The following is a 57671-nucleotide window of genomic DNA, read 5'->3' on the forward strand; positions in this document are numbered from 1 at the left end:
TTTCTCGAGTTCCAAGTTGAATTGCATTTGGGCTAGTAATAATATTTTATTTTGTTTTCGAACTAAACTATGGCGTATGAGAACGAAAGTGAAAGTTATTATAAGCCCGATTACTACAATGGGGGCAAAAACATATTCGGCCAATATAAAAATAATAAGCATTACTACAGAAATATAAGGTAATGATAATCGGATTGATTCACCAAATTTAGGCGTTAATAGTACCTGCTCTTGTTTTTCAGGCTCTTTCGTATGAAGAATACAGGCGATTGCTGCTAGCACTAAAACCACTTGATAGAACGGAGTAACTGTAAACATAGAATACGCTGGTGTGAAATATTTTATATAAGCATAAATAGCATCTGTAGTAGCATACAAAATTAAAGCACTACCAAGAAGTGCACCAACTTGTTTTGGTAATAAGGATAATGGTCTGAATAAAAGGTTGATTCCAATTAAAAGAAAGAGTAAATCAGCCATTGGATAGGTAAGTTGAACAAATATATCGATATAGGATGTTGTGAAAACGTGAATGGTTTGCTCAATAAGTAAGTAGTAACTTAAAGTAAATTGGGCTGTAACGATAATACAAATATCACATATCATAAAAAGCTTTTCTAATAAGTCCCGGTTATAAATGATCTCGTATAGAAAGGCAAGTGCAAAGCTAATTAAAAAAAGTAGGTAAAAAAAGTCAGACGGATCAACAAACGTATAGTAGTCCTTTAAAATTAAACGTTGATAGGAAACAACTATATCACCAATGAAATAAGAGAGAGCCCCAACAGATAATATGATCCAAAATAAACGGGATAACCCTTGTTTCGTATTTGTAAAATAAAATATATAACTACAAGCGATAATATCAATTAATAAGGTACTCATTCCGATTAATATTTGAAAGGGAAATGAGTATTCATATAGAAAGAGCATGGCTACGTAATGAATTGCGATAGAAAACAATAAAACGCTTATAAGAATACTTACATGTGTTTGTTTTTTCATTTATATCACCTACGGTATATACATATAAACTTCCTTTTTATTTTTTGCGATTGCCTAAAAAATATATATAAATTCTATACTTATTTTGCACAGGTATAGCGAGTTATAAAAATAGATTTTAATAATTCTTGTTTCTGTCCTCAACATATCGACATAGGAATTTGAAGTTTGCTATAATAAATAAAATAGTTTAATTATTTAGAAAAATTTAAAAATAATATTTGTCGCAACTGGGACATATTGTTTACTAAGTGAACTTGTTCTTAATTTAGGGGGGAGGGTTTCACAATGGCAAGTGTATATGAAAATAGTTATATGATCGTTTTGATTTTCTTGCTAGTAGGCATATTACTGCCGGTAGTGGCTCTTACATTAGGAAGGATGCTGCGCCCAAACAAACCAAATGCAGCAAAAGCGACGACGTATGAGAGTGGAATTGAGCCTTTTCATGATGCAAATATTCGGTTTCATGCTCGTTACTATATTTTCGCTTTATTGTTTGTCATCTTTGATGTAGAAACTTTATTTCTATATCCATGGGCTGTTGCATATGACAAGCTAGGTTTATTTGCATTAATTGAAATGCTCATCTTTGTTGTAATGTTGCTAGTTGGATTAGCTTATGCTTGGAAAAAGAAGGTGTTACAATGGTTATAAATTTTGAGGCACTACATCCAAATGAGCGAGCGGAATTAGAGAGAAATATCTTTTTTTCTACATTGGAGCAGTTAAAAGGGTGGGCGAGGAGTAATTCTTTATGGCCGATGACATTCGGACTGGCATGCTGTGCGATTGAAATGATGGGAGTAGGTTCATCACATTACGATTTAGATCGATTTGGGTCATTTTTTCGGACTTCACCAAGGCAATCAGATGTCATGATTGTGTCGGGAACGGTAACGAAGAAGATGGCTCCTATTGTTAGGCGTTTATATGATCAAATGCCTGAACCGAAATGGGTTATTGCGATGGGATCTTGTGCGACTGCTGGTGGTCCGTATGTGAATTCGTACGCTGTTGTGAAAGGTGTAGATCAAATTGTACCAGTTGATGTGTATATTCCTGGATGCCCACCAAACCCTGCAGCTTTAATTTATGGAATTAATAAGTTGAAAGAGAAAATTCGTTACGAGGCAAAGACAGGGAAGCAGGTGACGAATAAATGAGTAATCCAAATAAAGATTTAGAGGATCTGAAAAGAGAAGCTGCTAGGCGCGCGAAAGAAGAAGCAAGAAAACGTCTTGTTGCGAAACATGATGCGGAAATAAGTGGACTTGAGGGAGAAAATCAAGAAAAAGAGAAAGCGCTACCAAAAAATGATGGAATGACTGTAGAAGAAGCAAAACAACGTGCAGCCGCAGCAGCGAAAGCAAAAGCAGCGGCGCTCGCGAAGCAAAAAAGAGAAGGAACAGAAGAAGTAACGGAAGAAGAAAAGGTCAAAGCGAAGGCGAAGGCAGCCGCAGCTGCGAAAGTAAAAGCGGCAGCATTAGCGAAGCAAAAAAGAGAAGGAACAGAAGAAGTAACGGAAGAAGAAAAGGCCAAAGCGAAGGCGAAGGCAGCAGCAGCTGCGAAAGCAAAAGCAGCGGCGCTAGCGAAACAGAAAGCTTCGCAAGGTGATGGAAATTTGGGAGATGAAAAGGCGAAGGCAATTGCAGCTGCGAAGGCGAAAGCGGCAGCGGCGGCAAGGGCGAAGACGAAGGGTGCTGAAAGTGAAAAGGAAGATGTACCGAAGCAAGAAGAACCGTCCGTTAATCAGCCGTATCTCAATCAGTATGTTGAGGTTATTAGGGGTAAATTAGGAGGTAGCACATTAGTAGATTCCTATATTAATAAACTTTCAAAAGATGTACCAACTCTTGTGGTGGATCCTTCAAAATATTATGAGGTGATGGAGTTACTACGATTCCATGAGGGACTTGCTTTTGATTATATGTCAGAGCTACATGCGACAGATTTTGTGACTCATATGGAAGTGTATGTTCATTTATTTTCATATGGAAAGAAACAGTCTGTAGCGGTGAAGGTAAAGCTGGATAGAGAAGTGCCGCAAGTTGAATCGGTAACAGCGCTGTGGAAAGGGGCTGACTGGCCGGAGCGAGAAGCGTATGATCTGCTAGGCATTGCATTTAAGGGACATCCGAATTTATCGCGTATTTTAATGCCTGATGATTGGATAGGGTATCCGCTTAGGAAAGATTATGAACCGTATGATGTGGAGGTGTAACTTATGATTCGTACGGAAGAAATGCTTTTGAATGTAGGACCTCAGCATCCGAGTACACACGGTGTTTTCAGGCTTGTTATTAAGATTGACGGGGAAATTATTAAAGAAGCTACACCGGTTATTGGGTATTTGCATCGCGGGACTGAAAAGATCGCTGAGAGCTTACAGTATACGCAAATTATCCCTTATACAGATCGAATGGACTATTTATCAGCAATGACGAATAATTACGTCATTTGCCATGCCGTAGAGACGATGATGGGACTTGAAATTCCGGAGCGTGCCGAATACTTGCGAGTACTTGCGATGGAGCTGGGAAGAATTGCGAGCCATCTCGTTTGGTGGGGTACAAATCTTCTTGATATAGGAGCGGTCAGCCCGTTTTTGTACGCGTTTCGTGAACGAGAGATGATTATAAATTTATTAAATGAATTATGCGGGGCACGGCTTACTTTTAACTATATGAGAGTTGGCGGTGTGAAGTGGGATGCGCCGGATGGTTGGATTGAAAAAGTGGAAGAGTTTGTTCCATACATGAGAGAGCAATTGGCAGGTTATCACGACCTTGTTAGTGGTAATGAGATTTTCTTGAATCGCGTGAAGGGCGTTGGCATATATAGCGCGGAAGAAGCAATTTCGTATTCTTTAAGCGGAGCGAATTTGCGGTGCACCGGAGTAAACTGGGATCTTCGCAAAGATGAGCCGTATTCGATTTATGATCGTTTTAATTTTGATATTCCTGTTGGGAGCGTGGGAGATGCTTGGGATCGCTACGTTTGCCGAATGGAGGAAATTGAAGAGTCGTTAAAAATTGTAGAGCAAGCAGTCCAGCAGTTTCCAAAGGACGGAGCCGTACTGGCGAAAGTGCCGAAAATTATTAAGGCGCCTAAGGGGGAAGCGTTTGTCCGTATAGAATCACCACGCGGAGAGATTGGTTGCTATATCGCTAGTGACGGAAAGAAAGAGCCATATCGTCTGAAATTCCGCAGACCTTCTTTTTATAACTTGCAAATTTTACCGAAGTTATTGAAGGGTGAAAACATCGCCAATTTAATTACGATTTTAGGTGGAGTCGATATTGTACTTGGGGAGGTCGATGGCTAATGATTGAGACGCTCTTACAATCACCTTCAAGCTGGACGAATTTCTTCATTTTTTTCGGATTAGCAGTGCTTCTACTATTTGCAGTCCTTGGCTTCGTTACATATGGTATTTTGGCAGAACGGAAAGTGATGGGATTTATGCAAGGCCGGATTGGGCCAAATCAAGTTGGAGGGCGGTTCGGTTTACTGCAAACGGTAGCTGATGTTTTGAAACTATTATTGAAAGAAGATAGTATTCCGAAAGCTGCAGATAAACCGTTGTTCATATTAGCACCTGTCATTGCATTTGCGCCAGCATTTATGGTACTTGCGGTTATCCCGTTTACCGATAAATTTCAGTTCGCGGATATTGGTGTCGGATTGCTGTATTACATTGCTGTTTCTGGGATTACGACAATTGGTGTCGTAACTGGGGGATGGGCATCAAATAATAAATATTCCCTTTTAGGAGGGATGCGCGCGGCGGCGCAAATGATTTCTTATGAAATTCCGCTCGTAATGAGCGTAATTGGTATCGTTTTGTTAGCTGGTAGCTTGAATCTAAATGAGATTGTAGCGGCGCAGGAGAAAGTTTGGTACATTTTCGTACAGCCAATTGGATTCGTCGTTTTCTTAATCGCAGCAGTAGCAGAGTTAAATAGGACGCCGTTTGATTTACCAGAAGCGGAGTCAGAACTTGTTTCTGGATATCATACGGAATACTCAGGTTTTCGCTGGGCGTTTTTCATGCTTTCAGAGTATGTATATTTCTTCGGAATGGCATCTTTAATTACAGTACTTTTTTTAGGCGGCTGGAACCCAGTTATGTTTCTTGGATTTATTCCAGGTGCTGTATGGTTTGCTTTGAAATTTAGCAGTGTAGTCTTTCTATTAATTTGGTTCCGCGTTACGTTCCCGCGTATAAGGGGTGACCAGTTAATGGAGTTTGGCTGGAAAGTATTATTACCAATCGCACTTGCAAATATTTTCTTAACGGCATTGATTAAGGAGCTATTCTTCTAATCTATGAAGGGGGTGCCAGTAAGAGATGAAAGGGTTATTTAAAGGTTTAAAATATACGCTGAGTAATTTGAGTAAGAAAAAGGTGACGTATGATTATCCAAATCAGCCGTTGCCATTGCCAGATCGCTTTAGAGGGATTCAAAAGTTTTATCCTGAGAAATGTATTGTTTGTAATCAGTGTTCTAACATTTGTCCGACAGATTGCATTCAATTGACGGGAAAGAAACATCCTGACCCTACGAAAAAAGGGAAAATTATTGATACGTATGATATTAATTTTGAAATTTGTATACTTTGCGATTTATGTACAGAAGTTTGCCCGACAGAGGCAATTGTTATGACAAATAACTTTGAACTCGCAGCATATTCACGTGATGATTTATTTAAAAATTTGCAGTGGCTCGACGAAAACGATGAAAACGTCAGGAAGGAGAATAAAGCATGAATGGCGAGTTTGTAGCATTCTTTATACTATCCTTGTCTGCAATTATCGGTGGTGTTCTCATGTTGAACTTAACGAAAGTAATGCATATGATGCTAGCTCTCGTTCTGACATTTCTCAGCATTGCAGGTTTGTACTTTCTTTTATCGGCCGAGTTTATCGGAGTTGCACAAATTTTACTTTACTCTGGTGCAATCACAATTATTATGATTTTTGGCATTATGTTAACGAAACATAATGCGGAAAATGAATCACGTCTTACTCTTCGAAAATGGATTATCTTCTTTGCAGTTGTAGCATTTGGGGCAGTTATGTATTTCGCTGTTAATAGTATCGATTTTTCAAATGAAAGCACACAAGGAAGTTTACCTCTCCATGAAAAAAACACACTTCAAATCGGTACACTTCTCTATTCGAAATACATTATTCCATTTGAGTTAACCTCGGTTATTTTACTTGTAGCACTTGTTGGCGCAATTATACTTGCGAAGAAGGATGAGAAAGAGGAGGATTCCAATGAGTAGCGTTCCAGCTTCTGCGTATTTAACACTTGCGATTATTTTGTTTTGCATCGGTTTATTTGGAGCTTTAACGAAGCGAAACACAGTAATCGTATTAGTTTGTATCGAATTAATGCTAAATGCTGCCAATTTAAATTTAGTGGCGTTTAGTAAATTAGGTTTGTTCCCGAATTTAACAGGGCAAATCTTCTCGCTGTTTACGATGGCTGTAGCGGCAGCGGAGGCGGCGGTAGGGCTCGCCATTTTAATTGCTTTGTATCGTAATCGCACGACAGTTCATGTAGATGAAATGGATACGCTTAAAGGATAGCATTGTGACCGAAAAGGGGGAAGGAAACAATGATCGATTATGCATGGCTCATACCGCTTTTCCCGCTTGTTTCGTTTTTTTTACTTATTATGTTCGGGAAGAAAATTAGAGAAGGAAGCAGCGTACTTAGTATTTTCTTCGTCTCTCTCTCCTTTATACTTGCGGTACTTGTATTAATAGAAAGATTTTCGAAGGTCACAGTGAAGCATAAATGGGTATGGCTTAGAGCTGGAGATATTGATATATCATTTGGCTTTGAAGTGACTGCATTAGGGGCTTTAATGTTATTTATCGTTACACTTGTGAGCTTACTTGTACATGTGTATTCAAAAGGTTATATGAAAGGCGACGCAAGATTACCAACTTTTTATGCATATTTAGGACTCTTTACATTTGCGATGCTCGGGCTTGTTATATCGACGAATTTGTTACAGCTTTATATATTTTGGGAGTTAGTAGGCCTTGGTTCATTTTTACTCATCGGTTTTTATTTCTTTAAGGAAGAAGCGAAGGCTGCTGCGAAAAAGGCTTTTATTATGACTCGTATTGGAGATGTTGGTTTATTTATTGGGATGATTTTAATCTTTTGGCATGCAGGTAGTTTTGAGTATGACGCAATTTTTAGAGCGATTCATACAGGCGATCTGTCCCCGACTATGATAACGATAACGGCGATATTAATTTTTATCGGGGCGATGGGGAAATCAGGTCAATTTCCGCTTCATACGTGGTTGCCTGATGCGATGGAGGGGCCAACGCCTGTTTCGGCACTTATTCATGCGGCGACGATGGTCGCAGCCGGTGTATATTTAGTAGCAACGATGTTCCCGCTATTTTCGGCAAGTGCGGTGGCAATGCAGACGGTGGCAATTGTTGGGGCTTTCACCGCAATATTTGCAGCCTCTATCGGTCTTGTACAGACGGATATAAAGAGGGTACTTGCTTATTCTACAGTTAGCCAGCTCGGGTATATGATGCTCGCCTTAGGTTCTGCTGGTTATGTAGCGGGTATATTCCATCTAACGACACATGCCTTTTTTAAAGCGTTACTATTCTTGGCAGCAGGAAGTGTAATTCATGCTGTGCATACGCAAAATATTAATAAAATGGGCGGTTTACAGAAGAAGATGAAAGTAACGGGTACGTTATTTTTAATAGGTACACTTGCAATTAGTGGAGTTCCGCTTCTTTCGGGGTTTTTTAGTAAAGATGAAATTTTGGCAGCAACTTGGATGAGTGGCAATTACTTTCTATTTGTTCTAGCAGTCTTTGCGGCATTCCTAACAGCATTCTACATGTTCCGCCTATACTTTCTTGTCTTTACTGGGGAAGCGAAGACGAAGGAAGACGTGCATGACTCGCCGCGCATTATGACGTATCCGATGATTGTTCTCGGCGTTCTCGCAGTAGTAGCAGGATATATAAATACACCGTGGTTTGGAACGTTTCTCGGAGATTGGCTGACGAAGGATATAGAATTTAAAGTGGAAGAAGCACATGGACCAGTTTGGATTATGATTGTTGCGACGCTCGTTTCATTTGGGGGGATTGCCCTTGCGTATTTCATATATGGAAAGAAAACTATCTCAAAAAATTGGGCTGGAGGAGAAAGGTCATTTCTTCATAAGCTCTTGAAAGAAAAATATTATGTGGATGAACTGTACAATATGACAGTGATTCCTATTACGAAGGGAATCGCTCATGTGCTTCGTTTATTTGAAGTATATGTTGTGGAAGGGATTGCTGTTTTAATCGCAAGTTTGGTTAAAGGGGTAAGTGGCACATTGTCGAGGCTTCAAAACGGGAATGTACAAGTGTACGGCACTGTAACAGCAGTTTCGCTCGCGGTCCTCGTCATTATTTTGCTATATACGGGAGGGGATTTACGATGAATGATTTGTTGTTGACGTTCTTCATTTTCTCCCCACTTTTAGGGATTCTATTACTTGTATTAACACCGAAAAAAGAATCGCGTACAGTACGAGTGCTCGGTTTATTTGGGACGGCGCTTCCATTTGGGATCGCCACTGTCCTCGCTTGTACATATGCTTCTGGAAAGAGTCTATCGCTATTTGATGAAAAAGTGAAATGGATTAAATTTGGTGATTTTGCAGCGGTGGATAAAAGATGGTTTTCTATTTATTACGAGCTTGGAATTGATGGTTTGTCACTTGTAATGATGGTGCTGACAGCCCTTCTAGCGATGCTTGCAGCAATTGCAGCGTTTTCCATTAAAAGAAATTTAAAAGCATTTTATATGCTATTGCTCATGCTAGAAATAGGGATGCTCGGCGTCTTCGCTGCTAAAAATTTAATGTTGTTCTTTATTTTCTTTGAAATTACACTACCACCAATGTTTTTATTAATTGGCAAGTGGGGGAAATTGTCGAGTGAAAAGGCTGCATATAGTTATTTAATATATAACGGCATTGGATCAGCTATTTTGCTCATCGTTTTCTCGATTTTGTTCGCGAAAACAGGTACGACAAATATTGCGGAATTGAAAGAGATTTTAACAGGTGTAAGTGCTGGGGGAGGACAGATCGTCCCGAGTAACTTACAGCTTGGTGTATTTATTGCTATAATGATTGCCTTTGCAATTAAACTACCTATTTTCCCATTGCATCGCTGGATGGTCAATGTGCATATTGAAGCGCACCCTGCTGTAGTTATGCTTCATGCGGGCGTTTTGCTAAAGATTGGAGCGTACGGGATGATTCGCTTCGGGAAGGGGTTATTCCCGGAATACTTTCGCGAGTTTGCCACGCTAATTGCGGTTTTAGGAGTAATCAACTTATTGTACGGTGCCTTTTTAGCACTCATCCAAACGGATTTTAGGAAGGTACTCGCCTACTCTAGTATTTCGCATATGGGAATTGTTTTGATGGGGCTTGCGGCACTTAATGCGCCAGGTACACAAGGGGCGCTATTCCAAGTTGTTTCGCACGGTTTAATTGCAGCCTTGCTCTTCTTCTTGCTTGGTGTTATAGAACAGCGCTTTGGCACGTCGGATATTAAAGCGCTTGGTGGACTCGCAAAAAGTGTCCCAATACTTAGCGGCTTCTTCCTAGCAGGAGGAATGGCATCGCTTGGACTGCCGGGGATGTCTGGATTTGTGAGTGAGTTTCTTGCCTTTCTCGGCTTATTCCAAGGAGAGCCAGTCATTGCTGCAGTCGGTGTACTTGGGATTATTTTAACCGCTGTGTACGTATTAAGAGCGACACTCCAAGTAACATTTGGTAAGAAAGAGTGGGAAGCGAAAACTGATATACACGGATGGGAGTACGTCCCGGTCCTATTGCTTATCTTCTGTATTATTGCCATTGGAGTAATGCCAGAAATACTAGGGGATCCGCTTCAAAATACATTGAAAACATTGGGGGTGAAGTAGGATGGATATGGATACGTTACTGAGCTTATCATGGCATCTAATGTTGCCAGAATTCATTATTCTCGGGTTTGCCATCCTTCTTTCCATAGGTGATTTGTTTTTTAAGCTGAACCATAGGTATGTGGCGCTTAGTGCAATCGCTGCTGTCATATTAGCAATTGTGTCATTAATTACGCTATACGGCGAATCAGCAGGAGATATTTTAAATGGATCGTTTGTGTTAGATGGATTTTCAAAAGGGTTTAAAACGTTGTTATTAGGCGGAGCGGCCCTCATCTTATGCACCGCAATGAGCGATGACAAGAAAAATCCAATTGAAGATAAGGGAGAATATTATTACTTATTTTTAATGGCCCTTCTTGGGGCGATGTTCATGGCTTCTAGTGTTGATTTTATTACACTTTTCGTCGGTTTAGAGCTACTATCACTTTCTTCCTATGTTTTAGTAGGAATACGAAAAAGGAACCGTGCATCAAATGAAGCGGCAATGAAATATGTCATTAATGGAGGAATTGGAACGGCGATTACGCTCTTTGGAATGAGTTATTTATACGGTATTACAGGCTCAACCAATATTGTGGATATGCAAAAAGTATTCACCGGGGAGCTAACTAGTGGTATTCAGTTATTGTTAGCTCTCGCATTTCTACTATTGCTCGTTGGGCTCTCGTTTAAAATTGCAACAGTACCGTTTCATATGTGGGCACCCGATGTGTATGAAGGGGCGGCTACACCTGTTACTGCTTTCCTTGGAACGATTTCTAAAATTGCTGGGTTTCTACTCATTATTCGTCTGTTCCTTATGATTTTTGCAAGTGTATCGGTGCAAGGAGACATGGAATCTTTATACGGGCGTATGAGTATATATATTGCGGTTCTAGCAAGTATTACGATGATTATCGGAAATGTAGTCGCACTAAAGCAATATAACGTAAAACGCCTATTTGCTTATTCAGGAATCGCGCATGCGGGGTATTTACTCGTTCCACTTGTGGCATTATCACCATTTACGATGGATAGCATGTGGTTTTACATGCTTGCCTATATGCTTATGAATATAGGCGCATTTGCAATTATCCACGGCTTAATCTTACAAAGCGACAAAGAAAATATCACTATTTTCACCGGATTATATAACAGGTCGCCATTTACAGCGATAGTAATGACAATTTTTATTTTATCGTTGGCCGGGATACCAGGAACAGCTGGTTTCATCGGGAAAATTAACATCTTTTTAGGTGCACTTCATGTAGAGCCAGCTCATTACGTACTAGCTTCTATTATGATGGGTACGACAGTCATTTCATTCGTATATTATTTCCGTATTTTACAGCAAATGTTTTTCCGGACGGGAGAAGTAGAAGAGAAAATTCGGTTGCCATTAAATATAAAGGTTGTTATGAGTCTTTGTGCAATTTCGATTGTAATACTAGGGATTATGCCGATGATTGGATACAATTTCTTTTATGAATATTTTCCATTAATGAAAGATTTCTTCTTCTTGGGGAACGTGGTACAATAGTGAAAATAAAAGGTGTGGAGTCGGTACTCTACGCTTTTTATTTTGTGTTAGCCACAAATGAAAATGCATATAGGTATACGTTTTTTCGAGAGAAGTTTACGATGTAAAATGTAAGATGCTTATTTGCATTTGAAAAAGTGTGGCTCCTACTTATTATGGTATCGTTTTTATTTTCTTTCGTAAGTAGTAGCCAAGTAAAAAGGGGTCGATTTTTTGGCACAACTTTTAGGGCAACAAGCACTGATTGCCATCGTTTCGCATTTATTGTTTATTACCATTACGTGGTGGGCCTTACAAGGTATTCACATCGAGCGTTTAATGAAAGCTGGAAAAGTGTTACAGACGAGGGTATTACTCATCCTAATTACAATTGCAATTGGGACATCTGTAAGTAACTTTTTCCTTGATTATTTAGGCTATTCGAAGAGTTTAACGTATTTAGTAAAGTAAGTGTATAGAACCTCATATCTCCGTTAACAATGGGGATAGGAGGGGATGAAATTGAAGCTTAAAGCCATTCTTATTGTTGCCTTGAGTGTTGTTTTCTTTTTGGTTGGATATAGAGAGATGAAACCGATAAGCGATGAACAGAAAATGGAGAACATGATTAAGGCTTTAGAGAAAAATGATGCTAAAGTGGAGAAATGGTCATGGTTAGCGCGAGAAACAAAAACAATTTCTAACATACATACGTTTCAAAAATTGTTAAACGATGTGAAGGGGAAGGCAAATATTCAAAAATGGGACTTAGAGCAATCTCCAGATGGATATAAAGCTACATCCTATAAAAAGTTTGCTTCATATGAAGAACGAGTAGTAGTAACTTGGAGTAAGGAAAATACTAAAGAAAACACTTTCATTATTTTTGAAGTAAGTGGGGCAAAATGGGACCCGAAGTATGTTCAGAAAATGAATAAAATTTTTAATGAAAAACCTATAATTTACACTTGTGTTCAAGGTGTACTGAATGATAAGATTGAAGGTGTTTTGCAAAATAAAACCAATCAGGTTTTGAAAGATCTTTCAGCAAGAGCGATCGAACAAGTAGAAGAAAGAGCATTTGTGTCAGTCTCCGCATACAATAAAAAGTGGGATGACGCTCTTTCAACAAATAGAGAGAAAATAAATGTGCAAATAGCAATACGTTCTACAAACAACAAAGATACAATTGTGGTTGGCACACCGATCATAACTTCTGAGTATTGAGTGAATAGATACTGAAAAAAGGACACGGAGGGGAATAATTTGGAAAAGATCATCGTCCGTGGCGGAAAGCGGTTAAACGGCACAGTGCGTGTTGAGGGCGCAAAAAATGCTGTATTACCTATAATCGCTGCAGCCCTATTAGCGAGTGATGGAAAGAATGTACTATCTGAAGTACCAGTTTTGTCTGATGTATACACAATTAATGAGGTATTACGTCATTTAAATGCTGAAGTCGTATTTGAAAATAACCAAGTAACAATCGATGCTTCTAAAGAACTAAACATTGAAGCACCATTTGAATATGTACGTAAAATGCGTGCATCTGTTCAAGTAATGGGACCATTATTAGCACGTAACGGTCGTGCTCGTATTGCACTTCCAGGTGGATGTGCAATTGGTTCACGTCCAATTGACCAACATTTAAAAGGCTTCGAAGCAATGGGAGCAAAAGTACAGGTTGGTAACGGTTTTGTTGAGGCATACGTTGAGGGAGAACTAAAAGGAGCTAAAATTTATTTAGACTTCCCAAGCGTGGGCGCGACAGAAAACATTATGTCTGCAGCTACATTAGCAAAAGGGACAACAATCCTTGAAAACGCAGCGAAAGAACCAGAAATCGTTGACTTAGCTAACTTCTTAAATGCGATGGGAGCGAAAGTACGCGGAGCTGGAACTGGAACGATTCGTATCGAAGGCGTTGATAAATTATATGGTGGAAACCATTCTATTATTCCTGACCGTATTGAAGCGGGAACATTCATGGTTGCAGCAGCAATTACTGGTGGAGACATCTTAATTGAAAATGCTGTTCCTGAACATTTACGCTCAATTACAGCGAAGATGGAAGAAATGGGTGTTAAAATTATTGAGGAAAATGAAGGTGTACGTGTTATCGGCCCAGATAAGTTAAAAGCGGTTGATATTAAAACTATGCCTCACCCAGGTTTCCCAACAGACATGCAATCACAAATGATGGCATTATTACTACAAGCTGATGGAACAAGTATGATTACAGAAACGGTATTCGAAAACCGCTTTATGCACGTTGAAGAATTCCGTCGTATGAATGCTGATATTAAAATCGAAGGTCGTTCTGTTATTATGAACGGTCCAAACAGCTTACAAGGTGCTGAAGTAGGTGCAACTGATTTACGTGCAGCTGCAGCATTAATCTTAGCTGGTTTAGTATCAGAAGGTTACACTCGTGTAACTGAATTAAAGCATCTTGACCGTGGTTATGTAGACTTCCATAAGAAATTAGCTGCATTAGGTGCAACTATTGAACGTGTAAACGAAAAAGTAGAAGAAGTGAAAGAACAAGAAGTTTCTGATCTTCACGCTTAATTGAAGTAGTCTCTATGTCTTTTGATATAGAGGCTATTTTTTTTGGGTTATTACTGTTATAGTCAATAAACTCTATACTTATGCACGTACCAGTAAAAATATTTAGAAAATTTTCGTTTTATCTCGCATTAACGGGCAGTAAGACTCCAACGCATTAAAACTTCAGTCTATACCGATACCCCCAAGTATGTTCTAAAAAATTCCGTAGTTCCATAAGAATGAAAGGAAGCCAACTTTATATTGGGGGAATAGGATGAAATTTTCAAAGCCATTTTTCATTATAGTAGTGCTTTTAATAGCGCTCGTTATCATTGTACCCGCTGCTCTTGTAATTCCGTTTGCGAAAGCAAAAATAGGAGAAGAAGCAGCTTCTAAAACTCCTCCAGCGATAGAAAGTATACCAGCTCCAGGGAAAGTGGATACAGCAGTTCAAGTTGCTGTATATCGCGACCAACAGAAGAAGGTAGAAACATTACCTGTGGAGGAATATGTGACCGGTGTAGTAGCTTCTGAGATGAATGCCAGTTTTGAAATAGAGGCGCTAAAGGCACAGGCATTAGCAGCAAGAACATTCGTGGTGCAGCGTATGCTAAGTGGAGAAAAGAAAAACAATGCAGATGTGGTAGATACGGTGAAAGATCAAGTGTACAAAAGCAAAGAGGAATTGAAAAAACAATGGGGCAATAACTACGAAAACAATTTAAAGAAAATCGAGGAAGCCGTTTCTAAAACCGCAGGACAAGTTTTAACGTATGAGGGAAAACCGATTTCAGCGTCTTTTTTCTCAACGAGTAACGGCCGAACAGAGAATGCAGCTGATTATTGGGGAAATGATTATCCGTATTTGAAAAGTGTAGATAGCCCGTGGGATCAAGCCTCTCCAAAGTTTACAAGCGAGCAAACGTTCACAGTAGCTGATTTTCAAAAACGTCTCGGTGTGAAAGTGCTGGCGGATGGAAAGGTTGGAAATATTAAAGATCTTACGGAGGGTAAAAGAGTAAAGGATGTAGCGTTCCAAGGGAAAACATTAACAGGAAAACAAGTTCGTGAAAAGTTAGATTTGCGCTCTTCTGATTTTACATGGAAACAAGAGGGCAATAAAATCATTGTCACGACGAAAGGCTTCGGTCATGGTGTTGGTATGAGTCAATACGGTGCGAATGGTATGGCAGCGGAAGGTAAGAAATATACAGATATCGTCGCTCATTATTATAAAGGCGTTGAAATAAAAACGATGAATGATTATGAGGGAAAACTGATGGTGAAGAAGTAGAACGTGAAAGGAGCTAATTAAGATTAGCTCCTTTTTTCATTATTTGTAGGTAAGTTTTTAAAAAGAGCACTTCGTGATTTACTCAAAACTTATATGGTAGAACAAAAATAGAGAATAAGGCTATCTGTTCATTTGGATAGCCTTATTTTTATGTGTTTCATAAAAGTATCAAAATTTTCCATTAATTGTTTGGTATAATAGGATAAAAAGCATTTGGGGGAGACGAAATGGCGCTACTGGAGTTGAAACAATTAGGGAAGACGAACCAGTTACCAGTAATTGAGCTAGAGGTTGAGAAAGGACAATGTGTTGTTTTGCAATGTAATAACCATACAGCTAAAGTGTTGCATCGCATCATTATTGGTGAGGAAGAAGCTTCAACTGGCAATGTGCTATTTGGAGGCGAAGCGATTGGAAAGAAAAATTATTCCAGCATCGGTTTTTGTTTTTTGAAAGATGAAGCATATGATCGTTTGAAGGTGAAGGAATATTTTAAATTTTTGTTAGGGCTTTATGAATCAAAGATAAGTATAGAAGAAGTTGTACAATGTGTTGGTCTCCTAGATAAGTTAAATGTGAAAGTAGAAAAATTGTCATTTTCAGAGAAACGCCGACTTCATATTGGACGAGTTATGATTCATAATCCGGATTTAGTTATTTTGGAAGAACCGGAGCAAAATGTAGATACAGAAAGTACAATTATCATTCGAAAAGCAATTATGAAAATGAAAGAGAAAGGAAAGGCGATCTTTATTACGTCCTCTTTCCTATCAGACGCTCTTTCGTTAACAGAAGATGTATACATATTAAACAACGATGGTGTGAAAAAGGTCGAAATCGAGCAAGAAGAAGTGGAAGAAGTCGATGAAGAAAAAGTCGTTCAAATGATTCCGCAGATGAAATTAGAAAGAATACCAGCGAAGGTGAACGATAAAATCATTTTACTTGATCCGATGGAAATTCATTTCATTGAAACACAAAATGGAGTGACACACATTCATGTGCGTGAAGGTGATTTCGTATGTGCATTAACATTAAGTGAACTAGAAACGAGATTAACAGGATTCGGTTTCTTTAGATGTCATCGTTCGTACCTCGTTAATTTACAAAGAGTGCGAGAAGTTATTACTTGGACACGGAACAGTTTTAGTTTAATTTTGGATGATGAAAGAAAAAGTTCAATTCCGCTTTCAAAAGGACGAATGGATGAATTAAAAGGTGTAATTGGGCTATAAAAAGTGCTCCAATAGGATCGAAATATGATTCGTTCACTGGTAAAAATACTCCTTTTACCGGTATTTTACTGCGTAAACCCTTTGTTTTTCATATGATTGAGTCAAGAAAAGCGAAACATACAAATCGAAACTTGCGAAAGCAAATTTCATCTATAAAGAAAAACAAAGGGGATGACGAAATGACATTGGCAATTGAAATGAAAGATGTAATGAAAAGTTTCAACGAAAAAACGGCACTTCGAAATGTAAATATTGAGGTGAAGCAAGGAGAAATTTTCGGATTCCTCGGACCGAGTGGATCTGGTAAAACAACAACAGTAAAAATATTAACTTCTCAATTACTTCATAGTGTTGGAACAGTAAGAGTACTAGGGAAAGACATTACAGGACCAAGTAGCATCGATTATAAACGAATTGGTATTTTAACAGACAACAGTGGCTTATATGAAAGACTTAGCATTTATGATAACTTACTATTATTTTGCGACTTATACGATTGCAAAAAAGAACGAATCGATGAAGTGCTAGCACAAGTGAATCTATTAGATGATAAAAAAACATTAGTAAAGAAACTATCAAAGGGAATGAAGCAGCGCGTCACACTAGCGAGAGCGATCCTTCATAAACCAGATATCCTCTTCTTAGACGAACCAACATCCGCACTCGATCCAGTTAACGTACAAAACATTCATAAAATCTTAAAAGACTTAAATAAAGAAGGAACGACGATTTTCTTAACGACGCACAATATGGAAGAAGCAGAAACGCTTTGTAACCGTATCGCCTTTCTGTGCGGCGGAGAAATTGTAGCGCTTGATACACCAGAAAACCTTCGCTTACAATACGCGAAAGATCAAATACAAGTCGTATTAAAAGATAAGCAAAAAGAAGTAGTGCAAAAAGATGAATTAGGTGCAAAACGTATTTCAGAATGGATGAAAAAAGGTGAATTACTATCTATTCATTCACACGAGCCAACATTAGGCGATATCTTTATTGAAGTTACTGGGAGGGGATTATAATGACATTTTCAATGCGACGTGTATCAGCTATTTTTAGAAAAGAAGTACAAGATTTTAAGACAAATTCACAAGTGTTATTAATGGCATCTTTACCAATTATATTTGCATTTATATTTAGCAGATTTGGAGAAGGGCGCATGGGGGTTGGCATTATTACTTTAATGGCCTTCCTATTTGTTGCAGGGTTTGTTCAATCAATGGTAATAGCAGAAGAAAAAGAAAAACATACGTTACGTGTGCTAATGCTATCACCAGCTTCTTCTGTTGAAGTTCTTCTTGGGAAAAGTATATTAACAGCATGTTTGACGTTGGGCATTTGTATTGTGAACTTATTCATTTTGGATCAATTCGGTGGAAATCTTTTATTACTAGGATTTATTTTCTTATGTGGAACAATTCTATTTATTGTGATTGGAACAATGATTGGATTGTTAGCTGAGTCAGTACCGCAAACATCACTCATTGGAATGCCGATATTAATGACGATGTATTTAGCTGTACAATTTGAGCCAATGGTTGAAAATAAAGTAATTAAGACGATGATCGAGTATCTTCCAACATCTCATATTGCTAAAGCGATTAACAGCTTAGTAGAGGGAGCGGGATTTAGTAGTATTAGCGGACATGTCTTGAATGTTGGAGTGTGGCTTATTCTTTCCCTTATTGCATGTTTAATCGTATACAAAAAGAAACAAATGGACTAAAAACTGAGCTGGAAATGCTCAGTTTTTTCTTTTTTCATCATTTCCTCGGAAATTTTACAATTTATATACATATTTTTACATAATTTGTCGAAAAGTAATTAGTTATACGTTGTATAGGATACATGAATATTGTTCAAAATGATTGCTGAGGTGATGATGGAATGCGAGGAAGAAATAATAAAAAGTCGCAAAAGGTAGTACATTTATTTCAAAAAAGATGGGTGTTTCCGGCACTATACATTGCTTGTGCAGCGGTAATCCTAGTGGTTGCGCTATGGTTCCAAGGAGCTAATCCGAAGAAGACTCCGAACCAAGATCAAGCAACACCGTATACACAATCGGAAGATCCAGCAGTACCAGTAACGAAATCTTCAGAAGTAGTGAAAATGCCAGCAGCCGCTAATGCGGAAGTAGTCGTACAGAAGAAATTCTATGAAGATGCAGCAACTGAGGCGGAACAAGAAAAAGCACTTGTTTTTTATAACAACACATATTCCCCGAATAAAGGAATTGACATTGCTGCGAAAAATGGAAAAGAGTTCAATGTTGCTGCTGCTTTAAGTGGCACAGTAACAAAAGCTGAAAAAGATTCACTTCTTGGTTATGTTGTAACAGTTGATAGTGGAAATGGTGTAGCAGTTTCTTATCAAAGCTTAGGCAGTGTGAAAGTAGAAAAAGGTGCAAGAGTTGCACAAGGTGAAGTATTAGGAAAATCCGGTCTAAGTGCAATGAATAAAGAAGCAGGTTCTCACGTTCACTTTGAAGTACGTAAAGACAATGTGGCTGTGAACCCTGAGCGCTACTTAAATAAATCAGTAGCAGAAATTAAAGCTGATGCAGGTGCTACAAAAGCAACGAATGCTTCTGGTAAAAAAGCTGATGACAAATCTCAAAAAGAAGAGAAGTCAACGAGCACGAAACCAGAAAGTAAAACAGAAGATAAGTCTCAAAAAGAAGAGAAATCAACAAGCGGTTCGACTAGTGACAAAAAAGAAGAAACGAAGAAAGAAGAAAAATCAACAAATGGTTCTACAGAATCATCTAACGGTTCTTCTTCACAAGAATAAGAAAGTGAAAAAATCAGTTCTCATTAAGAGAACTGATTTTTTTATTTTTATCCTGCTATTTGCGGGCGGTAAGACCCCGATCTCAAAATTCAGCGAAAGCAAAGAAGTGAGGGAGGATTAACTGCCCGTAAAAGCCCGATTATTAGTTGAACTTTATATAAAAATAATCAATTTCGAGAAAAAAGTTGCAATAACAAGGAAAAATGACGAGATTCTCGAATATATATTACAAAAGGGAGGGGATACTGTGTCGTTTTTGTTTGTTCTGTCGATTGCTATTATATTATTGTTTGTTTTATTTACTTTGTATTATTATATTGCCGGTAAGAAGGAAGTTCCCCACCATCAATTGTTAGAAGAAGAATATGATCGAGAAGAATGACACCTTTTAAACAAGGTGTCATTTTTTTGCCAAAATAGTCATTGTTAACGTATTTCTCACAAAAAAACGTAATTTTTCTTAACTTAGTCCGCAAAAATAGTGAACATGTAGCATATATCAGTAGTGCGGGCAATACAATGGTATAAACCAAAGCAAAGAGAGTGTTTGAGGTGAGAAATCGTGAATCATTTCATTATAAATCCAAGAATGTTTAACGCTTACAAACAGCACTCACACTTACTTCTTAGTCGTATGCAGCGAGGCTCATTTCACACTTCTCACATCCAATTTAGGGAGGCGAGTGGTGTGCACGATTACATCAAAGAGAGAACTATCAAGATTGGTAAGTATATCGTGGAGACAAGAAAGACAGTGCGTGTAATTGCAAAGGAATTTGGGGTATCAAAGAGTACAGTCCATAAAGATTTAACAGAACGTCTACCAGAAATTAACCCAGAGCTCGCAAATGAAGTGAAAGAAATTCTTGATTATCATAAGTCTATTCGTCATTTAAGAGGGGGAGAAGCAACAAAACAGAAATATAGAAAAGAAGATGTAGAAAAGCCTGTACGTCAATAAAGTGAAACTTTAATCAGTGGGGCATGCCTCACTGATTATTAGTCTTCAGCAATCGGGCGTTTGCAGGCTTTTTGTCTTTCGCTCAACTCTTCTAAATTTGTCGGATTGATTTTGAGATGAGAGTCTTACCGTTCGTTAATATAAGATAAATATACGTTAGCAAACATTCCGCGTGCATTCGGTAATATTTTTCAGAAGAATTCTTTTTGCGAATATTACGTTTCTGTTAAATTTATGATAAAATCAGAAATTAGGTGTAAAAGAATTCGGGTGTAACCTGATTTTGAATATCGAGGAGGAAAAGACGGGAATGTTTGCGCGAGATATCGGAATTGACCTAGGTACGGCTAATGTATTAATTCATGTTAAAGGTAAGGGTATTGTATTAAATGAGCCATCTGTTGTGGCAATTGATCGTAATACAGGTAAAGTATTAGCAGTAGGTGAAGAAGCAAGGAGTATGGTGGGACGTACGCCTGGTAATATTGTAGCAATTCGTCCACTTAAAGATGGTGTAATCGCAGATTTCGAAATTACAGAAGCGATGTTAAAGTATTTCATTAACAAGTTGGACGTAAAGAGCTTCTTTTCAAAACCCCGCATTTTAATTTGTTGTCCAACAAATATCACATCAGTAGAACAAAAAGCAATTCGTGAAGCTGCTGAACGTTCAGGTGGTAAAACAGTATTTTTAGAAGAAGAACCAAAAGTAGCCGCAGTTGGTGCGGGTATGGAAATCTTCCAACCAAGCGGTAACATGGTTGTTGATATTGGTGGAGGTACAACAGATATCGCTGTACTATCTATGGGTGATATTGTTACCTCTTCTTCTATCAAAATGGCTGGCGATAAGTTTGATATGGAGATCTTAAACTACGTTAAACGTAAGTATAAGCTATTAATTGGAGAACGCACTTCAGAAAATATTAAAATTAAAGTCGGTACAGTATTCCCAGGTGCACGTAGTGAAGAGCTTGAAATTCGCGGACGTGACATGGTAACAGGTTTACCACGTACAATTACAGTATGCTCTGAAGAAATTACAGAAGCACTAAAAGAAGACGCGGCTATCATTGTACAAGCTGCAAAAGGCGTACTAGAGCGCACACCACCAGAACTATCTGCGGACATTATCGATCGCGGTGTTATTTTAACAGGCGGCGGAGCTTTACTACACGGTATCGACATGCTTCTAGCAGAAGAATTAAAGGTACCAGTATTAATTGCTGAAAACCCAATGCAATGTGTTGCAGTTGGTACAGGTATTATGTTAGAGAATATCGACAAATTACCACGTCGTGCTTTGAAATAAAGTGAAACTTTCATCAGTAGGGCACCCAACTGATTATTAGCACACAAATGGTTGGATAAAGTAGAAAGAACTAAGGTGTAAACCTTAGTTCTTTTTTATTTTTCTATTTTTTTATTTCGATTTTTTGCGAAAATGGGAGAAAAATAAAGAAAAACGAAGAAAACAGGTGGAATATTCATATATATGGTTAAATTTAATATTTCCTTATTTGAAAACGTTTATAATATAATGAGTCGAATACGACATTAAGGCAAATAATGTTTCAATACATATTGCCTTTCCCTAATCTGGGCATACACTCTTTTCTACCTCCGTGTCAGTTGCAGGAATGTGCAACTATTTTAAGGGAATAGAGTGTGTGCATTTTTTTATATGGAGAAGTAAGTATACTAAATATAAAAATTCACTTTGTAATGACAAACGATAAACAAAATGGGATAATAACAATATGTCCAAGTGGTAAGACCAATATTACAAAAGGGGCGATCATTACATGCTAAATATAGAACAAATTAAAGAAATCATTCCTCACCGCTATCCATTTTTACTTGTTGATAAAATATTAGAAGTAGATGAAGGAAAAAGAGCGGTTGGAATTAAAAATGTATCTGCAAACGAAGAATTCTTTAATGGACACTTCCCTGACTATGCAGTTATGCCTGGCGTACTTATTGTAGAAGCGTTAGCACAAGTCGGAGCGGTTGCTGTATTAAAGAAAGAAGAAAACCGCGGAAGACTTGCTTTCTTCGCAGGTATCGACAATTGTCGTTTCAAAAAACAAGTACGCCCTGGTGATCAACTTCGCCTAGAAGTTGAAATGACACGTGTACGTGGCCCGATCGGAAAAGGAAAAGCCATTGCAACAGTAGATGGTGAAGTTGCATGTGAAGCTGAAATTACATTTGCAATTGGTGATAAAAAAGAATAGAGAAAAAACAAAAAAATCTCCTTGTGAACGTACAAGGAGATTTTTTGTTTCTGTTATATAACGATGAAACGATAAAATACAAACTAATCAGAAAATTACTTGTCAATATATGGTAATTACCATATAATTTACTTTATCATTTATTTAGAAAATAGGATAAGTGATAAAGGTAATGAAGAAGTAAGGGCATTGTCATATTGTTAAGGCACTTATATAAGACAAAGTAGAATGTTATTGATTATGATGAGATGTGGGGAAATTAGCAATACAAAATATTAATTAGACGTATGAAATCGAGCATAAGAGAGAGAAAAGGGAAATGTCGCATTTCACAAAAGGAGATTATGAATATGTTCGGGAGAAAGAAAAGAAAATCATTACGACAATTAATTACACATAAAGAACCTAAATCGCGTATTACAGAACAATATCGTAACATTCGTACAAACATTGAATTTACATCTGTGGATAGTCATGTTCGTTCTATTATCGTTACCTCGGCAGATCCAGGTGATGGGAAAACAACGACAATCGCAAACTTAGCAGTTGTTTTCGGCCAACAAGGAAAGAAAGTTTTATTAATCGGAGCTGATTTGCGTAAGCCGACGATACAAAACTTATTTGCCATTCATAGTTCAAATGGGTTAACGAACTTATTATCAGGACAAGCAAAGCTTATGCAATGCATTCAAAAAACAGATATAGAGAACGTATATTTAATGGCAGCAGGTCCAATCCCGCCAAACCCAGCAGAATTATTAGGGAGCCGGGCAATGGACGAAGCGTTGCTAGAAGCATATAACATGTTTGATATTATTTTAATCGATACACCACCTGTCCTTGCGGTTACTGATGCGCAAATACTAGCGAATAAATGCGATGGAATCGTACTCGTTGTACGCAGCGAAAAGACAGAAAAAGATAAAATCGTAAAAGCGAAACAAATATTAGATAAAGCATCAGGAAAACTACTAGGTGTTGTTTTAAACGATAAAAGAGAAGAAAAAGAGCAATATGGTTATTACTAAAACATAAAAAGCCAACAAAAAATTTTGTTGGCTTTTTATTGTTTTCTGAAAATTATTTATCAAGTTATACACTATAAAAAACATGATATGATAAAATTTTTGGGAAATGATTGGAATGTGTTGTCATATTTAAGATTATTTTGTAAGATTAAACTTGTTTCTTGTGAACAAATATAGAACTGAATGATTAAAAATAAAAAATGTAAGATTTATATGTTATAATTTTTCCTATGTGTAAATTTTAGAAAGTTGGAGGAACTTATGGAAGAAACAATTAGTTTGAAAGAGTTATTTCATATTTTAAGAAAACGTTTAGCAATGATCCTCGTAATCGCATTTGGTGCAGCTATTGTAAGTGCTATCATTAGCTTCTTCTTTATGACACCAATCTATCAATCTTCAACGCAAATTCTTGTTAATCAGAAGAAGCAAGAAGGGGCAGCGATTCAGTTTAATGAAGTGCAAACAAATATTCAATTGACCAATACATATAAGGTTATTATTAAAAGTCCTGTTATTTTGGACCAAGTGAAAGAGAAGTTAGGTTTAAATATAGCGACGCAAGAATTAAACAAGCAAATTGAAGTAACGAATGAAAAGGATTCGCAGGTCGTATCAGTAACTACACAAGATAAAGATCCAAAGTTAGCTCGTGATATTGCGAATACAACAGCAGAAGTCTTTAAAAGTGAAGTTGCAAAGATTATGAGTGTTGATAATGTAACAGTATTATCAAAAGCAGAAGTTGCAGAAAATTTATCTCCAATTAAACCACTTCCAATGCTAAATGTAGCAATCGTTTTCGTTGTTGGTTTAATGGCTGCAATTGGTCTTGCATTCTTACTAGAATACTTAGATAACACAGTGAAAAAGGAAGAAGACGTAGAAAACTTACTTGGATTACCAGTGTTAGGTATTGTCGCTCGTATGGATGAAGAAACATTGAACGTGAAATCACATGCACCATCATCAAGAAAAGTGAGGGGACAAACAATTGGCTCTTAATTTATTTAAAAAGAAAAAGAATCATCGCCAACGTCGTCAACTAATTGCTCATCAACAACCGAAATCTCCAATTTCAGAGCAATATCGTAATATTCGAACGAATATTGAATTTGCAGCTATTGATACGAATTTACATTCATTAATGGTAACGTCTGCGAATCCAAGTGAAGGGAAAACGACAACGACAGCTAATATGGCAGTTGTGTTTGCACAACAAGGAAAGAAAGTATTATTAATTGATGCAGATATGCGTAAACCAGCAATGCACCAAATGTTTCAAGTAGATAATATTTTCGGACTGACGAACGTATTAACACATAGTGAACGTTTAGAGAAATGTGTACAAACGACATCTGTAGACAATCTAAGCTTTTTAGCATGTGGTCCAATCCCACCAAATCCAGCAGAATTGTTAGGTTCGAAATCAATGAAAGAACTTCTTGGACAAGCGTATAGCATGTACGATTTAGTTATTTTTGATTTACCACCAATTTTAGCGGTTACAGATGCGCAAATTATGGCAAATGTATGTGATGCTTCTATTCTTGTCGTTCGTAGTGAAGCAACAGAAAAAGAAACAGCAGTAAAAGCAAAAGGATTGTTAGAATCGGCAAAAGGTAAACTGCTAGGTGTTGTCCTGAACGATCGTGAACGTGAAGAAGGCTTATATTATTATTACGGTGCAAACTAATGAAAAGATTGAGATATGGTCGAAACATATCTCCTTTTTTCCCTTGAATATGAGATATCTCACATTCAAGGGAAAAAAGATTCCTAGGAAAGAGGGAGGATAAAATAAATGATTGATTTACATTGTCACATTTTACATGGCATCGATGACGGTGCACAAACCGTAACAGATAGTTTAGCGATGGCACAAAAGGCCGCAGCAGAAGGAATACATACAATTGTCGCAACGCCGCACCATCAAAATGGGAAATATATAAATGAACGTACCTCCATTATTCATAAAGTAAAACAACTAAATGATGAACTACAACAACATAATATTCCACTTACCATTTTACCAGGGCAAGAGGTCAGGTTATATGGTGATTTATTAGAAGACTATGAAGCTGGTAAAATCGTTACCTTAAACGAAACAAATAAATATATATTCATTGAATTTCCATCTAATCACGTACCGCGTTATGCTGAACAATTATTATACGACTTACGTGTTAAGGGAATGATTCCAATTATTGTTCATCCAGAACGTAATGCCGAGTTAATCGAGCGACCTGATAAGTTATATAACCTTGTAAGCAAAGGGACATTAACGCAAGTGACGGCAGGTAGTTTATTAGGGAAATTCGGAAAGAAAATTAAAAAGTTTTCACTACAACTTGTGGAGCATAATTTAACGCATATGATTGCTTCTGATGCGCATAACACAACGTCAAGAGGATTTCATTTAGCGGAAAGCTACGAATTAATTGAAAAAGAATTCGGAATGAGTGTTATGAGCGATTTGAAAGAAAATCCGTATTTATTAATTAGTGGGAAGGCGATTTATAAAGAAGACCCAGAACAAATCCGTCGTAAAAAATTGTTCGGTATTTTTTAATAAAGAACAGGTGATGTCTCCTGACCGTTATCAATGGGGGCACTCGGTCGTGCTGTGGGTAGAAAATTTATTTTCGAACCTACCTTAGACGCTTGTCGTCGGGAGTATGGCGTGAGGTTGGGTTAGATGCCCATATTTTATTTATAATAGAAACTCTACCTATGGAGTTATAACTATAACTCCATAGGTAGGGTTTTTGTTATTGTTACATATAAATAAAAAGATATGGGGGACTAAAATTGAAAAAGGTAAGAAAAGCGATTATTCCAGCTGCTGGTCTTGGGACAAGATTTTTACCAGCGACGAAAGCGATGCCAAAGGAAATGTTGCCGATCGTTGATAAGCCGACAATTCAATACATAATAGAAGAAGCGATTGAATCAGGAATTGAAGATATTATTATTGTTACTGGAAAAGGAAAGCGCGCGATTGAAGATCATTTTGATCATTCATTCGAACTAGAACAAAACCTTTTAGAAAAAGGAAAGTATGAAATGCTTGAAAAGGTACAAGCTTCTTCAAGAATTAACATCCACTACATAAGACAAAAGGAACCGAAAGGACTTGGGCATGCAGTATGGTGTGCACGTAAGTTTATTGGAAATGAACCATTTGCGGTATTACTTGGTGATGATATTGTCCAGGCGGAAACGCCATGTTTACGTCAATTAATGGATCAATATGAAGGTACACAGTCGTCAGTTATTGGTGTACAAACAGTACCTGAAAATGAAACACATCGTTACGGTATTATCGATCCAGTTGAACAAAACGAGCGTCGTTATCAAGTACGTCAATTTGTTGAAAAACCAGCCCAAGGAACAGCACCATCAAATTTAGCGATTATGGGTCGTTACGTATTAACACCAGAAATTTTTATGTTCCTTGAAAACCAACAAACAGGTGCGGGTGGAGAGATTCAATTAACGGATGCAATTCAACGTTTAAATGAAATTCAACGAGTGTTTGCATATGATTTTGAAGGAACTCGTTACGATGTTGGAGAGAAATTTGGATTTATTAAAACGACGATTGAAATGGCACTTCAGCATGAAGAATTGAAAGAAGAATTGATGAAATATATGAATGAGCTTGTAAAGAAAGAAAATATACATGCATAAAGGTGAGGTGGGAGAGCATTGAACTTGGTAAAAGTATCAAGCGGAGAATTGGAAAAGGAAAATAATATAGAGCTTGATTTGAAAAAAGTAAATGCAAGTAAAGGATATTTAGTAGCTAAACGTTGTATTGATTTTATTGGAGCGTTATGTGGACTAATTTTATTATCTCCTGTTTTTTTGATTGTAGCAGTGTTAATTAAATATCAAGATCCGAAAGGACCTGTGTTGTTTAAACAGATTCGTATTGGAAAAAATGGAAAAGAATTTTATATGTATAAGTTTCGCTCAATGGTTGTAGACGCGGAAGAGAAATTAAAGGATTTATTAAAACATAATGAAGTATCTGGTGCGATGTTTAAAATGAAAGAGGATCCTCGAGTTACAAGAATTGGGAAACTTATTCGAAAAACAAGTATTGATGAACTACCACAATTATTAAATGTATTAAAAGGTGAAATGAGCTTAGTAGGACCACGTCCACCACTTCCCAGAGAAGTAAAGGAATATACAGCATATGATAGGCAGCGTTTACTTGTTACTCCAGGATGTGCGGGGCTTTGGCAAGTAACAGAGAGAAATAGTGTCGGATTCAAAGAAATGGTCGATCTAGATTTAGAATATATAAACAAACGAAGTGTAATCTATGATTTGAAAATTATTTTTAAAACGATTCAAATTATGATTAAGTCTAATGGTGCATCTTAGTAGTAGTAGCTAACTCGTAGAAAAGAGGTTGGAAAAATGGATAAAAAGATTTGTGTAATGGGTCTAGGATATATTGGGTTACCAACTGCTAGTTTACTAGCAACTAAAGGATTTCAAGTACTTGGTGTCGATGTAAATGAAAACGCAGTTGAAATGATTAATAGTGGTAAAGTACATATTTATGAACCAGACTTAGATATTTTAGTTAAAGCAGCTGTACAGAGCGGGAAGTTGAAGGCCTCATTACAGCCTGAAGAAGCTGACATTTTCATTTTGGCAGTACCAACGCCATTTAAAGATGAACATAAACCAGATTTAGCATATGTAGAAGCTGCAGCAAAAACAATCGCTCCTGTTATAAAAAATGGGGATATTGTTATTCTTGAATCTACAAGCCCAATCGGTACAACGGAAAAAGTAGCGGAATGGATTTTAGAAGAGCGATTAGATTTAACAACTTCTGAGGAAATGCATAGTGAAAAAGGTAGAATTTATGTGTCGCATTGTCCAGAACGTGTATTGCCAGGGCATATCTTAAAGGAACTAGTAGAAAATGATCGTATTATCGGTGGATTGGATAAAGAATCTACCAAGCGTACAGTAGAGTTTTATAAACAATTTGTAAAAGGAAAAATTCTTGATACGAATGCAAGAACAGCAGAGATGGCGAAGTTGACTGAGAACTCTTTCCGTGATGTAAATATCGCCTTTGCAAACGAACTATCGTTAATATGTGATAAGTTAAATATTAATGTTTGGGAATTAATTCGTTTAGCAAATCGTCACCCTCGTGTAAATATTTTACAACCTGGTCCAGGTGTAGGTGGACATTGTATTGCTGTAGATCCTTGGTTTATTGTAGATGCTGCACCTGAAGAAGCAAAACTTATACATACTGCAAGAAATGTAAATGATTATAAACCAATGTATGTTGTTGAAAAAGTAAAAGAAAAAGCAAATCGCTTTAAAAATCCAGTGATTGCTTGTTTAGGACTAGCATTTAAAGCAAACATAGATGATTTACGTGAAAGCCCAGCCCTAGAAATTGTTAAACATTTAGCTGCATCTAGTGTAGGAGAAGTTATTGCAGTAGAGCCACATGTAAATGAATTACCAGCTTCTCTTCAAGAAAAAGGAATTTCTCTTCTTTCAACTGAAGAAGCTGTAGTTAAATCAGATATTATTTTAGTATTAGTTGATCATGAAGTTTTTAGTTCAATTGACTTTGATCAATTGAAAGAGAAAGTAGTTATTGATACAAAGGGATTTATCAAATAATATTTATTTAATAAAATATAAAACATTTAATTGCAGAGTGCTTTTCATTCTAGATAAAGCACTCTGTTATTTTTATTTTTAGATGGTATGGCGGTATAAATCTAAAAAAAATTTATGTAAATTATTAAAGAAAGAGTTGAAAAGATAGTGAGATTATTAGTACTTACTAATATGTATCCAAAAGAAACCGAATTATATAGAAATGCTTTTATACATCGTCGAGTTGTACAATATATACATAGAGATTGTGATGTTCGGGTCTTTGTGATGGATAAAAATAAAGATAAATATGGAACATATAGTTTTGATGGTATTAATGTAGTTGAAGGAAATAGAAATTGTCTTTTGGATTGTATAAGGGACTATAAACCAGATAAAATTTTGATTCATTTTATTGATAAGGATATGATGAGTACGTTAAAAGATTTAGAATTTTCTTATCCTTCTATTGTGTGGGTTCATGGAGTAGAGGCATTGGGATGGTACAGAAGGTTATTTAATCTATATAATAAAGGTTTCATTAAATATATTCTTCGTAATATGATACAAATGTATAGTTTGAAAAAATTTATTGAGAAAACAAAGAATAAGAATGTTACTTTTGTTTTTGTTTCAGAGTGGATGAAGCATATTACAGAAACCGACACGTTAACTAAAATCGAGAAATATGAAGTTATTCCTAATGTAATTGATACAAATGTTTTTCAATATGAAGAAAAAGATAAATTTTTAAGGAAAAAAATATTATTAATTCGACCATTTGAGTCTCGAAAATATGCTAATGATATAGCGATACAGGCTATTGTAGAGTTAAGTAAAAGAGATGTTTTTAAAGATATGGAATTCACCATATATGGTAAAGGAAGGCTATTTGATGAGTTAATACAGCCACTATTAAATTTTGAAAATGTTCATATTTATAATAAATACCTAACTCATGGTGAGATTGCAAACGAACACAAAAAAAATGGTATATTCCTATGTCCAACAAGACAAGATTCTCAAGGGGTTTCGATGTGTGAGGCTATGGCCAGTGGGTTAGTCCCTATTACTTCGCACAATACAGCAATTCCCGAATTTGTTACAAATAAAATGACTGGTTTTACGACAAAGAATTATAAAGAAATAGCTGATAGTATAGAACAGTTATATAATAATGCAGATTTATTTTCTAAGATGTCAAAGGCAACAGCTCAGTCTATAATTAGTAAATGTAATCCAGTAGATGTAATTGATAAAGAATTGAACTTAATTATGTCTAAATAAAAGTTTATTGAATGTTGGGAGTATATGTATGAAAGCAGGGTTATTAAAGAAATTTCTCTCTTTTTCTATTGGAAGTTGGTTAAGTATAATAATTGGTTTTATTAGCACACCTATTATTACAAGAATACTTTCCCCAGAAGAATTTGGGAAATCATCATTATTTATGGTGATTTTAAATGTCTTATTATTGATTTCATTATTTGGAACAGATCAAAGCTTTGTCCGTTTTTTTTATGAAAAAGATAAAGAATCTAGAAAAAAATTATTATGGGATTGTTTAAAACCACCGTTTGTTAGTTTTATAGTTCTGTCTATAATTCTTTTAATTTTTTATAAACAAGCTTCATTCTTTGTATTTTCCGAAGAAAGTATATGGCTAGTGTTAATTTTAGTTTTTTCTTTATTTGTGCAGATTGCTAATAGATATGCAGTTTTAGTTATTAGGATGGAACAAAGAGGATTATTATTCTCATTACTACAATTATTTAACAAGTTATTTGAGTTTATAGGTATTTTAGTATTTGCTTATTGTTTAGGGACAACTTATAAAATATTAATTTATTCTCAAGCATTAAGTTATTTCTTTGTTACCATTATTGCGATTGTATGTGCATTATCTTATTGGAATTTTTTTAAAAGAAGTAAAGTGAAATCACACGAGAGTATGAAAGAAATTATATATTATGGAATTCCTTTATCAATTACGTTATTAATTACATGGTTATTTCAGTCAATTGATAGAATTGCTATTAAACATTGGTCTACACTTACAGAGTTAGGATTATATACAGCCGCATTTAAAATCATCTCGATTTTAATGATTATTCAAACTACCTTTACGACATTTTGGGTTCCAGTAAGTTACGAACGTTATGCTAAGAATCCTGAAGAAACAGGATTCTTTTCAAATATGAATCAAATTATTACATTAGTGATGTTTATAGTAGGAATTGGAACTTTAATGTTCAAAGATATAATTATATATCTACTAGGATCTAATTATAGAGAAGCAGCAAATATTATGCCATTTCTTGTATTTCTTCCAGTTATGTATACAATTTCAGAAACTAGCGTGATAGGTATTAATTTTTTTAAAAAAACAAAGTGGCACATTGTGATTTCAATAATCGCTTGTTTGGTTAATGTTATTGGGAATATTATTTTAGTCCCAAATCTAGGGGCTAAAGGGGCAGCGATTTCAACAGGGATTGCTTATTTCATTTTTGCTAGCCTACGTACACATATTTCTTTAATGTATTACAAAGTAGATTATGGTTTAAAGAAATTTTATTTTTCGAGTCTATTATTAATTATCTATTCTTATATTAATACTCAATATGATTCTACATTATTGAATTTCACATTAGGTATAATTAGTATAGTAATTATATGTACTTTATATAAGAACATTTTAATGAGTGTTTTATATAAAAAAATAATTTAGAAGACAAGATACAGAATAGAGAGGAGGGTCATTACATATCATATGTAATGAATAAATATTGAAGGTATTAGGCATTCTATTAATTTTATTATTCACATCAATACCTTTATTTCTTAACTTTAAGAGGGGGAGCACCTTAGTTATATATTTTACTATGGCTTTTATTGCTTCCAATCTATATTTAAATATAGATACAGGTGGCTCAACAGTCTATGTACATTCTCTTTTAATGGTATTAATATTTTATATATTTGTTATCAAAATTGCTTTATTAAAAGTACGGGGAAATTCAATTTATAAAGATTCGTATTTTAACATAGTAATGGCATTGACGTTGGTTAATCTCATTTTTGTGTATCAATTTCTTTTTATAAATAAATTAGAGTCAATTCTTTTTGTTAGAACCTGGGTTAGTTATTTATGCATACAATTACTAATAATTGTATTGTATAACTTATCAAAAAAAGGATTAGCAGAGTATACCATTATAAATAGTATACTTATATTTTCTTTTTCAAATTCAATTTTATCGATATTACAGTTTGTCACTAATAAAACATTATTAATAGGGAACTTTAATAATAGCATAAATTATACAGAAGGATTAATGGTAGTTAAAAGAGTTGTGGGATTTGTAGGAGCAAATAATGGGGCCGGTAATTTAGCGGCGATTTTATATCCAGTTCTTTTATATGCGCTAGTAAAAAGAAAAAATTTATATACGTTGGTAGTATTTATATTAAACGTAATTTTTGTAATATTAACTTTGACAAGGGTTGGTATGCTAGCAATAATAGTCTCAACTACTATTTATTATATTTTTACTCAAACGAAATCTAAGGAAAAAATATTAGGCAGGATGCTTTCTATAGTTTCTATGGCTTTAATGTTAGGTTTGTTTTATGTCTTATATGGAAATAAGTTAATAGATTTATTGTTTAAATATAGAGGAGAGACAGGGGATTATAGATTATATCAATTTGAGTTTGCGGGAAATCTTATTAAGGAAAATTTGTGGTTTGGAATAGGAGCTGGCAATTTTAATGATATAGTTTCTATAAAATTTAATATTCCTCAGATCGGAATTTTACATTCCCAGTGGCTAAATATTATAGTTGAACAGGGAATTATAAGTTTTTTACTAATAATGATTATTAATTTAATAATATTCCTTCGTATGATAAGGGTGTATAACAAACAAAATTTGTGGCTCCCATTATCGTTATTCTTAGGTAATGCTATTGTAATTAATGCAAATGCTAATCAATATTATGAAATAAATAATTTTATTTTTTACTTTATAGTATGTGGTTTATTATTTTCTAAACATGAAAATTCGAGAAATATTATGAAATAAGGGTGTTAAATGATGAAAATATTATTTATTGCGACACAGCTCCCTCCCTTTATTGGTTCTGGTAATGTAAGAGCTTTAAACTATATTAATTACTTAAACCGTTTAGGGCATGAGATAGATGTAATTGCAGTAGATTATCCTAAGGATTCTATCGCATATGATAAAAATTTAGAGGCTGTATTTGATAAAGAAGTGCGAGTTCATAGGGTGAATCCTGGTCTTCTTTATAATCTTTCTTATACTAAGAAATTAAATGTTAACAAGGATGCTATTAAGACAAGGAAAAAATTAAATTTAAAAAAGAAGATTGGTGGACTTGTAAAAAGGAATATCTTAATTCCAGATCCCTTTTTGCAATGGATTAAACCAGCATATAAAAAGGCATTGTCCTTATTAAAGGATAATGAGGGATATACTTGTATATTTTCAATGCACGAAACGCCTTCTAGTCATATCGTTGCGTATAAGATTAAAAAAAAATATCCCAATTTGCCATGGATAGGATATTGGAGTGACCCTTGGAATGGCGATAGTTTAAGAAAAGATAGATCTGGTATAAAAATGTTAATAGAAGAGAAAATTGAAAAGAATCTTATTAAAAAAGTAGATAAATTGCTTTTTACAACTGATAGTACTAGAAATATGTATATTAATAAATATAATTTAAATGAAGATGTTACAGATATTGTATATCGTGGTTTCGATGAAGATTTATATTCAGATATAGAGAATAGGGAAGAAAAGCCATTAGAGTTAAACAATAATAAAATTAATATTGTACATACTGGGACAATTTATAAGGAATTACGTGATATTACCCCACTATGTAATGTACTAGACAAACTGCAAATTGAAGATAGGGAATTATTTGAGAGATTACAGTTCATTTTTATTGGTCAATTTGATAATAAATCGGATGAATTGAGATTAAATAAGCTTAATAATGTGGTAATAAAGCCACTTATTCCTTATAAGGAAGCATTAAAGTATATGGTATATGCAGATGTTTTGTTGTTATATGGAAATAAAAATAGTACGCAGATACCTGGAAAAGTATATGAATATATAGGAAGTAAAGCATCTATGTGGACAATACTAGGTGACGAACAAGATGAACTAGGGCATCTTGTTCGTCAAATTGATAAGGGGCCTATTGTGCTGAATGAGGAAGCAGAGATATTAGAGGCAATCCAGTCTTTAAATAATATGATGTTGGGAACAAACACACGGGAAGATTGGAAGAAACCAGCAACTACTTATAATTGGGAGAATATAGCTAGGGATTTAGAGAGTAAGATATCTGGATTAAGGGCCCGCTAACTAAGTGTTTTGTTGAATATAGTTTAATAATAAAGGAGGGAAGAGTTTGAGGATTTTGCATGTTTCGTTAGGTTTACCGCCATATCGTACAGGTGGCTTAACAAAATATTCATTGGATTTAATGATTGAACAATCTAATGAACATAATGTCTTTCTGTTATACCCTGGAAAGTTTACTGTTTCCCAAAAAGTGGCTGTTAAAAAAAATAAACCATATGAAGGCATAGGGGTTTACGAATTAGTAAACCCTTTACCTATTTCTTTATTAAATGGTATTAATCAACCGCCTTTATTTATGAAAAAAATAGATAAATGCATTTATGAAGATTTTCTAAAAAAGATAAATCCAGATGTTATTCATGTTCACACATTAATGGGAATGCATAAAGAATTTTTTGAAATAGCAAAAGAGTTATCTATAAAAATAATATTTACTACACATGATTATTTTGGCCTTTGCCCCAAAGCAAATTTAATGGATGCAGAAGGGAAAATTTGTGAGGATTATGAATCTGGTCGTAGTTGCCTGTCGTGTAATGTTAATGCTCTAAGTATTCCAATGATATATGCCATGCAATCCTATCCATATCGTTATTTAAAAGATAGCCGGATTGTCAAGAGATTAAGAAGGTTAAAAAAGAACCAAACCAAAGAGAATATAGGAATAGCCGATGTAACAGGCGAGGTAAAAAAATTAGATGACAGTCTGGCAATTCAATATGTAGAATTACGCGAGTATTATTTAGACATATTGAAATTGGTAGATTATTTTCATTTCAATAGTTCCATTGCAAAAGAGCAGTTCGAAAGCTTTTTAGATGTAAAAGGAAAAGTGATTTCCATTAGTCATAAAGATATTTATGATCACCGTCAAGAGCGTTTATATAGAACAGAGAAGAGCTCGATTTTAAGGTTTGGCTATCTGGGCCCTGTAGACGTATATAAAGGTTTTTATGCTTTAAAAGATACATTGGATTGCTTGAAGGAAAATGGATATGAAAATTGGCATTTAAATGTATATGGTGATTTTTTAAATGATCCAGAAACCTATAATCCAAAGAATTATACTTTTCATGGGCGATATGAGTACAGTCAATTAAAAGAAATGTTTAATGGAATTGATTTGTTAATTGTTCCAAGTATTTGGAAAGAAACATTTGGATTTATTGGGCTAGAAGCTCAATCTTATGGCGTTCCAATCATGGTTTCTGAACATGTGGGATTTAAGGATCTAATAAAAGACGAGGAGACTGGATTTATTTATAAAACAGATGGAAGTGATTTTATTAGTAAATTATCTTCAATATTAGATAACCCTTTGAAACTAGAGAGAATAAATGAAAATATATCTAAAATGAAATTCCCTTACATTATGCAACAACATACGAATGAAATAATAAACCTATATCAAGAGGTAAGAGCAGGAGTAGAAGAATAAATGAGGCATGTATTTATAATCGGATCCAAAGGGATTCCCGCAAAATATGGTGGATTCGAAACATTTGTAGAATACTTAACAGCTCGAAAGCAAAGTGAAGATATTCAGTATCACGTATCTTGCCTAGCTAATAATAATGATGAGTTCAAGCATAATAATGCAAGATGCTTTAATGTAAAAACACCTGAAATCGGTAGTGCTAAAGCAGTAGCATATGATATTTTAAGTTTAAAAGAGTGCATCCGTTATATTAAAAGAAATAACCTGACAAACTGCATTGTTTACGTGCTTGCTTGTCGTATTGGACCATTTTTTTCTTTCTATAAAAGTAAGCTAGAAAAAATGGGTGTAAAGGTATTTGTAAATCCAGATGGACATGAGTGGAAAAGAAGTAAATGGAGTCCAACTATTAGAACATATTGGAAAATATCTGAGAAATTAATGGTTAAAAATGCAGATTTATTAGTGTGTGATTCTAAAGGAATTGAGTCATATATTAAAACAGACTATAAAAATTATAGCCCTAAGACGACATTTATTGCCTACGGTGCGGATGTTACATCATCATCTTTAGAAGACGATGATGTAAAACTAAACGAATGGTATAAGAAACATGATATAAGTGCCAATGAATATTACTTAGTAGTTGGTCGTTTCGTTCCAGAGAACAATTATGAGTTAATGGTCCGTGAATTTATGAAATCAGATTCTAAAAAAGACTTTGTGATTATTTCTAACGTTGAACAAAATCAATTTTATCAAGATTTATTAGCAAAGACGAATTTTGATAACGATCCTCGTGTTAAGTTTGTTGGAACAGTATATGATCAAGAACTATTGAAGAAAGTTCGTGAAAATGCATTTGCATATTTCCATGGGCATGAAGTAGGTGGAACAAATCCATCATTATTAGAAGCATTGGCTTCTACAAAATTAAATATGCTTTTAGATGTAGTGTTTAATAGAGAGGTTGGAGAAGAAGGAGCTGTTTACTTTTCTAAAGAAAGTGGCTCTTTAGCTAACTTAATTCATGATGTTGAGCGATATTCACAAGAGCAAATTGATGAACTGGGTAGTAAGGCGAAAGATAGAATTATCCATGAATACTCATGGGAGAAAATTGTAAGTGATTATGAATCTTTATTTTTAAAGTCATAACAGAAGTTAGAAGGGGATGAATCTAGGCAGATTTATTCCCTATTTCTATGATATAAAAAGGAGTGCGAGTAATTTATGAAAGGTATTATTCTAGCTGGAGGTAGTGGAACGCGATTATATCCACTGACGCAAGCTGTATCAAAGCAATTGTTACCCGTTTACGATAAGCCAATGATTTATTATCCATTATCAGTATTAATGCTTGCTGGTATTCAAGAAATTTTAATTATATCTACACCACAGGATACGCCTCGTTTTAAAGAGCTATTGGGAGATGGTTCACAGTTTGGAATAAAGCTTGAATATGCTGTACAACCTTCTCCAGATGGCTTAGCTCAGGCATTTATTATTGGAGAAGAGTTTATTGGCGATGACTCTGTAGCTCTTGTTCTTGGTGATAATTTATTCTATGGACATGGTTTAACAAAATTATTACAAAACGCTGTAGAACGTCAAGAAGGGGCAACTGTTTTTGGATATTATGTAAATGATCCAGAACGTTTTGGGGTAGTGGAATTTGATGAAGATGGAAAGGCTATTTCTATTGAAGAGAAACCTCAAGAGCCAAAATCGCATTATGCTGTAACAGGTTTATATTTTTATGACAATCGGGTTGTGGAAATTGCAAAGAATATTAAGCCTTCACCTCGTGGTGAATTGGAAATTACTGATATAAATAAAGTTTATTTACAACTACAAGAGTTACACGTTGAAATTCTTGGACGTGGTTTTTCTTGGTTGGACTCTGGAACGCACGAGTCATTATTAGAAGCATCTCAATTCATTGAAACAATTGAAAAACGTCAAAGTTTAAAGGTAGCTTGTTTAGAGGAAATAGCGTTTAGAAAAGGATATATTACCCGTGAGCAACTACTTGAATTAGCAGAGCCAATGAAAAAAAATCAATACGGTCAATATTTAATTCGATTGGCAGAACAAAGTAAACAAAAACAACCAATTTATCAATAAAGGAGTACGTATAATGAAGATTGTTGAAACTAAAATTCCTGATGTAGTTATTTTAGAGCCTAAAGTATTTGGCGATCATCGCGGATATTTTATGGAAAGTTATAATAAAGAGATTTTTAATAAGCTTGGTTTAGATTATGAGTTTATTCAGGATAATCAATCTTTATCCGTACCAGCCGGAACATTACGTGGATTACATTTTCAGTTAAATCCTAAAGCACAGACGAAGATAGTACGCTGTATCACAGGTGCTATTTATGATGTAGCTGTTGATATTCGTAAAGGTTCACCTACATATGGCCAATGGATTGGTGTTATTTTAAGTGAACATAATAAGCGCCAATTAGTCGTACCAAAAGGATTTGCACACGGATTTTGTACATTAGTGCCAAATTCGACAGTGGCTTACAAAGTAGATGAATACTATTCCCCTAATCATGATGCAGGTATTCTATGGAATGATCCAGCATTAGGAATCGATTGGCCGGTAAGTGAACCGATTCTTTCAGAAAAGGATACTAAACATCCACTATTAGAAGAAGCAAATATTAATTTTGTGTACGGGAAATAAGGAGGAATAACATGAAAGTATTAGTAACGGGTGGCGCAGGGTTTATTGGAAGTAATTTTGTTCGATATATGGTGAAGAAGTATCCTGAATATAATATTGTAAATTTAGATGCGCTAACATATGCAGGGAATTTAGAGAACCTAAAAGATATTGAAGAATTATCTAATTACAAATTTATCAAAGGCGATATAGCAGATCGTCAGTTTATTAATCAATTATTTAAAGAAGAAAATTTTGATTATGTGTTAAATTTCGCAGCAGAGTCGCATGTTGATAGAAGTATTACAAATCCTGATATCTTTATTCAAACAAACATTCAAGGTACACAAGTATTACTAGATGCCGCTAAAAATGCGGAAGTAAAAAAATACTTGCAAGTTTCAACAGATGAGGTATATGGAACTTTAGGCGAAACTGGTTACTTTACGGAAGAAACACCTTTGGCATCAAATAGTCCGTATAGTTCAAGTAAAGCTGGTGCAGACCTATTAGTTCGTGCTTATCATGAAACATTTGGTTTACCAGTAAATATTACACGTTGTTCAAATAATTATGGACCATTTCATTTCCCAGAAAAGTTAATTCCTTTAATGATTATTAATGCACTGAATGATAAACAATTACCTGTATATGGTGATGGTTTAAATGTACGTGATTGGTTACATGTGGAAGACCATTGCCAGGCAATCGATTTAGTACTTCATAAAGGAAAAAATGGTGAAGTGTACAATGTTGGTGGAAACAATGAACGTACAAACATTGAAATCGTAAAAACAATCTTAAAAGCATTGGATAAACCAGAATCTCTGATTAAGTATGTTACAGATCGTCCAGGTCATGATCGCCGTTACGCAATTGATGCAACAAAACTCCGTGAAGAATTAGGGTGGTCACCGAAGTACAACTTTGATACAGGTATTGAGCAAACTATTAAATGGTATTTAGAAAATCAAGATTGGTGGAAAAATATTATTTCTGGAGAATACCAAGAATACTTCAAGAATCAATATGCGAATAGATTAGAGGTATAAAACATGAAAGTATTAGTAACAGGGGCTAAAGGTCAATTAGGACAAGATGTATTATGTTTATTAGAAAATCAACAATGGGAAGTTTTTGGATTTGGTAGAGAAGAGCTAGATATTACAAATGAAGAAAAAGTACGTGAAAAAGTACTATCTATAAATCCTGATATTATTATTCATACAGCAGCATATACACAAGTAGATCAAGCTGAGAGTGATGAAGAAACTGCTTTCAAGGTTAATGCTGAAGGTACAAAATATTTAGCGCAAGCTGCCGAAGCAGTGAAAGCAAAGTTTTGTTATGTAAGTACTGATTACGTTTTTGATGGCACGAAAAATGAACCATATAAAGTGGATGATCAAACGAATCCTCAAACTGTATATGGTAGCTCAAAATTAGCTGGAGAACATTATACACAAAAGTATTGTTCAAAAAGTTATATTGTCAGAACGTCTTGGGTATTTGGCTTATACGGTAATAATTTTGTGAAAACGATGTTGCGTTTAGCGGAAGAGAAGACAGAATTAGGAGTTGTTCATGATCAGGTAGGTTCACCAACCTATACACCTGATTTAGCGAGATTTATTATTAATCTTGTGAAAACTGATAAGTATGGCATATATCATGGTTCTAACTCAGGAGTTTGTTCTTGGTATGATTTTGCAAAAGAGATATTCAAGCAATCTAATATTGAAATAGTGGTCAATCCACTAACAACGGAAAACTTTCCAAGGCCTGCTGCACGCCCTAAATACTCAGTGTTGGACAAAGGGATGATTGAAGAAAATGGATTTGAATTGTTCCAAGATTGGAAGGAAGCTTTAAAAGATTTTCTCAAGAAGCTATAAGATAGTGGAAGAATCAGTGGTTTACAAATGATTTGTAAATCTGTATAGTTTTATGTGAAATAATAGTAAGTATAAGATTACTGAATTTGTTATTTGAAAGAAGGAAAAACGATGAAGAAAAAGATTCTATTTTGGATTCTAGGTATCATTGGTGTTCTTGTTATTGCTGGTGGTGTATATGCATATACTGTTTACTCTAATGTATCTAATACGTTAAATACAGTGCATAAGCCTTTGGATCGTGATAAGTCTGACAAACGAGATAAGAAAGTAGAGATTTCGGATAATAAACCTATATCTATTTTACTGATGGGTGTAGATCAGGAAGATAATGGGACAGGTAGGTCGGATTCACTTATGTTATTTACCTTAAACCCAAAAACAAAATCTATGAAAATTACGAGTATTCCACGCGACTCTTATACGGAGATTGTAGGGAAAGGTAAAAAAGATAAAATCAACCATGCCTATGCTTTTGGTGGTATTGATATGTCTGTAAAAACAGTAGAGAATTTCCTAAATGTACCAGTTGATCATTATATTGAAGTAAATATGGCTGGATTTAGAGATATTGTAGATGCTGTTGGCGGTGTTGATGTAAATAACGATTTAGAGTTTACATCAAGAGATCAACATTTTGCTAAAGGTAATATTCATTTAAATGGTGAAACTGCATTAAAGTATACTCGTATGCGTTACGAGGATCCACGCGGTGACTTCGGTCGTCAAATGCGTCAGCGTCAAGTTATCCAAGCGGTAATTAAAAAGGGCGCAAGTGTATCTTCTCTAGCAAGTTATGGTGACGTATTAAAAGCAATTGAGAAAAACGTAAAAACAAGTTTAACGCAAGAGCAAATGTTTGAGATTCAAAAGAACTATAAAGATTGCATGGAGAACAGTGAAGAGATTCAAATCCCAGGCGACGGCCACAAAGCCGCTGATGGCATTTGGTATTACTATGTTCCAGATGCAGCAAAACAAGATATAACGAATAAGTTAAGAGCGCATCTTGAAGTGACTAAATAATATGTAATAACCCAACTCCTTTGGAAGGAGTTGGGTTTATTTTTGCATGGATTTATATTAATATTATATGTTGTGAGATTAATAGATGAGGTGAATCGATGAATAAGAAAGCAGTACTTGTTCTTGTTGTTTTTGTATTGTTTGTTGCTTCGATTGTGAGCGGTAAATTGTACTGGAATAAGAAAGTTGCAAATGCAACGGGACAGACGAGTGAAGTAACGAAGACAAAGGCTGAAGTAAAAGATAGCGGAGCGAAGAAAGAAGAGAAAAAAGCAGAGAAAAAGCAAGATGCGAAGTCATCTTTTAATGAAGCATATGCGAAGAATTTGCCAGATGAAGTGAAAGAGAAGTTGCAGAAAGCTGCTAAAGAGAAAAAGGCAGTGAATCTTGTTATTGTTGGTGATGAAGCTTCTTCATCTGAAAAAGATGCTTGGGCAGCTAAGTTAACAGCTAATTTAGAAACTGCTTACGGTAAAGATTTATGGAATGTGACAGTAAAGGAATATAAGGGTGAAAGTACAGATGAGTTAATCGCGAATAAGCGTGATAAAGAGATCGCGAAAGAAAAGCCAGATGTGATTTTATTTGAGCCACCATTTATTACTGATAACGGTAAAACTGGTAATGGGAACTCTGTTGCGAGTACACAGAAATTTGTTCAAGCACTTTCTACTAGTGCAAAAGGCGTTACAATTATGATTCAACCATCAAACCCAGTGTATGGTGCGAAGAATTATCCGAAAGCAATTGAGGCATTAAAGCAATTTGCAACGCAAAATGGTTATACATATGTTGATCACTGGGGAGCATGGCCTGATGCAGCAACAAAGGCTATTTTACCTTACTTACAAGAAGAGTTTGGTTTCCCAAGTGCTAAAGGACATGAAGTTTGGGCACAATATGTAACGGATTATTTCGTGGCTAAGTAATGAAAGATACACAAAAGGTATGCGAGAAATCGTATGCCTTTTATTTATGTAAGTACGGAGTTACTGTCTAAGCGTAAGGGTTATTTGTTATAGCATAAGTAATTTATTTTCATTTATACAACACGATCACTCCAAAAGTCTGACTTTCCCTTTGAAAAATTTGGTGTCAAATAGTATGATGGTGTAGGAAACGGAGAAAATAACGGAGATATGTGAGTGATTTTATTCCGTTATATTACTTTAAATAGATGTTATTGCGAGGATTTTCATATGGGATTTAAACAAGAAATTAGAAAATTTATTGAAGGAAATAAGCTAGTTCGTACATTGTTAAAAAAGCCTTTAGAATATCGTGCGAATAAGCAATTGCAATTAGTACGAAACAATATTAAACAATATGGAGTAGAGTGTTTACTATTAGTGCAAGAAGCTTTTAAAGAGCATGATCAAGAATTTTGGTTAGATTATGGCACGTTACTTGGAGCTGTGCGAGAAAAAGATTTCATAAGCCATGATTTAGATATGGATATTGGTACGTTTAATATAAGTGAAGAGAAGAAAAGAGCACTAGAGAAAACATTAAATGATAAAGGTGTTAAGACGTTTAGGGAGTTCACAGTTGATGGTCATGTTGTAGAGCAAACTTTCACTTATAAAGGAACTCATATCGATCTTTTCTATTATTTTTCGGAAGATCCTAATAAAGTATGGTGTTACTTCTTTGAAGGAACGGATGAGATGTCGACGCAGGAAAGAGGAACTGAAAAGATCCTTACAGGATGGAAAACGAAAACAGCAAGTTCTACATTGTTAGGAACGAAATTAATGCCATTCAAGGGCGAAGAATTCCCTGTTCCTTCAAATGTTGAAGAGTATCTTATTGAAAACTATGGTCCTAATTATATGATTAAGGATGAGAATTGGGATTTTGCAAATTCTGCTAGTAATATTAAAGTTGTGTCAGCCAATAACGTTGAGGCTATTTATAAATAAAAAGAAGTGCCCCTGTGCAAAATAAGCAGGGGCACTTCTTTTTATTTTAGATGATAGGAGAAATGTAAAACTGTATTTACTGAAATTTTACAACAAATTTACATTGCACCTTATTAGTGATAATATTAATGTTGCGTTCAAATTTTGAATGTATTATCGATGTTATGGGGGACCACATATGCAACATATGATTGATATATTAGAAATTATTAATAAAGAACCACATTTAAGTCAGAAGAAAATTGCAGAACGTAGTGGGATATCTACCGGAAAAGTAAATTATATTATAAATGATTTGACGAAAAAAAATTATGTTGTTAGTGAAAAAAATGGAAAACATATAAGCTATTATGTGAAAGAACAGGGTCTTAAATTTTTGCAGAGCGAGTTAGCTACACTGCAGCAAAAAAAGATCCGTATTCATCAGCGAGAGTATAAAAAAGTGAAGCAAGCAGTTATTCTTGCGGCAGGAAATCGTAAGGAATTAGGTAAACCATCTGGGTTATTATCCATTGGTGATAAAATACTTTTAAATCGAAATTTAGAGATATTACACAATAACGGAATTGAAAAAGTTGTTATTGTTTCTGGGTATAAAAAAGAAAAATTTGCTTCTTGGAATAAAGAGCAAGGAGTATACTTTGTAGAAAATCCGAAATATAAATGGACAGGCTCTATGGCTTCACTTTCAAGTGTTCAAAGTTTAATTACAGATGATTTTCTATTAATTGAAGATGATATTTTAATAGAAGAAGATGCGATTTCTCAATTGCTACAATATCCGGAACGGGACTGTGTATTGATTACGAATGAAAGTGGTTCTGGTGATGAGGCATTTGTAGAGATTCAAAATGGGAACTTGTATAAAATTTCGAAAGATGTTCATCAATTAAATCGTATTGATGGCGAGATGATTGGAATTTCAAAACTTTCTTATGATGTTTTTCTTAATATGTTGGAGTTGTTTAATCATAATCAAAATCCGTATGTGAATTATGAGTATTTACTTCTTGATGTTGCGAGAACATATGATATTGGGCATATCAAATTACAAAATATTGTATGGGCAGAAATTGATACAAAACAGCAATATGAAGTTGTGAGGAATAAAATTTACCCTCGTTTATTGAGAAAAGAAGCAGAGTTTAAAGAAAAACAAATTAAAGGCCACGTTATGCAGGCTTTAAATATTTCAGAAGATGCTATTACAAATATTCAACCATTTGGTGGTATGACAAATACGAATTTCAAGGTAAGTGTCGGGGATTCAGAATATGTACTTCGTATTCCAGGAAGCGGTACGGAAGAAATGATTAGTCGTCATGATGAAATGGTGAATTCTAATTTGGCAAGTGAGCTAGGAATTGACGCTGAGCTTCTATACTTTAATGAAGAAACAGGTGTTAAGTTAGCGGAGCTTATTTCAAATGCAGAAACATTGAATCCGAAAACGGCGCGACGTAGCGATAATATGCAGTTAACGGCAGCTATTTTGAAGGAATTACATGAATCAAGTGCAGCGATGAGTAATACGTTTAATGTATTTGAGAAAATTGAGCATTATGAAGGTTTATTAAGTAAATCAAATGGTTCAAACTTTGCTGATTATAAAAAGGTAAAGAAGCAAGTTATGCGATTAAAAGCAATGTATGAGAAAATGGATGTTCAGTTAACACCTTGCCATAATGATACTGTTGCTGAAAACTTTGTGAAAAACGGAGAAAACAAGATGTATTTAATCGACTGGGAGTATGGCGGCTTGAATGATCCGATGTGGGATATTGCAGCGCATAGTTTAGAGTGTGAATTCTCAGCTGAAGATGAAGAGTTATTTTTAGATTACTATTTTAATGGAAAAGTAGAAGAAATGCATCGACAAAGAATCTTATTAAATAAAATTTTCCAAGACTTTTTATGGAGTATTTGGACAAAGATTAAAGAAGCAGCGGGTAGTGATTTCGGAACATATGGAATGGATCGTTATACGCGTGCAAAAGAAAATTTACAGTTATTTTTAGAGTACTATGGAGGATACCAGTATGAATCGAAAGCAAAGTAGAGGGATTTTTTATGGTGTGTTCTCCGGATTTGCTTGGGCTATAGATACGGTTTTAATTGGAATTATATTATCCTCGACAGTTATGTTGGAAACGGAGCAAGTTATATTCCTTGCGCCGCTTGTTAGCACCTTTTTACATGATTTTATGTCGACATTGTGGATGATGGTTTATATGGGACTTAAAGGTCAATTACGAACAGCGCTTTCTAAATTAAAAACAAGAAGTGGTCGTTTCGTAATGTTAGGTGCTTTAATGGGCGGACCTTTAGGGATGACGTTTTATGTATTAGCCGTAAAGTATATAGGGGCTTCGTATACGGCAGCAATTTCAGCCATATATCCAGCCGTTGGAGCATTTTTTGCATTTATGTTTTTAAAAGAACGTTTACGCTCTTGGAATTGGTTAGGACTGGTAATAAGCATTAGTAGTATTATTATTCTTGGCTTTACCGGTGATGGATTTGCAACACAAAACTATATGTTAGGTTTTATTTTTGTTTTGATTTGTATTATAGGTTGGGGATTAGAATGTGTGATTTGTGCCTACGGTATGAAGGATGGGGAAGTTTCTCCAGAAGAGGCGTTGCAAATTCGCCAACTTGTTTCGTCTGTAACATATGGACTGATCATTTTACCGACATTGGGCGGGCATTTTTTAACGAAAGAAGTTATGGTAAGTAGTGAATTTATCTTAATTATCTTTGTGGCGTTAATTGGGACAGCTTCGTACATTTTTTACTATAAAGCAATCCATGAACTGGGCCCAACGAAAGCTATGGGGCTGAATATTACATATTCAGCTTGGGCGATTTGGATTTCTATATTAGTAATGGGAACACCATTTTCTTGGAAATTAATTATTTGTTGTTTATTCATTATTGTAGGGGCTGTTTTAACAGTTGCGGATGCAAATGAATTTATTAAGAGAAAGAAATATAGAGGAGAGGTAGCATGAGAGCGATTTTATTAGCAGCTGGTATGGGGACACGCTTGCGCCCATTAACATTAACGAAACCAAAGTCATTAGTAGAGGTAAACGGGAAACCGATGCTAGAACGACAAATTGAATATTTACAAGAGATTGGTATAGATGAAATTATTGTTGTTACTGGATATTTATCGGAAAAATTTAATTATCTTGTTGATAAATATGAAAATATACGTCTTGTATATAACGATAAATATAATGTGTATAACAATATTTATACGATGTATGTAGTGCGTGAATATTTGGCAGATGCGTATGTGGTAGATGCTGATGTGTATTTACATCGTAATATATTTATTGAAAAACCAGAATCATCTTTATACTTTAGTGCAAGGAAAGAAGATTTCCGCAATGAATGGATTATTAAGCATGATGAGAGCAAGAAAGTGTACGATATTGAAATTGGTGACGGTCATGATGATTACATTTTATGTGGCCTTTCCTATTGGTGTAAGGACGATGCGGATTATATCGTAAAAGAGTTAGAAAAAGCAGTGGAGCAAGAAGACTTTAGTGAGCTGTATTGGGATAATATTGTGAAAGATAATATTGGTCATCTGAATGTTCATTTATATGAAATTGATAGCAATGCCAGCTTTGAAATAGATTCTGTCGAGGATTTAGAGAAGGTTGAAGAGAAGCTTGCCACTTTAAGAAGTTAGTTGTCGTTACGGTTCACATTATATTATTTTAAATGAATGTTTATGGTAAAATATAGGTAAGCATAAAATGTATGAGAGAAACTATATATTTGTTGTATTGAGTATAGTAGGAGGAATAACATGAGTTCAATTTTGGTTTGTGGCGGAGCTGGCTACATCGGTTCACACGCTGTGAAAAAATTAGTAGATGAAGGTTTATCTGTAGTAGTAGTGGATAACTTACAAACAGGTCATGAAGATGCCATTACAGAAGGCGCAAAGTTTTATAAAGGAGACCTTCGTGATAAAAGTTTCTTAAGAGACGTCTTTACACAAGAAAATATTGACGCGGTTATGCATTTCGCGGCTGATTCTTTAGTTGGTGTTAGTATGGAAAAACCTCTTCAATATTATAACAACAACGTGTATGGCGCACTTTGCTTATTAGAAGTAATGGACGAGTTTAAAGTAGATAAGTTCATTTTCTCTTCTACTGCGGCAACTTACGGCGAAGTAGATGTGGATCTTATTACTGAGGAAACTGTAACAAATCCAACGAATACGTACGGCGAGACAAAATTAGCAATTGAAAAAATGCTTCATTGGTATAGCCAAGCGTCAAACTTAAAATATAAGGTCTTCAGATACTTTAACGTGGCTGGTGCAACTCCAAATGGTATTATTGGGGAAGATCATCGTCCAGAGACGCATTTAATTCCTCTTGTATTGCAAGTGGCGTTAGGTCAACGTGAGAAAATTATGATGTTTGGTGAAGATTATAATACACCAGATGGTACTTGTATTCGTGATTATATTCATGTTGAAGATTTAGTAGCAGCTCATTTCTTAGGACTTAAAGACCTACAAAACGGCGGAGAAAGTGATTTCTATAACTTAGGAAACGGTAATGGTTTCAGTGTAAAAGAAATCGTTGATGCAGTTCGTGAAGTTACAAATCATGAAATTCCTGCTGAGGTAGCACCGCGTCGTGCGGGAGATCCAGCACGTTTAGTTGCTTCTTCTCAGAAGGCGAAAGAGAAGTTAGGATGGGATCCTAAGTATGTAAATGTGAAAACAATCATTGAGCATGCTTGGAATTGGCATCAAAAACAACCGAATGGATATGCTAAGTAAATATAATAAGTGAAAGAGAGGGTATTGTCGTTCAACATATGTTCGACAATATCCTCTCTTTTTTTGTATGATTTTTGCTATACTAAACTGTACTATAATACAGGATGGAAGGAGGATAAGGATGAAAATACTTGTAGTTGATGATGAATCGAGTATTCGTAATTTGATTCGAATGCAGTTAGAGATGGAAGGATATGAAGTATTAGTAGCGGCTGATGGTAGAGAAGCGCTAGAAAAGTGGAAGGAAGGACCGGATGTATTAATTTTGGATGTTATGCTTCCAGATACAGATGGGTATGAGTTACTTCGCTTGTTCCGTGAAAAGGATAGGGATATTCCAGTACTTATGTTAACTGCAAAGAGTCAGATGAATGATAAATTGCTCGGCTTGCAACTTGGTGCGGATGATTATGTAACGAAGCCTTTCAATTATGCGGAGCTCATTCTTCGTGTGAAGAATATGAGTCGGCGTGTGAAGAAGGAGGAGGTCACTGCAAGCCACGAAGTAATTCGAGCTGGAGAGTTAATAATTTGTCCTAAGGAAAGAAAATTGCATGTTAGTGGACAAGAGATTCAGTTAACGTACCGAGAATTTAATTTATGTCAGCTGTTTGTTTCAAATCCACAGCGTGTATTTATGAGAGATGAGTTACTCGAGAAAGTGTGGGGCTTTGAGTATATCGGAAATACGAGAGCGGTTGATATTATGGTGCAAAGGTTGCGTAAGAAGCTTGGTACGAGCGGAGAATATATTAAAACAATTTATGGCGTTGGCTATAAGCTGGATTGTTAAGTGGTGATAATATGTCGTTAAAACGGAATATGGTATTTGGAATAGTTGGATTGTTGATTCCAATTCTTTTTCTTTTGTATACGGTTGTTTATATTTCACTAGAGAAGAATATGTATCATAATGCAGCAGATTCTCTTGAGAAGTTAAGTGTAGAGGCACAAATTTATACGATGAATTATTTAGAGAAAGAAGCAGAAATCGAGACGTTAGGTCCGAATTCGCTTTTAATTGCTTCGTACTTAGCGAAGCGGATGGATGTTCGTGTACAGATGATAGGAAAGAATGGAGATGTTGTTGCAGATACACAAAAAGGAGCGTTACTTCATCGAAATATTGATATTGAGAGTTCTTTGAAGGGTAAGAAAGCTTATGTTTTTGCGGAAGGAGAGCCAGCACCTATTCTTTTGTTTTCAAGCCCGGTTTATTATGGAAACGATGTCATTGGGAGTATTCGTTTTATAGATGAGTTAACGGGTGAGAAGGAAGTTTTAACAAATGTGAGCTGGACTTTTTTAATGACATCTCTTTGTCTAGTGGCTGCAGGTATTTTCTTTGCGGTTCGTTTAGCTAGGTCTCTTCATAGGCCAATTGATCAGTTGAGACAAATGGCAAAGCGACTTGCGAATGGCGATTATGAAAGTAAGATTGAGCTAAATGAGTATGTGGAAATTGCACAGCTTTCAGCATCCTTTAATGCGATGGCTGATGGAATTGAACTGCATATTAAGCAATTGAAGGAAGAAAAAGAGAAACAGAAAGATTTCTTGGACCGTATTACGCATGAGTTGAAGACACCACTTACGGCAATTATCGGTTATGTTGATTTAATTCCGAAGTTACACTCGAAGGAAGATGTGCAAGAGAGTCTCCGGTATGTAGCTGTAGAAAGTGAGCGTCTATTATCACTTGTAGAGGAATTACTTAAGTCTTCAAAGTACGGGAAGAGTACGTTTGAAGTGTCACCTACAGTTGTGAATATAAAAGAATTAGCCGAAGAAGCAGTTTCAATTGTGAAACCTCGTCTGCAGCAATTTGAGATTGAAGTAATAAATGAGTTAACGGATGTACATGTCGTTGCGGACTTTGATAAGACGAAGCAAATCTTCTTAAATGTACTTGATAATGCGATTAAATATAGTGATGCTACGCAAATTCGCATGAATGTAATTGTAAGTGAGCATGAGGCGAAGGTTTTTGTTCATGATGATGGTATCGGTATAGATGAGGATGTACTTGCCGAGTGGAATGGGTCTCCAGGAGGGAAAATGCTTCCTTCTAGTTATGGGAACGGCTATGGTTTGTATATTTGTCAGGAGATTATGAATAAGCAAGGCGGAAGTATGCGAATTGAGAGCAGTGAAGAGATTGGTACTACGATATTTATTACATTTTTGCTTCCAAGACGAATGGAAGACATAAAAAACTTGAAAGCGGTTAAATGATACATTTATGAAACAATTATGCGGTATTTTCGAAACAACGTTTTTTTATCTTGGAGGTAGGCAGAAATGAAAAGGCTATCATTTCAAATTCTTATGTTTGTCTTTTGTATCATTGTTTCTCTTGTTTTGTTTTATGTTGTGGAGAAACAAACATATAATCGAATCACAATTGTGAATGACAAACAAGCCGTTTTACAAAGAGTGAACGAATCTCTTCCAATTGAAGTGAAAGTAAGACATGAAAAGTGGGGAGAAATTTTTGTAACGGATGAAGTTCGTTTACATACAATTGTTTCATTCTTTGACCGAATTCGAATAGAACCGAGAGAGGCAGAGAGCCAAGAACAAGTATTTACTGGAGAAGTAACGTACTTGAATGGACATAAGCGTACTTTTGCAGTAGGTGACTTGTTCCAGTATGAGGCGAACGTATACGGAAAGAAGGGCACTGATCCGATGATCTCGGCATTTCAAACGTATTTGTTAAGCCTGTATTACACGCCCGAGCGTATTAGTGATTTCTTCGCTTCAGCAAAGGATATCATAGTACGCCAAGGGAATGTAGTACGTACTATCAATCTTACGCACATGCTTGATTCTATTCGGTACGCAAAACAAATTACAGATTACGGAGAAATTCAGAAATTATTACAATCACAGAATGAACCGATTGCTTATATTACAGCTTATAAATCAGGTAAGCATGTAAAGAATGAGCGTGAAGATATTCTTACGATTTCTGTGTATCCATCGTACTTTGTTGTGCAATACCTCGGTGATAATAACGGGAATGTCATGTATATGAAAGGCTCTCTAGCAGAGTTATTCGTAAAGGAGAATGCGTCATGAGAAAGATAGCCTTTTTCTTCTTTTTGCTAGTAATTGGAGGAGCGATGTCTAGTTGCTCTCGAGATACAACCTCTATTAAATATAATAAAAGTGGTCTCCCTATTTTGGATGATCGTCATCTTGTTGCATATGTAGCGGCCCGTGAGGAAGTTGGTGAGGCATTGCTTTCATCATTTTGTAAACCGCGTGGATGTACGTATGAATTTATTCGTCTTTCGACAGAAGAACTTCTTCGAAGAGTGGAAGAAGAATCTGGAAATCCGAAAGCGGATATTATTATTGGCGGTACAGTAGATGCACATCAAATGATGAAGCAAAAAGATCTGTCTATTCCTGTGACGAGCCAGCATGCGAATCGTATTTCAAAAACTGTTAAAGATAAAGATGGTTATTGGTACGGTTACGAAGTAGAAAAATTGGCAATCGCAATTAATAAAGAGCGGTGGAACGAAGAAATAGCACCGCTTGGCCTACCGTATCCATCCAGGTGGCAAGATTTATTAAACTCTGCGTACACAGGAAAGATTGTTATGCCAGATCCAAATGTTTCGGGTACTGCATATACGTTTTTTCAATCACTTATTGATACTTTAGGTGAAGAGGAAGCGAAGGCGTATGTGAAGCATCTTGCAGGACAGGTTGGAGAAGTAACAGTGAATGGTTACATACCAGCGGAACTTGTGGCAAGTGGTGAATATATGATAGGCATCAATTTTATGGGAGATCAGAGAATGCTTCAAAAACGAGGCTTTCCTATTTTAAGTAACGAACCTGAGCAAACGGGTTTGTCTGTCAATGCGATTTCGAAACTAAAACGTGCACCGAGTGGTATTATTGCGGATTTATTTATTGATTATTGTTTATCAGAAGAAGCGGGTCACATTTTAGAAAAAGTTTCGTTTGGCGTACCAACGATGTTTGCGAAGAATGAGAAAGAAATAGAAGGACAGCCGGTTAGAAGGACGAACCAAAATATATCAAATAGTGGAATAATCGAGATATGGAATAGACAGCGTCTCTCTCAAAAGTGAGAAAAGGAGACGAGAGTATATGTTTAAATGGCTTAAGCCAGCACCTGCAATTGAGAGATTACCAGCGGATATGATCGCGAAAGTATATACGTTACTACGTATTCGTGTGCTAATCGGAATCTCTGTTGGATATGCTGCTTATTATTTAGTACGCAGTAACTTTACGTTATCAAGTACGTATTTAGTACAAGAATATGGTTTTAGTACAGCTGAAATTGGACTACTAGGTTCAGTAATGGCGATTGTTTATGGATTTAGTAAGTTCTTTATGGGGAATTTATCAGATAAAGCTTTTGCCCAGCGCTTTATCGCAGTCGGATTATTCTTATCAGGGCTTGTAAATATTTGTTTCGGGTTTGCATCTTCATTTGGAATGATTGTTACATTACTTGTCCTCAACGGTATTGTACAAGGTATGGGAGCACCACCTTGTAGTATCGTTATGACGAAATGGTTCTCAAAGAAAGAACGCGGTACGAAAACAGGTATTTGGAATATTTCACATAACGTTGGCGGAATGCTTGTGCCACCACTTGTCGGAATTGGTGTAGGTATTTTCGGTGAAAGTCATTGGCAAGGCGGCGTGTTTATTTTCCCAGCGATTATCGCAATGGTAATTTCAGTTCTTGTTTGGATCAATGCGAAGGATACACCAGAGTCTGAAGGTCTTCCTCCAATTGATGAGTATCGTAATGACTATGAAAATCTTGAAAAAGCAGATAATGCTAACAAGATGTCACCAAAAGAGATTTTAATGAAATATGTAGTGAAAAATAAATTTGTATGGTTCTTATGTATTGCGAATGCATTTGTTTATTTAATTCGTTTCGGTGTTATTAACTGGGTTCCACTTTATTTAACGACAGTTAAAGGTTTTTCAAAAAATGAAGCACATGCAGCATACGCAATCTTTGAAGGTATGGCAATTCCAAGTTCATTAATCGTTGGTCTTTTAAGTGATAAATTATTTAAAGGGAAACGTATGCCATTATGTATTATTAGTATGGTTGGAGTTGTTATTGGTACGTTTGTATATTGGCAAGCAACTAGCGTACTTGTTGTAAGTATTGCAGTTTCTATTATCGGATGTTTAATTTACGTACCACAGTTCTTAATCGGTTTAAGTGCGATGGAATTAGTACCGAAATTTGCGGTAGGTACGACAGTTGGTATGTGTGGTCTGTTCGGTTATGTGGGCGGAAGTCTTGTAGCAAACGCAGCAATTGGTGTTATTGTTGATCGTTCTGGCTGGGATGGTTGCTTTATCTTACTATTAACAGGTGCAATTTTATCAACAGTCTTCTTGTTCATCGTTCAACGTGGACATGAGAGAAAAGATCCTAAAGCGGCGTAATATTTTGTTTGAAAAGCTATTCAATTTTTATATTGGATAGCTTTTTCTATATAATATAATATTTCCTTAAATCTATCTTAAAAGACAAGATGTCATATTTCTAATCATTGGAATTTTTGTTACAATATAAATGGATGTGTAAAACTTTGTAAAAATAATGTAATAATATGTAATGTATTTTCAGAAAGTTTTATACAATTTTTATATTAAACTATTAAGTTATAAAGGGAGAGAGAATATGTTACCAAATACGGTTCGTACTCCAAATAAGAAGAAAAAATGGATTATTATCGGAGTTATTGCACTAATTGTTATTGTGGCAGCAGTTAATATTTTTATTATGCAAGGTAAGAAGAAGGGCGCATCAACAACGGCTGATGCTGTAAGTTTTGAGAAAGTGACAGAGCGTAAGCTGAATAATACGAAGTTAGTTTCTGGTCAGGTGAAGCCTGGGAATATTGAAAGTTTCTATGCGGATCCGGCCAAAGGAAAAGTGAAAGATATTGAGGTAAAAGAGGGACAAGAGGTAGAGAAAGGTACGAAGTTATTCTCTTATGATAATGAAGAGATTAATCTTCAAATGAAGCAAGCTGAGCTTGATCAGAAGATGGCAGATATGCGTTATGATCAAGGGAAAAAGAAGATTGATTCGCTCAAGAAAGAAATTAAGAAGGTGAAAGATAGCGGAGCTGGGAAAGAAGTAACAGATCCGATGGAAGAGCAAGTAAGTGAGTTAGAAATAGCGCAAAAAACAACTGACCTTGAGAAAGAGAAAGGGAAGTTACAGAAAGAAGAGTTAAATAAAAAGCAGAAAGAGCTTACGATTTATAGTAATTTTGCTGGTGTTGTTCAAAAGTTAGATAAAGATGCGGCGCAAAGTTCATCTCAAGCGTTAGGTGGACAAGGGAAGGCATTTTTACAAGTTGCTTCTAAAGACCCGTTCCAAGTTCAAGGGACTTTAACAGAGCTTCAGAAGTCACAAATCCAAAAGGATCAAACATTCACTGTAACTGCGAAAGCAAATAATAAGAAGAAGTGGACAGGTAAGATTACAGAGGTAAGTGAATTCCCAACGAGTGCAGAGATGGGTCAAGCTGGTGGTGTAGGTGAGGCAACTCAAAATATGTCCCAATATACATATAAAGCAAGTCTTGATAGCCAAGACGGTTTATCTCCAGGTTACCATGTTTCATTACAAGTAAACTTAGAGAATAAGACGATGATTGCTGTTCCAAGTAAGAGCATTGTAGAAAAAGACGATGATGCATTTGTTTATATCGAAGAAAAAGGAAAGCTTCGTAAACAAAATGTGAAAAAAGGTGCTACTGATGGAGATTGGACAGAGATTACTGAAGGCGTAACAGTGGGGCAAAAGGTGGTTAAAAATCCTTCCGACAACGTGTATGACGGAATGGAAGTGAAAGAGAAATGATTACGCTAAATAATATTGCTAAGACGTATTATCAAGGGAAGCTTGCGGTACCGATTTTGCATGGTATTAGTTTAACGATTCAGAGTGGTGAGTTTGTTTCGATTATGGGGCCTTCTGGTTCTGGTAAGTCAACGCTTATGAACATTATTGGTTGTTTAGATCGTCCAACAGAAGGCGAATATATGCTGAATGATGTGAATATCTTAACAGCAGACGAGTCAAAGCTCGCTTTAATTCGTAATGAATATATCGGCTTTGTATTCCAGCATTTTAATTTACTGCCGCGTCTCTCTGCGGTGGAAAATGTTGAACTTCCGCTCGTATACGGCGGCGTGAAGAAAGCAGAACGTCGTAAGCGTGCCTTAGAGGCGTTAGGTAAAGTTGGATTAGCGGACCGCGTACATCATTTACCGAATGAATTATCAGGTGGACAGAAGCAACGTGTAGCGATTGCAAGGGCAATTGCGAATAACCCAACGTTCATTATGGCCGATGAGCCGACTGGTGCGCTAGATACGAAGTCTGGTGAGCAAGTTATGGATATTTTTACGAAGCTTAATGCAGAAGGTACGACAATTGTTATGGTTACGCATGAAGAGGAAGTAGCGGCTTATTCGTCTCGCCGCATTGTACTGCGAGACGGGAAAGTTACAGAAGATAGAAGGTGTGCAGTATGAGTTTACTAGATAGTATGAAAATTGCCTTATCGTCTATTTTAGCTCATAAACTACGCTCGGCCTTGACGATGCTTGGGATTATTATCGGTGTAGGCTCTATTATTACCGTCGTTGCGATTGGGCAAGGCGGGGAAGCTGCATTGAAATCTCAATTTGTTGGATCAGGTAATCAAACGGTTCCGATTCATTATAGTGCTGATATGAATGATCCTTTTGGTATGGGGATGGTAGAAGCACCGAAAATAACTGAAGAAGATATTTTTGAAATTAAAAAAATTCCAGAAATTTCACATGTTGTAACAACAAATTCAAGTATGGAACCACTTGATATTGAAGATAAAGTAGAAATGGTGAGTATTACTGGATTAGACAGTGAGTATTTTTCAGTAAATAAAGTAAAGTTGTTAAAGGGACGTTCTTTACAAGAATCAGATGTGGATCAAGGTAATAACGTTGTCATGATTAGTAAACAAATGGAAGAAAAGGTATTTAAGGATACCAATCCAGTCGGTAAAATTATTGAAATGAAGGGTCAACCGATGCAAATTATCGGTGTCTACAAATCAGATAACGAGTTTATGGGAATGGGGCCATCAGAAGCACTAATTCCAATTTCATTATGGCCGACACTGTATGGAAAAGATGAGATTCAAAATATTTCTGTTCAAGCAAAAAATGTAGACAACTTAGAAAAAGCAGGTAAAAAAGCTGCAGATGTCTTAAACAGTCGTAAACCGAGTGATGCAACTGGTAAATACGAAGTTATGAATTTAAAAGAACTTCAAGAAGGTATTTCAAAGATGACCGGTATTATGACGATGATCATCGGCGGTATCGCTGGTATTTCACTAGTCGTTGGTGGTATTGGTGTTATGAACATTATGCTCGTATCTGTAACAGAACGTACGCGCGAAATTGGAGTACGTAAAGCACTTGGAGCGACGCGTAGTAAAATTTTATTACAGTTTTTAATTGAAGCAGTTATGTTAACGCTTCTAGGTGGTTTAATCGGGATTGGTCTTGGGTATGGCGGGGCATATATCGTTTCCACATTTGCGAAGTGGCCACCGCTCGTTTCATGGGAAGTTGTCGTTGGAGGAGTGCTATTCTCTATGACACTTGGTATTGTTTTTGGATTAATTCCAGCAAACAAAGCTGCGAAATTAGATCCAATTGAAGCATTACGTTATGAGTAATTAATAGTGTAGTAGAACTACACATTGCCGTTCTAGTGGGCGGTTCGTAGCCTCTTACAATGAGGAAGTGAACCGCCCGTTAGAACGGGTTATATAAATAGAAGGAGGCGTTATAATGGAAGCGAATTTGAATACGCAAAAGGTTGAAGGAGAGAAGCCATCATTATTTGGAATGATTACTTCTCCTGGCTTACAGTTTGAGAGAATGAAGGCGAGCGAGAAAGTTTGGGGTATGTTCTTTTTAGTTGCGTTGTTACAAGGGCTTGTAGGTGGTTTGACAACATATGTTGTGAACACGTCACCTGAAATGATTAAAATGCAGAAAGAATTAGGCGAACTTGCTGGTAAGAGTTCAATAACATCAGAAGTTATTTCTGGAATTGGATCTGGTTTTGTTGGAGCGATGATTGGAGCATTATTTGTCGCAGCTATTTATAAAGTATTTATGATGTTC

57 protein-coding genes (2 of these 57 cut by a window edge) are annotated in these 57671 nt (G+C 35.7%); 56 read left to right on the forward strand and 1 reads right to left on the reverse strand.

Annotation, left to right across the window (positions count from 1 at the left end):
* On the reverse strand, positions 1-1005 hold the start of the coding sequence (locus tag JDS95_RS17830) for an EAL domain-containing protein (protein WP_085450729.1). Its footprint begins 1725 nt before the window's first position; the window shows 1005 of its 2730 coding nt (coding positions 1-1005); it begins with the start codon at positions 1003-1005; the stop codon falls past the left edge of the window.
* A 288-nt stretch (positions 1006-1293) separates the two neighbouring features.
* Between JDS95_RS17830 and nuoA the strand changes: the two genes are divergently transcribed.
* The 56 genes from nuoA to yknW form a co-directional block, all read left to right on the forward strand.
* Positions 1294-1662, forward strand: a complete 369-nt coding sequence (gene nuoA / locus JDS95_RS17835; protein ID WP_085450728.1) for an NADH-quinone oxidoreductase subunit NuoA — start codon at positions 1294-1296, stop codon at positions 1660-1662.
* Complete coding sequence (nuoB, locus tag JDS95_RS17840; RefSeq protein ID WP_000236327.1) at positions 1653-2171, forward strand: NADH-quinone oxidoreductase subunit NuoB; 519 nt, start codon at positions 1653-1655, stop codon at positions 2169-2171. Before nuoA ends, nuoB begins: the two co-directional genes overlap by 10 nt.
* Positions 2168-3229: an NADH-quinone oxidoreductase subunit C gene (locus JDS95_RS17845; protein ID WP_199690704.1), complete on the forward strand. Its 1062-nt coding sequence runs from the start codon at positions 2168-2170 to the stop codon at positions 3227-3229. The genes nuoB and JDS95_RS17845 overlap by 4 nt, the downstream gene beginning before the upstream one ends.
* Positions 3230-3232: 3 nt before the next feature.
* Positions 3233-4333 (forward strand): NADH-quinone oxidoreductase subunit NuoD, encoded by a 1101-nt coding sequence (gene nuoD / locus JDS95_RS17850; RefSeq protein ID WP_000621442.1) that lies wholly within the window; start codon positions 3233-3235, stop codon positions 4331-4333.
* Entirely contained in the window at positions 4333-5334 is a 1002-nt protein-coding gene (nuoH, locus tag JDS95_RS17855; protein ID WP_000573426.1) for an NADH-quinone oxidoreductase subunit NuoH, read from the forward strand. Before nuoD ends, nuoH begins: the two co-directional genes overlap by 1 nt.
* Positions 5335-5359: 25 nt before the next feature.
* Positions 5360-5779: an NADH-quinone oxidoreductase subunit NuoI gene (nuoI, locus tag JDS95_RS17860; RefSeq protein WP_000677189.1), complete on the forward strand. Its 420-nt coding sequence runs from the start codon at positions 5360-5362 to the stop codon at positions 5777-5779.
* Entirely contained in the window at positions 5776-6300 is a 525-nt protein-coding gene (locus JDS95_RS17865; protein ID WP_001012818.1) for an NADH-quinone oxidoreductase subunit J, read from the forward strand. The genes nuoI and JDS95_RS17865 overlap by 4 nt, the downstream gene beginning before the upstream one ends.
* Positions 6293-6607, forward strand: coding sequence for an NADH-quinone oxidoreductase subunit NuoK (gene nuoK, locus JDS95_RS17870; RefSeq protein ID WP_000100078.1), 315 nt, complete (start codon positions 6293-6295; stop codon positions 6605-6607). Before JDS95_RS17865 ends, nuoK begins: the two co-directional genes overlap by 8 nt.
* 29 nt (positions 6608-6636) lie before the next feature.
* Positions 6637-8499 carry an NADH-quinone oxidoreductase subunit L gene (nuoL, locus tag JDS95_RS17875; RefSeq protein WP_000568187.1) on the forward strand — a complete coding sequence of 621 codons (1863 nt, stop codon included), beginning with the start codon at positions 6637-6639 and terminating at the stop codon, positions 8497-8499.
* Complete coding sequence (locus tag JDS95_RS17880; protein WP_000998958.1) at positions 8496-9998, forward strand: NADH-quinone oxidoreductase subunit M; 1503 nt, start codon at positions 8496-8498, stop codon at positions 9996-9998. The genes nuoL and JDS95_RS17880 overlap by 4 nt, the downstream gene beginning before the upstream one ends.
* Before the next feature lie 7 nt (positions 9999-10005).
* Positions 10006-11520 carry an NADH-quinone oxidoreductase subunit NuoN gene (gene nuoN / locus JDS95_RS17885; RefSeq protein ID WP_033661389.1) on the forward strand — a complete coding sequence of 505 codons (1515 nt, stop codon included), beginning with the start codon at positions 10006-10008 and terminating at the stop codon, positions 11518-11520.
* A gap of 213 nt (positions 11521-11733) precedes the next feature.
* Entirely contained in the window at positions 11734-11970 is a 237-nt protein-coding gene (locus JDS95_RS17890; RefSeq protein WP_000057885.1) for a DUF1146 family protein, read from the forward strand.
* Positions 11971-12021: 51 nt separating this feature from the next.
* Entirely contained in the window at positions 12022-12726 is a 705-nt protein-coding gene (locus tag JDS95_RS17895) for a YwmB family TATA-box binding protein (protein WP_000767898.1), read from the forward strand.
* A 39-nt stretch (positions 12727-12765) separates the two neighbouring features.
* Positions 12766-14070 carry a UDP-N-acetylglucosamine 1-carboxyvinyltransferase gene (gene murA / locus JDS95_RS17900; RefSeq protein WP_000411268.1) on the forward strand — a complete coding sequence of 435 codons (1305 nt, stop codon included), beginning with the start codon at positions 12766-12768 and terminating at the stop codon, positions 14068-14070.
* 253 nt (positions 14071-14323) lie between these two features.
* A complete protein-coding gene (gene spoIID / locus JDS95_RS17905; protein WP_000672621.1) occupies positions 14324-15343 on the forward strand; it encodes a stage II sporulation protein D in 1020 nt (339 codons plus the stop codon).
* Between the two features lie 227 nt (positions 15344-15570).
* Positions 15571-16578, forward strand: coding sequence for a LytTR family transcriptional regulator DNA-binding domain-containing protein (locus tag JDS95_RS17910; protein WP_001185967.1), 1008 nt, complete (start codon positions 15571-15573; stop codon positions 16576-16578).
* A 179-nt stretch (positions 16579-16757) separates the two neighbouring features.
* Positions 16758-17600, forward strand: coding sequence for an ABC transporter ATP-binding protein (locus JDS95_RS17915; protein ID WP_000170852.1), 843 nt, complete (start codon positions 16758-16760; stop codon positions 17598-17600).
* Positions 17600-18304: an ABC transporter permease gene (locus JDS95_RS17920; RefSeq protein WP_000144457.1), complete on the forward strand. Its 705-nt coding sequence runs from the start codon at positions 17600-17602 to the stop codon at positions 18302-18304. The genes JDS95_RS17915 and JDS95_RS17920 overlap by 1 nt, the downstream gene beginning before the upstream one ends.
* A 161-nt stretch (positions 18305-18465) precedes the next feature.
* Positions 18466-19371 (forward strand): stage II sporulation protein SpoIIQ, encoded by a 906-nt coding sequence (locus tag JDS95_RS17925; protein ID WP_098820160.1) that lies wholly within the window; start codon positions 18466-18468, stop codon positions 19369-19371.
* A 247-nt stretch (positions 19372-19618) separates the two neighbouring features.
* Positions 19619-19753, forward strand: a complete 135-nt coding sequence (locus tag JDS95_RS17930; protein ID WP_000008898.1) for a hypothetical protein — start codon at positions 19619-19621, stop codon at positions 19751-19753.
* A 306-nt stretch (positions 19754-20059) separates the two neighbouring features.
* Positions 20060-20332, forward strand: coding sequence for a sporulation transcriptional regulator SpoIIID (spoIIID, locus tag JDS95_RS17935; protein WP_000544012.1), 273 nt, complete (start codon positions 20060-20062; stop codon positions 20330-20332).
* A gap of 310 nt (positions 20333-20642) precedes the next feature.
* Entirely contained in the window at positions 20643-21644 is a 1002-nt protein-coding gene (gene mreB, locus JDS95_RS17940) for a rod shape-determining protein (RefSeq protein ID WP_000457991.1), read from the forward strand.
* Positions 21645-22137: 493 nt separating this feature from the next.
* Complete coding sequence (gene fabZ / locus JDS95_RS17945; RefSeq protein WP_000931959.1) at positions 22138-22572, forward strand: 3-hydroxyacyl-ACP dehydratase FabZ; 435 nt, start codon at positions 22138-22140, stop codon at positions 22570-22572.
* Between the two features lie 350 nt (positions 22573-22922).
* Positions 22923-23600, forward strand: coding sequence for a CpsD/CapB family tyrosine-protein kinase (locus JDS95_RS17950; protein WP_000467972.1), 678 nt, complete (start codon positions 22923-22925; stop codon positions 23598-23600).
* Between the two features lie 261 nt (positions 23601-23861).
* Positions 23862-24605, forward strand: a complete 744-nt coding sequence (locus JDS95_RS17955; RefSeq protein WP_000393165.1) for a YveK family protein — start codon at positions 23862-23864, stop codon at positions 24603-24605.
* Positions 24595-25296: a CpsD/CapB family tyrosine-protein kinase gene (locus JDS95_RS17960; protein ID WP_001207153.1), complete on the forward strand. Its 702-nt coding sequence runs from the start codon at positions 24595-24597 to the stop codon at positions 25294-25296. The genes JDS95_RS17955 and JDS95_RS17960 overlap by 11 nt, the downstream gene beginning before the upstream one ends.
* A gap of 108 nt (positions 25297-25404) precedes the next feature.
* Positions 25405-26172 (forward strand): tyrosine-protein phosphatase, encoded by a 768-nt coding sequence (locus tag JDS95_RS17965; protein WP_000566176.1) that lies wholly within the window; start codon positions 25405-25407, stop codon positions 26170-26172.
* A 239-nt stretch (positions 26173-26411) separates the two neighbouring features.
* Positions 26412-27293 carry a UTP--glucose-1-phosphate uridylyltransferase BpsC gene (gene bpsC / locus JDS95_RS17970; RefSeq protein ID WP_000757780.1) on the forward strand — a complete coding sequence of 294 codons (882 nt, stop codon included), beginning with the start codon at positions 26412-26414 and terminating at the stop codon, positions 27291-27293.
* A gap of 18 nt (positions 27294-27311) precedes the next feature.
* Positions 27312-27998 (forward strand): sugar transferase, encoded by a 687-nt coding sequence (locus JDS95_RS17975; protein ID WP_001055041.1) that lies wholly within the window; start codon positions 27312-27314, stop codon positions 27996-27998.
* A 36-nt stretch (positions 27999-28034) separates the two neighbouring features.
* The gene (wecC, locus tag JDS95_RS17980; protein ID WP_000358346.1) at positions 28035-29276 is read left to right on the forward strand and encodes a UDP-N-acetyl-D-mannosamine dehydrogenase; all 1242 of its coding nucleotides are present in this window, start codon (positions 28035-28037) and stop codon (positions 29274-29276) included.
* 147 nt (positions 29277-29423) lie between these two features.
* On the forward strand, positions 29424-30542 hold the full coding sequence (locus JDS95_RS17985) for a glycosyltransferase family 4 protein (RefSeq protein ID WP_001238552.1): 1119 nt from the start codon (positions 29424-29426) through the stop codon (positions 30540-30542).
* A 28-nt stretch (positions 30543-30570) separates the two neighbouring features.
* Entirely contained in the window at positions 30571-31986 is a 1416-nt protein-coding gene (locus JDS95_RS17990; RefSeq protein WP_000643568.1) for an oligosaccharide flippase family protein, read from the forward strand.
* 607 nt (positions 31987-32593) lie between these two features.
* On the forward strand, positions 32594-33343 hold the full coding sequence (locus tag JDS95_RS17995) for an O-antigen ligase family protein (RefSeq protein ID WP_167545128.1): 750 nt from the start codon (positions 32594-32596) through the stop codon (positions 33341-33343).
* Positions 33344-33355: 12 nt separating this feature from the next.
* Entirely contained in the window at positions 33356-34663 is a 1308-nt protein-coding gene (locus JDS95_RS18000) for a glycosyltransferase family protein (protein ID WP_000697178.1), read from the forward strand.
* A 46-nt stretch (positions 34664-34709) separates the two neighbouring features.
* Positions 34710-36101: a glycosyltransferase gene (locus JDS95_RS18005; protein WP_001221353.1), complete on the forward strand. Its 1392-nt coding sequence runs from the start codon at positions 34710-34712 to the stop codon at positions 36099-36101.
* Entirely contained in the window at positions 36102-37259 is a 1158-nt protein-coding gene (gene cps2T, locus JDS95_RS18010) for a beta 1-4 rhamnosyltransferase Cps2T (protein WP_001216627.1), read from the forward strand. It abuts the gene before it with no gap.
* A 75-nt stretch (positions 37260-37334) separates the two neighbouring features.
* Positions 37335-38228 carry a glucose-1-phosphate thymidylyltransferase RfbA gene (gene rfbA / locus JDS95_RS18015; RefSeq protein ID WP_000676107.1) on the forward strand — a complete coding sequence of 298 codons (894 nt, stop codon included), beginning with the start codon at positions 37335-37337 and terminating at the stop codon, positions 38226-38228.
* A 13-nt stretch (positions 38229-38241) separates the two neighbouring features.
* Positions 38242-38799: a dTDP-4-dehydrorhamnose 3,5-epimerase gene (gene rfbC / locus JDS95_RS18020; protein WP_000706203.1), complete on the forward strand. Its 558-nt coding sequence runs from the start codon at positions 38242-38244 to the stop codon at positions 38797-38799.
* Between the two features lie 11 nt (positions 38800-38810).
* A complete protein-coding gene (gene rfbB, locus JDS95_RS18025; RefSeq protein WP_000866930.1) occupies positions 38811-39830 on the forward strand; it encodes a dTDP-glucose 4,6-dehydratase in 1020 nt (339 codons plus the stop codon).
* 3 nt (positions 39831-39833) lie between these two features.
* Entirely contained in the window at positions 39834-40673 is an 840-nt protein-coding gene (gene rfbD / locus JDS95_RS18030) for a dTDP-4-dehydrorhamnose reductase (protein WP_000866887.1), read from the forward strand.
* A 111-nt stretch (positions 40674-40784) separates the two neighbouring features.
* Positions 40785-41699, forward strand: a complete 915-nt coding sequence (gene tagU / locus JDS95_RS18035) for a polyisoprenyl-teichoic acid--peptidoglycan teichoic acid transferase TagU (RefSeq protein ID WP_000727068.1) — start codon at positions 40785-40787, stop codon at positions 41697-41699.
* Between the two features lie 98 nt (positions 41700-41797).
* Positions 41798-42628, forward strand: coding sequence for an SGNH/GDSL hydrolase family protein (locus JDS95_RS18040; protein WP_199690705.1), 831 nt, complete (start codon positions 41798-41800; stop codon positions 42626-42628).
* Between the two features lie 270 nt (positions 42629-42898).
* Positions 42899-43621, forward strand: a complete 723-nt coding sequence (locus JDS95_RS18045; RefSeq protein WP_000505982.1) for a LicD family protein — start codon at positions 42899-42901, stop codon at positions 43619-43621.
* Positions 43622-43799: 178 nt separating this feature from the next.
* Complete coding sequence (locus JDS95_RS18050; RefSeq protein ID WP_001164442.1) at positions 43800-45680, forward strand: phosphocholine cytidylyltransferase/choline kinase family protein; 1881 nt, start codon at positions 43800-43802, stop codon at positions 45678-45680.
* Complete coding sequence (locus tag JDS95_RS18055; RefSeq protein ID WP_001080586.1) at positions 45661-46635, forward strand: DMT family transporter; 975 nt, start codon at positions 45661-45663, stop codon at positions 46633-46635. The genes JDS95_RS18050 and JDS95_RS18055 overlap by 20 nt, the downstream gene beginning before the upstream one ends.
* Positions 46632-47330, forward strand: coding sequence for a sugar phosphate nucleotidyltransferase (locus JDS95_RS18060; RefSeq protein WP_001201615.1), 699 nt, complete (start codon positions 46632-46634; stop codon positions 47328-47330). Before JDS95_RS18055 ends, JDS95_RS18060 begins: the two co-directional genes overlap by 4 nt.
* A gap of 120 nt (positions 47331-47450) precedes the next feature.
* Complete coding sequence (galE, locus tag JDS95_RS18065) at positions 47451-48443, forward strand: UDP-glucose 4-epimerase GalE (RefSeq protein ID WP_000095039.1); 993 nt, start codon at positions 47451-47453, stop codon at positions 48441-48443.
* Between the two features lie 121 nt (positions 48444-48564).
* Positions 48565-49236: a response regulator transcription factor gene (locus JDS95_RS18070; protein ID WP_000699588.1), complete on the forward strand. Its 672-nt coding sequence runs from the start codon at positions 48565-48567 to the stop codon at positions 49234-49236.
* Between the two features lie 11 nt (positions 49237-49247).
* The gene (locus JDS95_RS18075; RefSeq protein WP_000054068.1) at positions 49248-50678 is read left to right on the forward strand and encodes a sensor histidine kinase; all 1431 of its coding nucleotides are present in this window, start codon (positions 49248-49250) and stop codon (positions 50676-50678) included.
* Positions 50679-50744: 66 nt separating this feature from the next.
* Entirely contained in the window at positions 50745-51527 is a 783-nt protein-coding gene (locus JDS95_RS18080; protein WP_000826598.1) for a DUF3919 family protein, read from the forward strand.
* On the forward strand, positions 51524-52558 hold the full coding sequence (locus tag JDS95_RS18085) for an ABC transporter substrate-binding protein (protein WP_001225622.1): 1035 nt from the start codon (positions 51524-51526) through the stop codon (positions 52556-52558). Before JDS95_RS18080 ends, JDS95_RS18085 begins: the two co-directional genes overlap by 4 nt.
* A 19-nt stretch (positions 52559-52577) precedes the next feature.
* Positions 52578-53912 carry an MFS transporter gene (gene pgtP, locus JDS95_RS18090; protein WP_000477572.1) on the forward strand — a complete coding sequence of 445 codons (1335 nt, stop codon included), beginning with the start codon at positions 52578-52580 and terminating at the stop codon, positions 53910-53912.
* A gap of 238 nt (positions 53913-54150) precedes the next feature.
* Complete coding sequence (locus tag JDS95_RS18095) at positions 54151-55344, forward strand: efflux RND transporter periplasmic adaptor subunit (RefSeq protein WP_000937338.1); 1194 nt, start codon at positions 54151-54153, stop codon at positions 55342-55344.
* A complete protein-coding gene (locus JDS95_RS18100) occupies positions 55341-56021 on the forward strand; it encodes an ABC transporter ATP-binding protein (protein ID WP_000631624.1) in 681 nt (226 codons plus the stop codon). Before JDS95_RS18095 ends, JDS95_RS18100 begins: the two co-directional genes overlap by 4 nt.
* Positions 56018-57217, forward strand: coding sequence for an ABC transporter permease (locus JDS95_RS18105; protein WP_097837591.1), 1200 nt, complete (start codon positions 56018-56020; stop codon positions 57215-57217). The genes JDS95_RS18100 and JDS95_RS18105 overlap by 4 nt, the downstream gene beginning before the upstream one ends.
* A 115-nt stretch (positions 57218-57332) precedes the next feature.
* Positions 57333-57671: the 5' end (the start) of a YknW family membrane protein gene (yknW, locus tag JDS95_RS18110; protein ID WP_016107266.1), read on the forward strand. It continues 360 nt past the right edge of the window; only the first 339 of its 699 coding nucleotides appear in the window; its start codon is at positions 57333-57335; its stop codon lies beyond the right edge, outside the window.

Source organism: Bacillus cereus group sp. N24, assembly GCF_016483345.1.
Lineage (GTDB): Bacteria > Bacillota > Bacilli > Bacillales > Bacillaceae_G > Bacillus_A > Bacillus_A toyonensis.

Bases quoted from the DNA above. Each gene is read 5' to 3' on its own strand.
- nuoA (WP_085450728.1), top strand. From the start codon at position 1,294: ATGGCAAGTGTATATGAAAATAGTTATATGATCGTTTTGATTTTCTTG.
- nuoB (WP_000236327.1), top strand. From the start codon at position 1,653: ATGGTTATAAATTTTGAGGCACTACATCCAAATGAGCGAGCGGAATTA.
- JDS95_RS17845 (WP_199690704.1), top strand. From the start codon at position 2,168: ATGAGTAATCCAAATAAAGATTTAGAGGATCTGAAAAGAGAAGCTGCT.
- nuoD (WP_000621442.1), top strand. From the start codon at position 3,233: ATGATTCGTACGGAAGAAATGCTTTTGAATGTAGGACCTCAGCATCCG.
- nuoH (WP_000573426.1), top strand. From the start codon at position 4,333: ATGATTGAGACGCTCTTACAATCACCTTCAAGCTGGACGAATTTCTTC.
- nuoI (WP_000677189.1), top strand. From the start codon at position 5,360: ATGAAAGGGTTATTTAAAGGTTTAAAATATACGCTGAGTAATTTGAGT.
- JDS95_RS17865 (WP_001012818.1), top strand. From the start codon at position 5,776: ATGAATGGCGAGTTTGTAGCATTCTTTATACTATCCTTGTCTGCAATT.
- nuoK (WP_000100078.1), top strand. From the start codon at position 6,293: ATGAGTAGCGTTCCAGCTTCTGCGTATTTAACACTTGCGATTATTTTG.
- nuoL (WP_000568187.1), top strand. From the start codon at position 6,637: ATGATCGATTATGCATGGCTCATACCGCTTTTCCCGCTTGTTTCGTTT.
- JDS95_RS17880 (WP_000998958.1), top strand. From the start codon at position 8,496: ATGAATGATTTGTTGTTGACGTTCTTCATTTTCTCCCCACTTTTAGGG.
- nuoN (WP_033661389.1), top strand. From the start codon at position 10,006: ATGGATACGTTACTGAGCTTATCATGGCATCTAATGTTGCCAGAATTC.
- spoIID (WP_000672621.1), top strand. From the start codon at position 14,324: ATGAAATTTTCAAAGCCATTTTTCATTATAGTAGTGCTTTTAATAGCG.
- JDS95_RS17910 (WP_001185967.1), top strand. From the start codon at position 15,571: ATGGCGCTACTGGAGTTGAAACAATTAGGGAAGACGAACCAGTTACCA.
- JDS95_RS17915 (WP_000170852.1), top strand. From the start codon at position 16,758: ATGACATTGGCAATTGAAATGAAAGATGTAATGAAAAGTTTCAACGAA.
- JDS95_RS17920 (WP_000144457.1), top strand. From the start codon at position 17,600: ATGACATTTTCAATGCGACGTGTATCAGCTATTTTTAGAAAAGAAGTA.
- JDS95_RS17925 (WP_098820160.1), top strand. From the start codon at position 18,466: ATGCGAGGAAGAAATAATAAAAAGTCGCAAAAGGTAGTACATTTATTT.
- mreB (WP_000457991.1), top strand. From the start codon at position 20,643: ATGTTTGCGCGAGATATCGGAATTGACCTAGGTACGGCTAATGTATTA.
- fabZ (WP_000931959.1), top strand. From the start codon at position 22,138: ATGCTAAATATAGAACAAATTAAAGAAATCATTCCTCACCGCTATCCA.
- JDS95_RS17950 (WP_000467972.1), top strand. From the start codon at position 22,923: ATGTTCGGGAGAAAGAAAAGAAAATCATTACGACAATTAATTACACAT.
- JDS95_RS17955 (WP_000393165.1), top strand. From the start codon at position 23,862: ATGGAAGAAACAATTAGTTTGAAAGAGTTATTTCATATTTTAAGAAAA.
- JDS95_RS17965 (WP_000566176.1), top strand. From the start codon at position 25,405: ATGATTGATTTACATTGTCACATTTTACATGGCATCGATGACGGTGCA.
- wecC (WP_000358346.1), top strand. From the start codon at position 28,035: ATGGATAAAAAGATTTGTGTAATGGGTCTAGGATATATTGGGTTACCA.
- JDS95_RS17990 (WP_000643568.1), top strand. From the start codon at position 30,571: ATGAAAGCAGGGTTATTAAAGAAATTTCTCTCTTTTTCTATTGGAAGT.
- JDS95_RS17995 (WP_167545128.1), top strand. From the start codon at position 32,594: ATGGTAGTTAAAAGAGTTGTGGGATTTGTAGGAGCAAATAATGGGGCC.
- JDS95_RS18000 (WP_000697178.1), top strand. From the start codon at position 33,356: ATGAAAATATTATTTATTGCGACACAGCTCCCTCCCTTTATTGGTTCT.
- cps2T (WP_001216627.1), top strand. From the start codon at position 36,102: ATGAGGCATGTATTTATAATCGGATCCAAAGGGATTCCCGCAAAATAT.
- rfbA (WP_000676107.1), top strand. From the start codon at position 37,335: ATGAAAGGTATTATTCTAGCTGGAGGTAGTGGAACGCGATTATATCCA.
- rfbC (WP_000706203.1), top strand. From the start codon at position 38,242: ATGAAGATTGTTGAAACTAAAATTCCTGATGTAGTTATTTTAGAGCCT.
- rfbB (WP_000866930.1), top strand. From the start codon at position 38,811: ATGAAAGTATTAGTAACGGGTGGCGCAGGGTTTATTGGAAGTAATTTT.
- rfbD (WP_000866887.1), top strand. From the start codon at position 39,834: ATGAAAGTATTAGTAACAGGGGCTAAAGGTCAATTAGGACAAGATGTA.
- tagU (WP_000727068.1), top strand. From the start codon at position 40,785: ATGAAGAAAAAGATTCTATTTTGGATTCTAGGTATCATTGGTGTTCTT.
- JDS95_RS18040 (WP_199690705.1), top strand. From the start codon at position 41,798: ATGAATAAGAAAGCAGTACTTGTTCTTGTTGTTTTTGTATTGTTTGTT.
- JDS95_RS18045 (WP_000505982.1), top strand. From the start codon at position 42,899: ATGGGATTTAAACAAGAAATTAGAAAATTTATTGAAGGAAATAAGCTA.
- JDS95_RS18050 (WP_001164442.1), top strand. From the start codon at position 43,800: ATGCAACATATGATTGATATATTAGAAATTATTAATAAAGAACCACAT.
- JDS95_RS18055 (WP_001080586.1), top strand. From the start codon at position 45,661: ATGAATCGAAAGCAAAGTAGAGGGATTTTTTATGGTGTGTTCTCCGGA.
- JDS95_RS18060 (WP_001201615.1), top strand. From the start codon at position 46,632: ATGAGAGCGATTTTATTAGCAGCTGGTATGGGGACACGCTTGCGCCCA.
- galE (WP_000095039.1), top strand. From the start codon at position 47,451: ATGAGTTCAATTTTGGTTTGTGGCGGAGCTGGCTACATCGGTTCACAC.
- JDS95_RS18070 (WP_000699588.1), top strand. From the start codon at position 48,565: ATGAAAATACTTGTAGTTGATGATGAATCGAGTATTCGTAATTTGATT.
- JDS95_RS18075 (WP_000054068.1), top strand. From the start codon at position 49,248: ATGTCGTTAAAACGGAATATGGTATTTGGAATAGTTGGATTGTTGATT.
- JDS95_RS18080 (WP_000826598.1), top strand. From the start codon at position 50,745: ATGAAAAGGCTATCATTTCAAATTCTTATGTTTGTCTTTTGTATCATT.
- JDS95_RS18085 (WP_001225622.1), top strand. From the start codon at position 51,524: ATGAGAAAGATAGCCTTTTTCTTCTTTTTGCTAGTAATTGGAGGAGCG.
- pgtP (WP_000477572.1), top strand. From the start codon at position 52,578: ATGTTTAAATGGCTTAAGCCAGCACCTGCAATTGAGAGATTACCAGCG.
- JDS95_RS18095 (WP_000937338.1), top strand. From the start codon at position 54,151: ATGTTACCAAATACGGTTCGTACTCCAAATAAGAAGAAAAAATGGATT.
- JDS95_RS18100 (WP_000631624.1), top strand. From the start codon at position 55,341: ATGATTACGCTAAATAATATTGCTAAGACGTATTATCAAGGGAAGCTT.
- JDS95_RS18105 (WP_097837591.1), top strand. From the start codon at position 56,018: ATGAGTTTACTAGATAGTATGAAAATTGCCTTATCGTCTATTTTAGCT.